A 54,824-nucleotide genomic window follows, 5' to 3' on the forward strand; every position below is an offset into this window, starting at 1 on the left:
GATTCGGTCTACGGCCAATACGGGTTCAACGGTGACACCGATGGCTTCGTCACCTCGACCTCGTGGGGCTATCGCGCCCGGGCGATCCTCGACTATTCCAACGTCGTCGCCGGCATCAACTTCAAACCCAACTTGTCCTGGTCCCATGACGTGGCCGGCTACGGCCCCAACGGCCTGTTCAACGAAGGTGCCAAGGCCGTCAGCCTCGGCGTCGATGCCGACTACCGCAACACCTATACCGCCAGCCTGAGCTACACCGACTTTTTCGGCGGCGACTACAACGTCCTCAAGGATCGCGACTTCCTCGCGTTGAGCTTCGGCGTGAACTTCTGATCTGGCTGACAAGGAAAACCCTATGCGCAAGATGATCCTGCAATGCGGTGCCCTGGCCTTGAGCCTGCTGGCCGCAAACGTGATGGCGGCGGTTTCGCCGGACGAGGCGAACAAACTGGGCACCAGCCTGACGCCGCTGGGTGCGGAGAAAGCCGGTAACGCCGATGGCTCGATCCCGGCCTGGACCGGTGGCATCCCGAAAAATGCCGGTGCCGTGGACAGTAAAGGCTTCCTGGCGGATCCGTTCGCCAATGAAAAGCCGCTGTTCACCATTACTGCCGCGACTGTGGACAAGTACAAGGACAAGCTTTCCGAAGGCCAGGTGGCGATGTTCAAACGCTACCCGGAAACCTACAAGATCCCGGTCTATCCGACCCATCGCAGCGTGGGGCTGCCGCCGGAAATCTACGAATCGGCCAAGCGCAGCGCGCTCAATGTCACCGCGATCAACGACGGTAACGGCTTGGCCAATTTCACCGGCAACCGCTACTACGCGTTTCCGATTCCAAAGAACGGGGTGGAGGTCATCTGGAACCACATCACCCGTTATCACGGTGGCAACCTGCGGCGCATCATCACCCAGGCCACACCGCAGACCAACGGCAGCTTCACGCCGATCCGTTTCGAAGAGGAAGCTGCCGTGCCGGCCCTGATCAAGGACGCCGATCCGGAAAAAGCCAGCAACGTGCTGACCTATTTCAAGCAGGAAGTCACCGCCCCGGCACGCCTGGCCGGCAACGTGCTGCTGGTGCATGAAACCCTCGACCAGGTGAAGGAGCCACGCCTGGCCTGGATCTACAACGCCGGCCAGCGCCGGGTGCGCCGCGCCCCACAAGTGGCCTATGACGGTCCGGGTACCGCCGCCGACGGGTTGCGCACGTCCGACAACTTCGACCTGTTCTCCGGCGCACCGGATCGCTACGACTGGAAGCTGGTCGGCAAGAAGGAAATGTACATTCCGTACAACAGCTACAAACTCGACTCACCCAACCTCAAGTACGACGACGTGATCAAGGCCGGCCACATCAACCAGGACCTGACCCGCTACGAGTTGCATCGGGTCTGGGAAGTGATTGGTACGGTCAAGCCCAACGAGCGGCACATCTATGCCAAGCGCCACATGTACTTCGACGAAGACAGCTGGCAGGCGGCGCTGGTGGATCACTACGACGGCCGTGGCCAATTGTGGCGCGTGGCCGAAGGGCATGCGCAGTTCTACTACGACCACCAGAACCCCGCCTATACCCTCGAAACGCTCTACGACATCATCGCCGGACGCTACATTGCGCTGGGCATGAAGAACGAAGAGAAGCACAGCTATGAGTATGGTTTCGAGGCCAGGGCAGCCGACTATACGCCAGCGGCGCTGCGTTCGAGTGGGGTTCGTTAATACTTCGTCTGCCAAGGTAACTTGTGGCGAGGGAGGTCTTGTGGCGAGGGAGCTTGCTCCCGCTGGAGTGCGAAGCGCTCCCAAGTTCTGGGGCTACTTCGTAGCCCAGCGGGAGCAAGCTCCCTCGCCACAGAAGCGTGGCTCATGCGAGGTAATTGAACGACCGGCAGGGTATCCCTCCGGTCGTTTCCTTATGGGCCGCGATCAGCGCGCTGAATACTTCTCCAAAGGTCGGCGACACAGGACTAGGGTGATGAGACAACAATAAAAAGGACCCTCGCACATGACCGCCATGACCCCGTGTCCGGACCGTCCTGGATTGCTGCCGCGCCTGTCTTCGACACATGTGCCACGCCGGTCCCTGAGCGAGCCCTTGCTCACGTCCGAAGCACGGATAAAGCTGCTCTGCGCGCCGGCGGGGAGTGGCAAGAGTGCGTTGTTCGCCGAGTGTTTCCTGCAGGCTCCCGCTGGATGTCGGTTGCACTGGTTGCCGCTGGCGGGCGTGGCGCTGGACGTGAAGCAGATGTGCGAACAGTTGGCGCAGGCCCTCGGGTTGCCGGTGCTGGAGGAGGCGGCGTTGTTGTCCCATCTGGCGCGCTTGCAAACGCCGACCTGGCTGTTCCTGGACGATTATTGCCGGGTGCCCAATCCCGAGCTGGACCAGTTTCTCGACCGTCTGCTGAACGCCAGCAGCCCGGCGCTGCACCTGTGGCTCAATGGCCGGCGCCGTCCACACTGCAACTGGTTGCGCTTGTTGCTCGATGACGAGTTGCACGAATTCGACGCCAAGGCGCTGGTGTTCAGCCCTGACGATGTTCAGCCGTTGCTCGGTCATCTTCCCGAACCTCTGGCGACCCGTACGGCCCGCGAGGTAATACAGCGCAGCGGTGGCTGGTGCGCGGGCGTGCGCATCGCCTTGCTTGAGCGTTGCGAGTGGGCACGCCGCCACGCGTCGCCGGGCCGTCCCGGCACCTTGCTTGATTACCTGGAGCACGAGTTGTTCAGCGCGTTGACCCCGGACCTGGCACAGGCCTGGCGTGTGCTGGCCCATCTGCCGCGCTTCAATGCGCGGCTGTGCGAGCATTTGTTCGGTGACACGGTGGGGGCGGAATGTCTTCCCTTGTTGTTGGACCTGGGGTGCTTTATCGAACCGTGGGAACAGTCTTCGGACTGGTTGCAGATATTCCCGGCCCTGGCCCGGCTGGTGCGTGAGGAGCCGTGGCCGCAAGGGCGTTCCTGGCATCGACGGGCCTGCCAGTGGTTCGCCGCCGAGCAGGATTGGCCCATGGCGTTCGAGCAGGCGATGTTGGCTGAAGAGTTCGAGACCGCCGTCAGCTTCTTGCAACACCTGAGCTTCGAGCACGTCTTGCAGCGTCGCACCGTGGTGCTGTTACTGGACTTGCACGATCGACAGGGCGAAGCGCTGACGCTGGGTACGCCACAATCGGTGGGTTTGGTCACGGCCGCGCTGTTGTTCGCCGGACGCTTCGACCAGGCATCGGCGTGTATCGAGCAACTGTCCAGGTTCGCACCCCAGCCCAAGGCCTGCCAGCAGCGCCAATTGGTCGCGCGGTGGCAGGTCCTCAGTGGCTGGTTGTGGCACCTGGCAGGTGAAGGTGATCAGGCGAACGAACATTTTCTGCAAGCCCAGAGCAGCCTGGACCCGGAGGCCTGGGCTTCACGGCTGCTGTGCCAGTCGGGACTGACCCAACAGGCGTTGCTCAAGGGCGAGCTGGCGTCGGCACAGTGGATCAATCGCCAGGCGCTATGCCTGGCGCGTGCACAGGGCTCGCTGGTGTTCGAGGGGTTATTGGAGCTGGATCACGCCCAATTGCTGGAGCAACGCGGCGCGCCCCATCGGGCCGACGATCTGCTGAGCGAGATCCAGGCGTTGCTCGATAAGCCAGGTCAGGACTTTTCCCCGTTGCTGGGACGCATTGCCCTGCGACGTGGGCGCCTGGCATTGCGCATGGGGTTTGAAGAGCAGGCAGCGGAGCAGTTTCAAGCGGGCCTGGAAACGAGTTTGCACAGCCAGGACAAACAAGTGCTCTATGGCTTTCTCGGCAAGGCCAGCCTGGCCGCCAACCAGGGCGACTACGGCGAGGCTTTCGTGCAACTGCGTGAAGCCGAGCGGGTCATGCAGCAGCGGCATATTCCCGATACCGTGTATCGCGGTGTATTGCTGCAGACCAGTTGCCAGTTCTGGTTGCAACAAGGCCGCCCGGAGCTGGCCCATGAAGCGTTGACCCGGGTCTTGCGGCATTTTCGCGGCCCACAAGCCAAACACGCGCCGCCAGCGACCCTGGAATTGATTCCGCGACTTGAATACTTACAGGTACTGGCCGAGGTCTACCTGCAGCGGGGGCAGGATCCGCAGGGCCGATTGCAGGTCATGATTGCCCAGGCGCAGTCCTGTGGCATGCACGGGCTGGAAACCGAGCTGCATCTGGCGTTGGCCGAAGTCGTCTGGCTATCCGGGGATCATTCCCAGGCCCGTGCCCTGATGCAGGAAGGCCTGGAGCGAGTCGCCTGTTGGCGCGCCCACCAAGCTTTGTGCGAGCTGCGTCTGCGCCAGCCGGAACTGTTGCGTTGGACACAAACCGTAGAGCCCGTCGGACAGCCGGTGACTGGCAGCGAAGAAACGTTGCTCAGCCAGCGAGAGTTGGAAGTCCTGGGACTGATTGCCCAAGGTTATTCCAACCAGCAGATTGCCGAACAACTGTTCATATCGTTGCACACGGTAAAAACCCACGCGCGGCGGATACATAGCAAACTGGGCGTGCAGCGACGTACCCAGGCGGTGGCGAAGGCCAAGGTCATGGGCGTCATGAGTTAGTATCACGAGTCCGATTTTTCGATCAGGACACGGTTTTGAGATAACTGTTTGCAAGTCTTCACGCACGCTTACATTTGCCTTTTCGCGATAAGCACGGGCCCTGGTGTATAACGAACTTGTTGAAGTTACGCGGGTTGTTCTACCCGCTCGCTTTATCAGTTGAGCCCTGCTTGGGCGAACATCAATAACGAATCGAACAGGACGTTCGAACGAAATGACAAGACAAGGATGCTTATGAATCTGCAGCTGTTTTCCTCTCACTCCGAAAGGCTTCTCGCGCTCAAGAAAACCCGTGTGGACTTTGCCGTACGGGTACTGTTGGGCCAGGCTCTGGAGGCCCGCGGAATCAATCCCCACGCCAACTACCTGACGACCTTGGTCGATGTTTCGAGCGCAAAGGTCCACTCTTCCGAGACTTTGTTCGATGTCGCGCTGGGTTGCGTCGAAGAACAAGTGTTGCCTCATTACACCCAAGGACTCAGCAATGTGTTCAGCAAGCGTTATTCCTTCGCCGATGAGGACCGGACAAAGACTCTGGACCTGATCGAGTTTGAACGCATTGTCATGGAGATCGTGACCGGCCTTGCCGAAAGCCCCTCAATGGATCTGTCTTGGCGCACCATCAAGCCGCTGACGATTGAAGATCTTCAGCAGGCGTTGAACAGGCATCTGCCCGACGTGGATCCCGATGAAGTCTACGTCACCAGTTTTGTCAGCCACGGCTTCGGCGAACGGGTGGTGTCGTCCTCTCAAAATCTGGCTGGATATCTGCTGGGCCATTTCGAACAGGATGAAATTCCTTACCACTCGAACGGCAGTCACCAGGCGATTCATGCCGTCGCCTTCAGTGGGCCCGACGAACATCTGCATCCCTGGCTGACCACCGCGCATATCAATGACTTACTGATCCGGATGGTTCCGGACTTGCTGGGCTGATCCCGGGCCGGACTCATACCCCATCCGCCAACTCACGGCCCGGGTCGCCGCCAACAGTCGTTGGGCCGCAGGGCCATTCTCATCGGCATGGAACAATGAGGTCGGGCCGACGATGGTCATGACGGCCGTTATCTGGCCGACGGCATTGAAGACCGGTGCGGAAAGGGCGTCCACGCCCGGCATCAGCAAGCCATGCACATGGTGCAGTCCTCGACCGCGGATCTGCTCGCACAAGGACGCATAGGTGCGGTCGTCGGCCAGCGCATGATTGCCGGTGCCCGCCACTTCCTGCTCTCGCAAGCCGATGGTCTCGCGTTCCGGCAGATAGGCGCTGAACACCAGTCCGGTGGAGGAACTGAGCAGCGGCAATACCGAACCCAGTTGCGTCACTACGGTCACGGCGCGCACGGCGGGTTCGATCCGCACCACGGTCGCACCGTGATTGCCCCACACGGCCAGGAAACAGGTTTCGTTCAAGTCATCCCGCAGCTCCGCCAGAGGCAGGGCGGCCACTTGCAGCACATCCATGCCGTTCAGCGCCGCCAGGCCCACCCGCAGGGCTTCGCGCCCCAAACCGTAATGGTTGGTGGCAGTGTTCTGTTCGGCGAAACCGCTGGCGATCAAGGCCTGCAGGTAACGGTGGACCTTGCTCGCCGGCATCTGCACGTGTTCGGCCAGGCGCGACAGCGACGTGGAGGGAGAGAGTTCGGCCAGGGCTTTGAGAATGTCGGTGCCGACTTCGGCCGAGCGGACTTTCTGTTTGCCGTTATTGAGCGGGGTTTCCATGGGGGGCGCCGGATCCGGGAGCGAATGGGCGTCTTTATAGCTTGACGGTCGTCGTCGAGCAAATTACGTTATGCGTAATCGAATTACGATAAAAGCAACAGGTGTTCAGGAGGCTTCATGAACCTCGATTCCACAGCGTCCGAGCTGGCCTACCAATCAGGCTTCGGCAATGAATTTGCCAGCGAAGCGCTGCCCGGCGCGCTGCCTGCCGGCCAGAACTCTCCGCAGAAGGCCCCGTATGGTCTCTACGCCGAGTTGTTTTCCGGTACGGCGTTCACCATGGCGCGCAGCGAGGCGCGGCGTACCTGGATGTATCGCATCCGGCCATCGGCCAACCATCCGGCTTTCGTCAAGCTGGAACGTCAGCTGGCCGGTGGAGCGCTGGGCGAGGTCACCCCCAATCGCCTGCGCTGGAACCCGCTGGACATCCCTGCCGAACCCACTGACTTCATCGACGGGCTGGTGCGCATGGCGGCCAATGCCGGCCAGGACAAGCCCGCCGGCATCAGCATCTTTCACTACCGGGCCAACCGTTCCATGGAGCGGGTGTTCTTCAATGCCGACGGCGAATGGCTGATCGTGCCGCAATCGGGGCGACTGCGGATCGTCACCGAGCTGGGGATGCTGGAGCTGGCGCCGCTGGAAATCGCCGTGTTGCCTCGCGGTCTGAAATTTCGCGTCGAGCTGCTCGATCCGCGGGCTCGCGGCTACCTCGCCGAGAACCATGGCGCGCCGTTGCGCCTGCCTGATCTCGGCCCCATCGGCAGTAACGGCCTGGCCAACCCACGGGACTTCCTGGCGCCGATCGCGCATTACGAGAACCTCTCGCAGCCGACTACGCTGGTACAGAAGTTCCTCGGTGAGTTGTGGGCTTGCGAACTGGATCATTCGCCGTTCGACGTTGTGGCCTGGCACGGCAACAACGTGCCGTACAAGTACGACCTGCGCCGGTTCAACACTATCGGCACGGTCAGCTTCGATCATCCGGACCCTTCGATCTTCACGGTATTGACCTCGCCTACCAGCGTCCATGGCCTGGCCAACCTCGATTTCGTGATCTTCCCGCCGCGCTGGATGGTGGCGGAAAAAACCTTCCGTCCACCGTGGTTCCACCGCAACCTGATGAACGAGTTCATGGGGCTGATCCAGGGCGCCTACGATGCCAAGGCCGAGGGTTTCTTGCCGGGTGGCGCGTCCTTGCACAGTTGCATGAGTGCCCATGGTCCGGACGGCGAAACCTGCACCAAGGCGATCAATGCCGAGCTGACCCCGGTGAAAATCGATAACACCATGGCCTTCATGTTCGAAACCAGCCAGGTGCTGCGTCCGAGCCGTTTCGCCCTGGACTGCCCGCAACTGCAAACCGACTACGATGCCTGTTGGGCTTCGCTGCCCGTCACGTTCGACCCGACCCGGAGATAATCATGACCCAAGTTTCCCCTGCCCGTAGCTGGGTTGCTTCCGCCAATGGCCATGCCGATTTCCCGCTGCAGAACCTGCCGCTGGGGATCTTCAGCGTCGGCGGTGGTGCTCCCCGTAGCGGTGTTGCCATTGGCGATCATGTATTCGATTTGCAGGCTGCGTTGCAGGCCGGCCTGTTCGATGGCGCGGCGCGTGAAGCCGTCGAAGCCATGAGCGGCGGCCAGTTGAACGCATTCTTCGAGCTGGGCCGCAATGCCCGGGTGGCCTTGCGCGAACGGCTGCTGGCCTTGCTGGGCGAAGACAGTGCGCAACGCGAGCAGATCCTGGCCCAAGGGGCAAGGATGCTTCCCCTGGCGACGGATTGCCAGATGCACCTGCCGGCGAAAATCAACGACTACACCGACTTCTACGTCGGCATCGAACATGCGCAGAATGTCGGCAAGCTGTTCCGTCCCGACAACCCGCTGTTGCCCAACTACAAATACGTGCCCATCGGTTACCACGGTCGCGCCTCGACCATCCGCCCGTCCGGCACCGACGTGCGCCGCCCCAAGGGCCAGACCCTGCCCGCCGGCCAGGCTGAACCGACCTTCGGCCCCTGCGCGCGGCTGGACTACGAGCTGGAGCTGGGGATCTGGATCGGCAAGGGCAATGCACTGGGCGAGCCTATCGCCATCGGTGACGCCGCCGAGCACATCGGCGGGTTCTGCCTGCTCAACGATTGGTCGGCGCGGGACATCCAGGCCTGGGAATACCAACCCCTTGGGCCTTTTCTGTCGAAGAGCTTCCTGACCAGTATTTCGCCGTGGGTCGTGACGGCCGAAGCCCTCGAACCATTCCGTCGTCCTCAACCGGCGCGGCCGGCAGGCGATCCGCAACCGCTGCCGTACCTGCTGGACAAGCGTGACCAGGACGGCGGTGCCTTTGATATCGAACTGGAAGTCCTGCTGCTGACCGAAACCATGCGCGAGCAGAACCTGCCGGCCCATCGCCTGACCTTGAGCAACACCCGCTACATGTATTGGACCGTGGCGCAGATGGTCGCGCACCACAGCGTCAATGGCTGCCAGTTGCAGGCCGGCGACTTGTTCGGCTCGGGCACTTTGTCGGGGCCGGAAAACGGCCAGTTCGGCAGCTTGCTGGAGATCACCGAAGGCGGCAAGAAACCCGTTGAACTGGCGTCCGGTGAAGTGCGCAAATTCCTCGAGGATGGCGACGAAATCATCCTGCGGGCCCGTTGCAGCCGTGAGGGTGTCGCTTCCATCGGTTTCGGCGAATGCCGGGGCAAGATCCTGCCGGCGCGGTGAGGAGCAAGCATGGAACTCTATACCTATTACCGCTCCACCTCGTCTTATCGGGTGCGCATCGCCCTGGCACTCAAGGGCCTGGATTATCGCGTCGTGCCGGTCAACCTGATCGCCCCGCCGGGGGGCGAACATCGCCAGCCGGCCTACCTCGCGATCAACCCGCAAGGACGGGTACCGGCGCTGCGCACCGAGGAGGGGGCGCTGCTGGTGCAATCGCCTGCCATCCTCGAGTACCTGGAGGAGCGTTATCCACAGGTGCCGCTGTTCAACCCGGACCTGGCGGTTCGAGCTCATGAACGTGGCGTCGCCGCCCTGATCGGTTGCGACATCCATCCGTTGCACAACGTCAGCGTGCTCAACAAGCTGCGGCAGTGGGGGCATGATGAAGCGCAGGTGACGGAGTGGATCGGCCACTGGATCGGCCAGGGGTTGGCGGCAGTGGAACAGTTGATCGGCGACGAGGGTTACTGTTTCGGCTCCGCGCCAGGGTTGGCGGATGTCTACCTGATCCCGCAGTTGTATGCGGCTGAGCGTTTCAACGTGTCCTTGCAAGGGTATCCGCGGATTCGTCGTGTTGCGGCGCTGGCGGCTGCACATGCTGCGTTCCAGAAAGCGCATCCGGCTAATCAGGTGGATACACCTGCCAGCTGACATTGGGGCTGGCTGATCTGGCGCCATCGCGAGCAGGCTCGCTCCCACACTGGACTGCGTGCAACGCGGGACAAAATGTGGGAGCGAACCTGCTCGCGAAGGCGGCCTGACGGTCAACCAGGATGCCGGCCAGCCCTACAGATCAATGCACAATCGAATTCGGCGGCAGATGTCCCAGTCTTTCCGTCAGCCGGATCCGCTGGATCGGGTCGTCGCTGAGCATCAGCGCATGTTCCAGGTCGAAGCGTTCGGCATTGGGACAGTCGAGCCGCTGGTACAGGCTGGCGCGGGCCAGGTAATCGGCGGCGCTGGCGTTGCCCAGTTCCAGGACCCGTTCGGCATCGATCAGTGCGTCGATGTACTCGTCGTTGGTCAGATGCAACTGCCGGAGATTGCGTGACAGGCGCTGGAGCATCTGCAGCGGCTCGGCGCTGGCCAGGTGTTCCGCCTTGAGCGGCATGTTCGAGCCATATTGGCGTTGCAGCAGTTCCCGGCAGTCGTTGGGATACAGCCGGCGACCGCCGCACGGGTCGAGCAGGTGATCGGCCCCCGGCACCCGGAGCAGGAAGTGGCCGGGAAAGTTGACCCCGACCATCGGTATTTCCAGGCCTCGGGCCAGTTCCAGGGCAATCAGGGCGAGAGCCAGCGGTTGGCCGCGCTTCCTGGTCAATACCTTGTCGAGCAGCGCTACCCGTGGACGCAGGGGCGTGAAATCGTCCTGGGCAAACCCCAGGTCATTCAGGCAGCGCAACAAGGGCTGGCCCAGCTCCGCAACGGGCAGCAGGGGCAGGTCATGGCTGACCCGCTGTTGCAGATCCCTGAAATCCCTCAGCAAGGCTGGTACGTCGACGTCGCGGTCATGCTCGGCAGCGATCCACAGCGCCGCTTCGAACAGCGCCGCAGGCGACCGGTGCAGACATTCAAAAAAGGCTTGGCGCGGTTTCATCACACTCTCCGGACATTGCCTCGTTTTAGCTCTGCCATGGGCTTTCGTCCAGTCTCGGAGAGATGTAGTAACGGTTATGTCCGAAAAGATGACAGTCGAGGCAGCTTATTCCGGCGTGCTCCAGCAAATTTCAGCTACGCGCCTATACTGGCGAAACAAACAGAAGTGATTCGGGAGCCTGTCGATGTTTGCGCTCATGCAAAGCTCCCGCCTTGAATCGCTGCACTTGAGCGTAGACCCGACAACCGGGTTGAAGGCGGTCATTGCCATTCATAGCAGCCGCCCAGGGCCAGCCTTGGGGGGATGTCGTTACCTGTCCTACCCCGACGATGAAAGTGCCGTGGTCGATGCCGTGCGCCTGGCCCAAGGCATGAGCTACAAAGCCGCCTTGGCCGGCCTGCCCGTGGGCGGCGGAGTGGCGGTGATCATGCGGCCGGCCCATGTCGAAAGCCGGGCCGCATTGTTCGAAGCCTTTGGCCGCTGCATCGAACAACTGGACGGCCGGTACATCACCGCCATCGACAGCGGTACCTCGGTGGCCGACATGGATTGCATCGCCCAACAGACCCGTCATGTCACCAGCACCACCGCCTCGGGCGACCCGGCGCCCCACGCGGCGATGGGCGTGTTTGCCGGTATTCGTGCCACGGCCATGGCCCGGCTGGGCAGCGATAATCTTGAAAGCCTGCGTGTGGCGATCCAGGGCCTGGGCAACGTCGGGTACGCCCTGGCCGAACAGTTGCACGCGGCCGGTGCCGAACTGCTGGTCAGCGACATCGACCCCGGCAAGGTGCAACTGGCAATGGAGCAACTGGGCGCCCACCCGATTGCCAACGATGCGTTGCTCAGCACCCCTTGCGACATCCTGGCTCCCTGCGGCCTGGGCGGGGTGCTCAACAGCCACAGCGTGGCGCAACTGCGTTGCTCGGCCGTGGCCGGCTCGGCCCATAACCAGTTGAGCAGCCTGCAAGTGGCCGACCAATTGGAAAGGCGCGGGATCCTCTATGCGCCGGACTATGTGATCAACTCCGGCGGCCTGATCTACGTCGCCCTCAAGCATCGCGGCGAAGAGCTGCCGACCATCACGGCCCACCTGTCGAAAATCGCTGCCCGGCTCACGGAAGTCTTCGCCCATGCCCAGGCGGAGAAGCGTTCGCCGGCCCGGGTGGCGGATGAATTGGCGGAGCGCCTGTTGTATCGATAAAAACGGCTCGCAGCGTAACCGCGAGTCGCAGGATCAATTGCCCTCGGCGATAACCACGGTTTTGCTTTCCCGGGTGTAGCTCAGCACGAAATGCGCCACGAGGCCGAAGATCAGCCCCCAGAATGCCGCGGCCAGCCCCAGGAAACTCATGCCCGATGCGGTCACCAGGAACGTGATCAACGCCGCTTCGCGCTGCTTCTCGTCGGCCATGGCGCCGGTCAGCCCGGCGCTGATTGCGCCGAACAGGGCAAGACCGGCGAGGGAGGCGATCAATTCTTTCGGCAGGGCGGAAAACACCGAGGCCAGCGTCGCGCCGAAGATGCCCATCAAGATGTAGAACAGCCCGCAGGCGATACCGGCGATGTAGCGTTTGTCACGGTCCTCGTGGGCTTCGCGTCCGGTGCAGATCGCAGCGGTAATGGCCGCCAGGTTCAGACCGTGGGAGCCGAAGGGGGCCATCAGCGCCGCGCCAATCGCGGTGACCGAAATGATGGAGCGCGCCGGCGTGTCGTAGCCTGCGGTCCGTAACACCGCCATACCCGGTACGTACTGGCCGGTCAACGTCACCAGTGCCAATGGCAGACCGATGTTGATGATTGCATGCCAGCTCCATTCAGGAGCGATAAAGACCGGATGCGCCACTGCAATGGTGATCGAGCCACTGTTGAGCTCCCCGAAGGCGCCGGCCATCGCGCAACCGACCACCAGCACCGACAGGATCGCGTAGCGTGGCGAAAAGCGCTTGCAGATCAGGTACGCCGCGATCATCGAGAACACCAACGACGGCTGCAGCTTGATCGACGTGAACAGCTCTGCGCCGAAGCGGAACAGGATACCGGCGAGCATGGCGGCGGCGATGGCTTTGGGCAGGCGGCTCATCAGTTTGTCGAATGCGCCGGACAGACCCACCACGGCAATGATCAACGACGCCACCACGTAGGCGCCGATGGCCTGGGGCAGGGTGACGGTCGGCAGCATCGACACCAGCAACGCCGCGCCGGGTGTCGACCAGGCGGTGATCACCGGAATACGCAGGCGCCAACTCAGGAACAGGCCGGTGATCCCGCTGCCGATGGAAATGGCCCAGATCCATGAGGAGACCACGTCGTCGGCCAGGTGTGCCTCCTTGGCTGCCTGGAACACGATGATGAGGGGACCGGCATAGGAAATGATCACGGCGATAAAGCCGGCGATGATCGCTGACAGGGATAGATCCTTTCTGATTGTGGTCATGGTGTCTCGACTTGGCGCAGCAGTGCGCAGTGATCAGGGAGGAATTGAGTCGATTGATTCGATTCGAGGTGAGTGTATTTCAATGGATTGAGTTGATTCAATGGCTCGCTGGAAGGTTTTGCTGTGCTTTTCATTTTTTCAAATTAACTAATTGAAATTACTTGATATTTATTTTAATTGGATCGCTATTTGAGCGCCGACAAGCCATTGACGATCGAATCAATCGACTCAATTTTTCGATTGTGTCCGTTTTAAATGGCTTAGCTTCGATGTGATATGCTCGAAAATTCGTCACTTCTACGATGGCAGCGATCATTCATGTGGGTTCCCCAGCTAAGCGCGTCCAACCAGCCGATGTACCTGTCGATTGCCGATGCCCTGGCGCGGGACATCAGTAACGGGGTGCTGAGCGAGGGCGATCGCTTGCCGACCCTGCGGGAGCTGGCCAATGCCCTGGATGTCACGCCGGGCACCATCAGTCGGGCCTATGGCGAAGCCCATCGACGTCGGCTGGTGCGGGGGGAGGTGGGGCGCGGCACCTATGTGCTCAGCCAGCAGCCGTTGGACCTGCCGGCAACCCATGGCGGCGCATCGTTGAATCTTGGGCAACCCGAGCTGCTCGATCTCTCGATCATCAAGCCCTCCAGCGAAACCCTGGAGTACTGGCTGCGTGGCGCGCTGGTGGGCATGGCGAAAAGCGTCGATTTTGCCGGTGCCCTGGATTACGCTCCTGACGGCGGTCACCCGGCCCATCGTGAGGCCGGCGCGCAGTGGTTGCGTCATTCATTGCCCGACGCGCAATGGCAGCAAGTGGTGATCACCGCCGGGGCCCAGCATGGCCTGATGGTCGCGATGAGCGCCCTGACCAACGCCGGCGACCTGGTGCTCTGCGAAGCGCTTTGCTATCCAGGCATCATTTCCCTGGCTCACGGCCTCGAACGTCGTTTGCGCGGTGTGCCGATGGACGATGAAGGCATCATCCCCGAGGCGTTGCGCGAACTGTGTCTGCGCGAGAAACCGGCGATGCTGGTATGTGTGGCGACCTGCCAGAATCCAACGACGGCGATCATGTCGCAAAAACGTCGGGCCCAGATTGCCGCGCTGGCCGAGGAGTTCGACTTCATCATCCTGGACGATGATATCTATGGCTTTCTCGCCACCGATCCATCGACCAAGCCGCTGTCGGCCTTCGCGCCGGAGCGGTCGGTGTACCTGACCAGCCTGTCGAAGTCGGTCATGCCGGCGCTTCGGGTCGGTTATCTCTACAGCCCGCCGAAACTGCTGTCACGGCTGACCTCGATGGTGCGCAGCAGCGTCTGGATGCCGTCACCGTTGACCGCACAACTGGCGAGCAACGTGATCACTGAAGGCCTGGACAAGAAACTGGTTCGCATCCAGCGCAACGAAGCCGCCGGACGACAAGCGATTGCCCGGGAAATCTTTGCCAGCTTCGAACTCAAGGCCGAGCCCTATGCGTACCATGTCTGGTTGACGCTGCCCGAACCCTGGACCGGCGACGAGTTCGCCATGCTTGCCCGGGCCAACGGCGTGCTGGTGCTCAGTGGCTCGCAGTTCCAGGCTGAGCGCTCCGGGACCAGCCGAAGCGTAAGGGTGGTGCTGATGTCCCCTACCAGCCAGGACGAGCTGCGTTTCGCCCTGACCAAGCTGGCCAGCCTGATCGATTCCGACCCGCGCCGTTACTATTGAGTCGCCACGCCGTCGAGCCGATGTAGCAGGCTCACTCGCTTCCTTCGGAACCCAGGAGTTCCCCGAGGGCGGCCGCGTTGCTTTTGAAGGCTGCTGCAAACGCCGCTCTGTTCTTTGCCATGAAGATGCTCGCATCCTCGGCCTGTTTCTCGTCCAGGCCTTGCACATTCTTCATCAGAACAGTGGTCAGCACCTCCGCCAGTTCAAGCATCTGGTCATGGGCATCAGCGAGCTTACGGTCCAAAAACGTAGTCTCCAAATCACGTGTACTGCGGTACAGAATCTCAACAGCCATGGCTGGCCTCTCGTTTGTTTGCATGTCTGCCGCAAGCGTGGGAAGCCAGGCTGCGGAATCAATAAAAATCCAAGCATCACGGCTTCGGGTGCGACGGTTGGTCCGTCTCGCGCCCCTTCAAACCGGTTTTTTGCGAATACTGTATTTATATACAGGGCGGAGAATAAGCGAATCCTTTCCCTTTGGGTAGTGGCTTTTTAATGTAGACCGGTTTCGGCGTTTGTCGTGGCATGGACGTGTCGGTTGCCAGTCTTTCGCCATCTCATACATCGCCGCTGGCCTTTTTTCTGCATGCAGAACAACCGTCACGTCCAACCCGCATCATCGGTCGAGTCGACCTAAGGAAACCGCATCGTGAAAATCAACTGGGCCGAAAACCTGCGCCAGAACGTCCACCAGTTGGCCGAGTCCCTGGGCAACCTGTTCGTCGAGACGTTCCACTACCTGGCGCTGTTCGCCATCGGGGCGGTGACCGCATGGGCGGCGGTCATGGAGTTTTTGCAGATGATCGAGGCAGGGCATATCAAGATCGACGATATCCTGCTGCTGTTCATCTATCTGGAATTGGGTGCGATGGTCGGGATCTACTTCAAGACCAACCACATGCCGGTACGGTTTCTGATCTACGTGGCCATCACCGCGTTGACCCGCCTGCTGATCTCTAACGTTTCCCACCACAGCCCGCCAGACCTGGGGATCATCTACCTGTGCGGCGGGATCCTGCTGCTGGCGTTCTCGATCCTGGTGGTGCGCTACGCGTCGTCGCAGTTCCCTTCGGTGAAGATCGAGCACCCGCACCGTAAGGTCGGCGCGGGTTCAAGCGAGCATGCGGAAGTCGAGAAAGGGGAAATCTAGAGACTGACGGAGGCCGTTCCCTGGGAGCGCGGTGGTGGCAGCTTCACGTTGTCGCCGCCGGTCATGGCTTCCAGGATCGCCACGGCGCTGTGGCCCTGCTCGATGGCGATGCCGAACTGAATGCTTTGCACCAGGCGCTTGAGCCGTTCCGGGTCGTTGCGCTGTTGGGCACTGATCATGCGCTTGGCGACGATCCGCCCGGCCCTGGACAGGGTCAGCATGATGCTGCCGTCGAGGCCCTGGATGCTCAGGTTGATTTGATACTGCGGCGCAAAAGCGTCGGTAATGATCTGAAAAGGGTTGTCCATGATGCGTCACCGCCTGATTGAACGTGCAGTTGTTGACCGGCCGTGATCGGGATTAGTTCGCAATACCGGACCACCGGCCATTCCATGATCGTGTTCCATCGCTGGGTACAAGCAACCATCAGCTGATGGCCGCCTGCGACCGCTGCGACAAGACGATAGCAAGGGGCATGCCGGAAAAACTGCCGGTCAGTGTTCTCGGCTGGATAGCCCGCGACGCTCTGGAACGGGGCTCCAGTGGCTGCCCGTTTCGGGGCGGGATGTTCGTTGACGGTGCGGGGCGGTGCGCAAATTGCGAAAGATGACGGGGCGAGGAAACTCCCGACATTAACAGCGCTTTTGCCCGTTGTCCGGCTTTATTTGCAAATCAATATTTATCTTTTTCAGGGGCTTGAATTGTTCCTCGGGCAGCCCGACTCTGTACTCAAGGGGCCGTTACGCCAACGTCGACAGGCCCCTGGCGAGCTAGCCGAAATAAGGGATGAACTATGCAAATCCAAGTCAACAGCGATAACCATATTCAAAGCAGCATCCGACTGGAGGAGTGGGTACGTACTACCATCGAAAGCACGCTCGAACGTTATGAGGAGGACCTGACACGGGTCGAGGTTCATCTGGGGGATGAGAACGGCGCGAAGCCTGGTCCCCACGATCTGCGTTGCCAGATCGAAGCCCGGCCGAAGGGCCATCAGCCGATTTCCGTGACGCACAAGGCCGGTTCGCTGGAGGCAGCGATCGAGGGCGCGTCGACGAAGTTGGAAAATGCGCTGGAACACCTGTTCGGCAAGCTGCGTGGTAAACGCGCTGCTGCGGTCCAGACCGAATCCGTGGCGCTGGCCGATGCGATGCTGGAAGAAGAATTCCTGGAGAACGAGCGGGCCGCGCGTCACGGCTGAAGCCTCGTTTATCTTTAATCCCAACTGAAAACGGGCCTGCAATTGCAGGCCCGTTTTTCGTTGGCAAGCCCATCAGCGCAAGAAGGCCTGCCGATACTCCCCTGGCGTCGCCCCCAATGCCTGGCGAAAGCGATGGGTGAAGTGGCTGGCGCTGGCGAACCCGCAAGCCAGTGCCACGTCGCCCAGCGGTTGCGAGGTATTGCGCAGCAGGTGCCGCGCCTGTGCCAGGCGTCTTGCCAACAAATACTGGTGGGGTGGCAGCCCGAAGCTTTCGCGGAACATCCGGGCAAAGTGGTATTCGGACAGCGCACACAGTGCCGCCAGTTGCCCGAGGCTGATGGCCTCGGCCAGATGACTGTCGATGTAGTCCACCAGCAACCGGCGCTGATGCGCGGCCAGCCCGCCCTTGAGGCGCAGTCCCTGGCGTTGGCCGACCTGGCTGAGCAGCAGATGATTGAGCAGCTCAAAGGCCAGGCTGGTAGTCAGCAGGCGTTCGCCAGGTTCATCCCAGTTCAAAGCGATCAACTGGCGAAAGCGTTGCGCCTGTTGCTCGTCGTCGAGGAAGGTCGCCTCGCGCAGCTGCACTTGCCGGGGTTCCCGATCCAGCAGCGTGACGCAACCGAGGGCGAACTGTTCGGCACTGAAGTACAGATGGGCGAGGCGAATGTCGCCGTTGATGACCCAGGCCGATTCATGGTCCGCCGGCAGGACGCAGAGTTTGTCAGGCGCCCCGAGCGTGTCGGGTCGTTCGCGACGGAAGGTGCCGGTGCCGCCGGCGATGTAGCAGGACAATGTGTGGTGGGTCGGCGCCTCGTAATCCCGGGCGTCGTGATGATTGGTCCACAAGGCGGCCGCCATGCCGTCACCGAGCTCGGCACTGTGCTCCAGGCGGGCATTGGGCGAGCTGTTGAGGGCTTGGAAGACTTGCAGGGTTTGCAGTGTGGGCATGATCGGTTATCTCCAACGCCTTGCATCCTACTCCGTTGGAAGACCCGTGCCAGCCTGCACGCCAACAAAACCGCAAGTTTACGCAAGCGCCCGGTGGGCGACGGCGTGACACTGAACGCCATTGTCAGGAGCCGTCACCATGAACCTCTCGCTTTACCTGCTTACCGTACTCATCTGGGGCACCACCTGGATTGCGCTGAAGTTGCAACTGGGCGTCGTCGCCATCCCGGTATCGATTGTCTATCGCTTCGGTCTCGCGGCCCTGATCCTGTTCGCAATGCTTCTGCTCAGCCGGCGCCTGCAGGTGATGAACCGCCGTGGTCATTTGATCTGCCTGGCCCAGGGGCTGTGCCTGTTCTGCATCAATTTCATGTGTTTCCTCACGGCCAGCCAGTGGATTCCCAGTGGCCTGGTGGCGGTGGTGTTTTCCACGGCGACGCTGTGGAATGCCCTCAACGCCCGGGTGTTCTTCGGCCAGCGGATCGCCCGTAACGTACTGTTGGGCGGTGCGTTGGGGTTGCTGGGGCTGGGGCTGTTGTTCTGGCCGGAATTGGCTGGTCATCACGCGAGTCCGCAGACGCTGCTCGGGTTGGCGTTGGCATTGCTGGGCACCTTGTGTTTTTCGGCGGGCAACATGCTCTCGAGCCTGCAACAAAAAGCCGGGCTCAAGCCGTTGACCACCAATGCCTGGGGTATGGCCTACGGGGCGACGATGTTGGCGGGATGGTGCTTGTTCAACGGGATTGCTTTCGACATGGAATGGAACCTGCGCTACATCGGTTCGTTGCTGTATCTGGTGATTCCGGGTTCGGTGATCGGCTTCACCGCTTACCTGACGCTGGTAGGGCGCATGGGGCCGGAAAGGGCGGCGTATTGCACGGTGCTGTTCCCGGTGGTGGCGTTGAATGTCTCGGCGTTTGTCGAAGGTTACCAATGGACGGCACCGGCGCTGGCCGGGCTGGTATTGGTGATGTTGGGGAACGTGCTGGTATTTCGCAAGCCTCGTCCAGCGGCGCCAAGTGTCGCGCTTTGTGGGAGCAAGGCTTGCCCGCGATGAAAGCGACGCGCTTTGTCAGAAACCGAGGCGTTCGTTTCGCGGGCAAGCCGTGCTCTCACAAAGCAGGGCGATGGGGTGTGGCGCCGGCTTCTACTTCCAGACCTGCGGATTGACCAGGTTCTGCGGTCGTTCACCCAGCAGCGCACTGCGCAAGTTATCCACCGCGAGATTGGCCATGGCTTCACGGGTTTCGTGGGTCGCGGAGCCAATGTGTGGCAGGGTGACGGCGTTCTTCAGCTGGAACAGCGGCGATTCGGCCAACGGTTCCTTCTCGTAGACGTCCAGGCCTGCGCCGCGGATGCGGTTGTTCTGCAAGGCCTCGATCAGCGCCGGCTCATCCACTACCGGGCCGCGGGAAATGTTGATCAGGATGGCGCTCGGCTTCATCAGCGACAATTCCCGCTGGCCAATCAAATGGCGGGTTTTTTCACTCAGGGGCACGACGAGGCAGACGAAGTCCGCTTCGGCCAGCAACTGGTCCAACTCGCGAAACTGCGCACCCAGCTGGTTTTCCAGTTCGGTCTTGCGGCTGTTGCCGCTGTACAGGATCGGCATGTTGAACCCCAACCGGCCACGCCGGGCGATGGCTGCGCCGATGTTGCCCATGCCGACGATGCCCAGGGTCTTGCCGTGGACGTCGCTGCCGAACAGTTGCGGTCCCACCGTCGCCTGCCATTGTCCGGCCTTGGTCCAGGCGTCCAGTTCGGCGACGCGACGAGCGCTGCTCATCAGCAGGGCGAAGGCCAGGTCGGCGGTGCTTTCGGTCAGCACGTCGGGGGTGTTGGTGAGCATGATCCCGCGTTCATTGAAGTAGGCCAGGTCGTAGTTGTCGTAACCCACCGACACACTGGCGACCACCTGCAGGTTCGCGGCGTCTTGCAGTTGCTCGCGACCGAGTTTGCGACCGACACCGATCAGGCCGTGGGCATGGGGCAGGGCTTCGTTGAACTGCGCATTGATGTCGCCCTTCGATGGGCTCGGCACGATCACGTCGAAGTCCTGTTGCAGGCGCTCGACCATCTGGGGCGTGATACGGCTGAAGGCAAGTACGGTTTTTTTCATCGTGCAAGGCTCGTCTTGGAGGCAATACCAAGCACGCTAACATTCTCGGCGAGGGTTAGGCGAGGGGGGAGTGCAGGTTAAGACCTGGGATGACCTGTGGGAGCGAGCCTGCTCGCGATGGCGGCGGCACCAGCCAGCATTGATGTTGACTGGCATGGCGCTATCGCGAGCAGGCTCGCTCCCACAAGGGGCCTTTATGTCGTCTCTAGGCCGCCCGCAGCGAAATAAACGCGTAATCAGGAGTTATCTCAGTGACGACCTGAGCTCCGCAGGCCATGACTTCGCGGGCGACGTCATCCCCGGACAGATGGAACTGCCATTCACCGGTTTCCGACTCAGTTGGCCGCAAGCGCGCCTGATCGATGGCGGCCGCGAACGCTGCCATGTCCGGCAGGTAGGCGGTAAACCCGTCGCCTTTCAGCGCGGTGGTGCGGATTCCCAGGGCTGCACAGATGCGATCCTTGATCGCGATTTCTTCACGATCGGCCTGGCGAGAACGTTCGATCAGCCCGGCCAGTTCTTCATCGACCAATTTCCCGCCGACGATCAGTTGCGGTCCGGTTTCCCAGGATTCCGGCGGGCAGTCCTTGGCGGCAGGGGTGAGCGGGATGTGTGGGTTGATTTCCATCGGATAGATGCGGCACACCAACGGGCGACGTTCGTAGATGCGGCAGAGGTTTTCTTCGTCGAGATTATGGCAACGGCCGGCGTTATAAGCGGCGAAGGTGATCGCCACGAAGGCATCGCTGCCGCCGCTCCGAACCCTGACGGAACGGCGTTCGGCATGCTCGCGTTGCGCCACCGGCAGGCCGAGGCCATTGGGCAGGAAGGCTTCCACCAGGACAATGACCTGGCCGCCATCGCTTGCCCACATCCGAGCTTCGTCGAGGGTCAGGGGAACGTGGTGATCGGAGCAGCATTTGCCGCAGCCTACGCAGGAAAACCTTGTATTCATTGAGCGACCGGTCGAGAACTGGGAGGCGGCGACAGAAAAACGCCGTAATGCGCCTCGCAAAGCAAGTTATGCGCCACTCACTGCTCGGTCGCGGTGGGGCGGATCGAGTCCCATTCGGTCACATGGGCAGTCTTGGTTTTCTTGCGGTAGAGGCACAGCTCGGTGCCGGTCGCCCCTTTCATGTGTTTCTGCGGGTATTGGCCTTGCAGCAACAGCGCGGTGTAGCCGACCCGGTCGTCGAATTGCGCGGCGGTGCCCACCGGTTCGGCGTTCTTCAAGCCACTGGCCTTGATGCAACTGGCCAAAACGGCTTTGTCGTAGGCGGCCCAGGCCTCCGGGCTGGAAGCATGGGCCTGGGAGGCCAGGGCAGCAAAGCCAAGGAAAATCAATGCGCGGGTTTTCATCGGGATGCCTCGTTCCGGAAAGTCAGGGCAAGAGTATGCCTGAGGTTGCCGGACCCTGATCGCTCCCGCGCCGGAGCGCAGGAGCGAGCCATCGGTATAACTCAGTGACCTTGCTCGGCCACCGCTTTGGCCGCAGTGATCAGGCACTTGGTCAGTTCTGGCGAGGAAAACTTGGTCAGTACCCCATTGGCGCCGGCCAGGCGGGCCTTCTCGCTGTTCATGGCGCTGTCCAGCGAGGTGTGCAGCAACACATAAAGGTGGGCGAAGTCCGGCGTTTCCCGCAAGGTGCGGGTGAGGGCGTAACCGTCCATTTCCGACATTTCGATGTCAGAGACGATGAGGTTGATCTGCCCGGCCGTGCCTTGCAGGTCCAACAGGCATTCGATGGCCTCCTTGGCGCTGCGAGCGGTATGGCATTGCAGGCCCAGGTTGCGCAGGGTGTGCACCGATTGCTGCAGCGCCACCTGGCTGTCGTCGACCACCAGGATCCGTGCGTTGCCCAGCACTTCGGCGTCTTCCATGCTCAGTTCGGTGGGCGCGGTTTCGATCTGCGCCGGCGCGATGCCATGGATGACTTTCTCGATGTCCAGCACCTGCACCAGCGTGCCGTCCACCGACGTTACGCCGGTGATGAATGCGCGGTTACCGCCGGAGCCGTAAGGCGGTGGCTTGATGTCGGTGGTCAGGCAATGGACGATCTTGCTCACCGCCTGCACATGCAGGCCCTGCTTGGAGCGGCTGACGTCGGTAACGATCAGGCAGCCGCCATCCGGATCTTCCAGCGGCCGCTCGCCGATGGCGCGGCTCAGGTCAATCACCGACAGCGATGTGCCACGCAGGGTCGCGATGCCTTTCACGTGCGGATGCGATTCCGGCAGTTTGGTCAGTGGCGGGCACGGGATGATCTCACTGACTTTGAGCAGGTTGATTGCCATCAGCTTGCCGCTGCGCAAGGTAAACAGCAGAAGCGAAAGTGAATCTGCGCGGGCTTTGTTGGAAGACATAAAAACCTTCTGTGGAAAAAGGTGGGGCGAACGTGAAGATCGCCAAAACAGCTTTCGATATTGGGTTATCGACTTGTTGGGGGCAGGCTTTAGGGTGAAAGCCCGGATCGTTGTAACAAGGCACTTGTGGCGAGGGAGCTTGCTCCCGCTTGGGTGCGCAGCGCCCATTAAAGATAGGGTTGCTGCGCAACCCAGCGTGAGCAAGCTCCCTCGCCACAAAAGCGCTCGTCCCACAAACGCGTCTGGAAGATTATTTGAGCCCCAACCGTCGCGCCATCCGTCCCAGGTTCGCCCGATCCAGCCCCAGTTCCCGGGCGGCGCTGGCCCAGTTGTGCTGATGGCGTTCCAGGCTGGCGCTGATCAGCCGACGCTGGAAATCATCCATGGCTTCGCGCAGGTCTCCCGTCACGGGGGCCGTCGCCAGGGCGGGGTGGATAGCGGAGGGTTCAGACGCTGGCTCGGTGGCCTGGGGCAGGTCCAGGTCCTGGGCGCCGAGGCTGAGGATTTTCGGGCGCACCGGGCATCTGCCCAGTGCTTTCAGAGCGCTACGGCCGATCAGGTGCTCCAGTTCACGCACGTTACCCGGCCAGTCGTAGGCCAGCAGCGCGGCCTGGGCGTCGCTGCTCAGGCGCAGGCTGTTAAGGCCCATGCGCGAGCGGTTCTGCTCCAGGAAGAAACCGCTGAGCAGGAGTACATCCCGGCCGCGGTCCCGCAGCGCCGGTACCTGCAAGGGGTATACGCTCAGGCGGTGATAGAAGTCGGCTCGATAACGACCGTTGCGCACTTCTTCGGCCAGGTCGCGATTGGTCGCGGCGATCAGGCGCACATCGACCCGGTGTTCCTTGTCCGAGCCCAAGCGCTGCAACTGGCCGCTCTGCAACACTCGCAGCAGTTTGGCCTGGACGGTCAGGGACAGCTCACCCACTTCATCGAGGAACAACGTGCCGCCATCGGCCAACTCGAACTTGCCGCGCCGGTCGCTCGTGGCCCCGGTGAAAGCGCCGCGCACATGGCCGAAGAGTTCGCTTTCCACCAGGGTGTCCGGCAAGGCGGCGCAGTTGAGGCTGATCAGCGGCTGTTCGGCGCGCTTGGAGGCCGCATGGATGGCCTGGGCCACCAGCTCCTTGCCGACGCCGGTCTCGCCGGTGATCAACACGGTCAGGTCGCTGCCGCCTACCAGGTTGATCTCTTCCACCAGGCGTTTATGGGCTTTGCTCTGGCCGACCATATCGCGGGGTTGCTGGCCGCTGGCCTGGCGATAGACCTCGGCGCGACGGTGTTCGTCTTCGGCTTTCAAGGCCAGGCGTTCGATGCGTTCGGCGGCGCTGACCGTGGCGGCGGCGAGGCTGGCGAAGGCTTGCAAGGCGCTGAGGTCGATGGGCTCGAAGCGTTCCGGATCCAGTGAATCAAGGGTCAGCAGACCCCAGGGACGTTCGTCGACGAACAGCGGGCAGCCCATGCAATCGTGAACCTCCAGATGGTCGTCGAGGCCTTCGACCAGCCCGTCGTAGGGATCGGGCAGGTCGCTGTCGGTAGCGAAACGGGTGGGATGCGGGTTGGCCAGCAACGCTTCGAAGCGCGGGTGCTCGCTGACCCGGAAACGCCGGCCCAGGGTGTCGGTGCTCAAGCCGTCCACTGCCAGCGGCACCAGGCAGTCCCCGTCCAGCCGCAACAACGCCGCCGCGTCGCAGGGCAGCAAGGCGCGCAGGGCACCGAGCAGGCGGCGATAGCGCTCGCCTTCAGGCAGCTCGCGGGACAGGTCCGCCACCAGTGGCAGCAGGGAAGTCAGCAGTGAGGTTGCGGTCATAATGACTCCGTGTAGTCGAAAGGACTATATCCTTGCTCGTGTCTTAATGACTAATTTATTTTTAACTTATTGAAAATAAAGGAAAATATTCTTGGCATGGAAACTGATAAGCATGGATATCCGTTTCCGTAATACGCGAGGAGTCACCTTATGCTCACCCGGGAAGAACGCGCCATCATTCGCTCCACCGTTCCATTGCTTGAAAGTGGTGGTGAAGCGCTCATCACTCACTTCTACCGCATGATGCTTTCCGAGTATCCCCAGGTCCGACCACTGTTCAACCAGGCTCACCAGGCCAGCGGCGATCAACCCCGGGCCCTGGCCAACGGCGTGTTGATGTATGCGCGGCACATCGACCAGCTCGACCAGTTGGGTGACCTGGTGGCGAAAATCGTCAACAAGCACGTCGCCTTGCAGATCGAGCCCCAGCATTACCCGATTGTCGGTTCCTGCTTGTTGCGGGCGATTGCCGAAGTGCTGGGCAACGAAATTGCGACGCCCGAAGTGATCTCGGCCTGGGGCGCCGCCTATAATCAATTGGCCGATATCCTCATCGATGCCGAAGTCGGCATGTACGACAAGAAGGCCGCTGCCCCGGGTGGCTGGCGGGGCGATCGGGAATTCATCCTGGTGGCCAAGGTCCAGGAAAGCTCGGAGATCACCTCGTTCTACTTCGAACCGGCGGACAAGGGGCCGATTCTGCTGGCCGAGCCGGGTCAATACATCGGCATGAAACTGTTCCTGGACGGTGAGGAAGTGCGCCGCAACTATTCGCTGTCGGCCCTGGCGGACAACGGCCAGTATCGGATCAGCGTCAAGCGCGAGCCGGGTGGGCGGGTATCGAACTACCTGCATCATGATTTCCAGATTGGCAGCAGCATCCAGTTGTTCCCGCCGTCCGGGGATTTCTACCTGACCGCCAGCGACAAGCCACTGGTGCTGATCAGCGGTGGCGTCGGCATCACCCCGACCCTGGCAATGCTGCAGGCGGCGTTGCAAACCGAGCGGCCAGTGCATTTCATTCACTGCGCACGCAATGGTCGCGCCCACGCCTTCCGTGAGTGGATCGACGACCTGGCCGAGCGGCACCCACAGCTCAAGCGTTTCTATTGCTATGACGAAGACGACGGCCTGAGTCCGGCGGCCGACCGGATTGGCTTGCTGAGCCAGGAGCAACTGGCCAAATGGCTGCCGGAACAGCGTGACCTGGATGCCTATTTCCTTGGGCCGAAAGGCTTCATGGCGGCTGTGAAGCGTCACCTCAAAGCCCTGGGCGTCCCGGATGGACAGAGCCGCTACGAGTTCTTCGGGCCGGCTGCGGCGCTGGAATAAAGGCGGGCGGCAAGCCTGGCAGAACCGGGTTGCCTTCATCGCGAGCAGGCTCGCTCCCACAGGGAATTGCGGCGGATGCACTGTTGTGACCGCCGCAAAAACTGTGGGAGCGAGCCTGCTCGCGAAGGGGCCGGCATGCGTTGCACATTCTCAACTGACCCTTCGCCCGCTCAAGGTTAATCCGCACTTAACCTTTTTCCTGTCTATTCCCCCTCAAAGTTGGCGCAAGCCGCTCGTTCACTGTCATGGCCAACGTGTAGACTTCGGCCATCCGACAGCGCGCCGAGTGTCGCAAGGCTGTGCGTCGATCCATGCATCCAAAGGAAAACGCAATGAGTGAGGAAATGATGCGGTTGGGCCGCGAGCGTCGCTACCTGGTGCTGCTGGGGCTGATCTGCCTGGCGCTGATCGGTGGTGCGCTGTACATGCAGGTGGCCCTCGGTGAAGCACCATGCCCGCTGTGCATCCTGCAGCGATATGCGCTGTTGCTGATCGCGATCTTCGCGTTCATCGGCGCGGCCATGCGCACCCGTCGCAGCCTGACGATTCTTGAGGGGATTGTGGTGCTCTGTGCCCTGGCCGGCGCGGGAGTGGCGGGGCATCACGTGTATACCCAGTTCTTCCCGGCAGTCAGTTGCGGCATCGATGTGTTGCAACCGATTGTTGATGATCTGCCGCTGGCGAAGATCTTCCCCCTGGGTTTCCAGGTCGATGGGTTCTGCTCCACCCCGTACCCGCCGATCCTGGGCTTGTCCCTGGCGCAGTGGGCATTGCTGGCCTTCGTACTGATCGTGGTGCTGGTGCCTTTGCTGGTGTCGCGTAACCGCAAGACCCTTCGCTGAAGCACCCTGATGAAACGCCCCGGTTTTCCTGTTGGAGAACCGGGGCGTTTTGCATTTCAGCGATGTGAAGGATCGGCCTTGATCCGGGACAAGAATGACCTGCGACACTGTGCGACACGTTGTCACACATTTCCCGGTTCCAGGGTCGTCCACAGCCTGAATAGGTACTTCGTCCTGTAACAAAAAAACCTCCCGGCTTGCCATGGCTGTGATCTTTGCGGAGCTGGCAGCAGGCATTTTTAACAGCGCAACGCCAGTAGGCGAGCACCCCGAAAAACGGGCCCTTGACGGGCAAAAAACCTCAACGCGTTCCGTTCAGGCTGTCTGAATCGCCGGTAGTAGACCTACCTTTTTTGGGGTTCTTGTTGAGAATCAATTTCGATAACATGCCGCACCGTTGCGGTATCGGGAAGAGATTGTTGTCGGTTTGGATAAAAATTATTTCGGGATGAGACATGGTCTCCGGCGCCTCAGCTCACTACAATCGCCCGCACCGAGTATCCGACCCGGCTCAGGCTTGAGCACGAGAGGCGGTCGAAGGGCGCCAGCGTCCCATGCGATCCCAGGTGTCGGTGCCTTCCTACTACCTGCACCAAATGGAATTGGGCTGTAACAAGGCCTTTTACCGACGAATTCGAATAAGAACTCACTGCTGGCCCAGGATAAGTCGAACAGCGTCTAACGCTCGACGGGCAGCCCTTATTCAAATCCAAGAAAATGCCAACCCTTGGCAGGGTGAAGTGTTGGCGATCAAAACCCAACTGCATTGCGCAAGCTGCTTTAGAGGTCGTGAGATGAGTAAAAACAGGTACCCCCGATTACTAGGCTTGTTGCCGCTGCTCGGCACGTTGCTGCTGGGAGGCTGCAACATGACCTTGCTCGATCCCAAGGGCCAGGTCGGCCTGGACGAACGAAACCTGATCATCACCGCCACGCTGCTGATGTTGCTGGTCGTCGTGCCGGTTATCGTCATGACGTTCCTGTTCGCCTGGAAATACCGCGCGTCCAACACCAAGGCCGTGTACACGCCGAAGTGGTCGCACTCCACCAAGATCGAAGCGGCCGTGTGGACGATTCCGGTCCTGATCATCATTGCCCTGGGTTATGTCACCTACAAGTCGACCCACGCCCTGGACCCGTACCGTCCGCTGGACTCCGACGTCAAGCCGATCACCATTGAAGTGGTCTCGATGGACTGGAAGTGGCTGTTCATCTATCCGGAACAAGGCATCGCCACCGTCAACAAGATCGTGTTCCCGGCCCACACGCCGATCAACTTCAAGGTCACCTCCGACACCGTGATGAACTCGTTCTTCATCCCGGGCCTGGGCGGCCAGATCTACGCGATGGCGGGCATGCAGACCAAGCTGCACCTGATCGCCAACCAGAACGCCGAACTCGAAGGGATCTCCGCCAACTACAGCGGCGCAGGTTTCACCGGCATGAAGTTCAAAGCAATCGCCACCACTCAGGAAGACTTCGATGCCTGGGTCAACGATGTGAAGAAGGCACCTAAACAGCTTGAAAAAGCTGAATACGAAGCCCTTTCCAAACCGAGCCAGAACAACCCAGTCGAACTCTACTCTGCGGTCACGCCGAACCTGTTCCAGACCATCATCGACAAGTATGAAGGGATGAACCCAGGCAAGCCGATGCACCACGAGAAGCATGAGAAGGAAGTGGCGCACAACATGGAAGGGATGGACATGAGCTCGCATTCAGCTGCCGGGGCAGAGGAGTAAACGATGTTTGGTAAATTAAGTTGGGAAGCGATCCCGTTCCACGAGCCGATTGTCATGGTGACCCTCGCCATCATCGCGCTCGGTGGTCTGGCGCTGTTCGCCGGGATCACTTACTTCAAGAAGTGGACCTACCTGTGGACCGAGTGGCTGACGTCGGTCGACCACAAGAAAATCGGCGTGATGTACATCGTCGTCGCCATGGTCATGCTGCTGCGCGGTTTTGCCGACGCCATCATGATGCGTACCCAGTTGGCCATGGCCACCGAGGGTTCGCCTGGCTACCTGCCGCCTGAACACTATGACCAGATCTTCACCGCCCACGGTGTGATCATGATCATCTTCATGGCGATGCCATTCTTCACCGGCCTGATGAACCTTGCAGTGCCGCTGCAGATCGGTGCCCGTGACGTTGCCTTCCCGTTCCTGAACTCCCTGAGCTTCTGGCTGCTGGTGTCCGGCGTCGTGCTGATCAACGTTTCCCTGGGTGTTGGTGAATTCGCCAAGACCGGTTGGGTTGCCTATCCGCCGTTGTCGGGGCTGCAGTACAGTCCGGGCGTGGGTGTGGATTACTACATCTGGGCGCTACAGCTATCCGGCCTGGGGACGACGCTGACGGGGGTCAACTTCCTGGCCACCGTACTGAAAATGCGTACCCCGGGCATGAAGCTGATGGACATGCCGATCTTCACCTGGACCTGCACCTGGGCCAACGTCCTGATCGTCGCTTCGTTCCCGATCCTGACCGCTACCCTGGCACTGCTGACGCTTGACCGTTACATGGATTTCCACATTTTCACCAATGAACTGGGTGGAAATCCGATGATGTACGTCAACCTGTTCTGGGCCTGGGGTCACCCCGAGGTGTACATCCTGATCCTGCCGGCGTTCGGTATCTTCTCCGAAGTCATCTCGACCTTCTCCGGCAAGAAGCTGTTCGGCCATCACTCGATGATCTACGCGTCCGGCGCGATCTCGGTGCTGGGCTTCATGGTCTGGCTGCACCACTTCTTCACCATGGGTTCGGGGGCCAGCGTCAACGCCTTCTTCGGCCTGGCGACGATGCTGATTTCGATCCCGACCGGGGTGAAGCTGTTCAACTGGCTGTTCACCATCTACCAGGGCCGCCTGCGTTTCACCAGCCACGTGCTGTGGACCCTGGGCTTCATGGTGACCTTCGCCATCGGCGGCATGACCGGCGTACTGCTGGCCATCCCGGGTGCCGACTTCGTCCTGCACAACAGCCTGTTCGTGATCGCGCACTTCCATAACGTGATCATCGGCGGCGCGGTGTTCGGCTACATCGCCGGCTTCGCCTTCTACTTCCCGAAAGCGTTCGGCTTCAAGCTGCACGAAGGCTGGGGCAAGGGCGCGTTCTGGTTCTGGATCACCGGCTTCTTCGTCGCGTTCATGCCGCTCTATGTACTGGGCTTCATGGGCATGACCCGTCGCCTGAACACCACCACCAACCCTGAGTGGGTGCCGTACCTGTACGTCGCCATGTTCGGTGCGGTGCTGATCGCCGTCGGTATCGCCTGCCAGCTGATCCAGCTGTACGTCAGCGTGCGCGACCGCAACAAGCCAGAGAACATGTGCGAACACGGCGACCCGTGGGATGCCCATACCCTGGAATGGTCGACCTCTTCGCCACCGCCGTTCTACAACTTCGCCGTGCTGCCGAAAGCGGACACCATCGACCCGTTCACCGAAGCCAAGGAAAACGGTACTGCGTACCAGACTCCGGCCAAGTACGCGCCGATCCACATGCCGAACAACACCGCTACCGGTGTGGTCATGGGCGGCCTGTTGACGGTGTTCGGTTTCGCGATGATCTGGCACATCTGGTGGCTGGCCGCCGCCAGCCTGGTCGGCACCGTGGTGTATTTCGCCATCCATGCCGCCCGCGACGATCAGGGCTACATGGTGCCGGTGGATGTCATCGAGCGCATCGAAGCCGAGCAGCACAAACGTCTGGTCGCGGCCGGGAAAGTCCGGGCTACCTCCACCCGTGTTGAAACCTCGTTGGAACAGGCTTAAACCATGTCGAACTTAGTGACCAATGTTGGACACGCCCATGGTCATGACCATGGGCACGATGACCATCACCACGACTCGGGCGAGATGACCGTATTCGGTTTCTGGCTCTACCTGATGACCGACTGCATTCTGTTCGCGTCGATCTTCGCGGCATACGCGGTGCTGGTAAACAACGTCGCCGGTGGCCCGTCGGGCCACGACATCTTCGAACTGCCTTACGTACTGGGCGAAACCGCTCTGCTGCTGTTCAGCTCGATCACCTACGGCTTCGCCATGCTGGCGTTGTACAAGGGCAAGAAAACCCAGGTCCTGGGCTGGCTGGCCATGACCTTCCTGTTCGGTGCCGGCTTCATCGGCATGGAGATCAACGAGTTCCACGTGTTGATCTCCGAGGGCTTCGGTCCTAACCGCAGCGGTTTCCTGTCCGGGTTCTTCACCCTGGTCGGCACCCACGGTCTGCACGTGACCAGCGGCCTGATCTGGATGGCGATCATGATGTACCAGGTCCAGAAAAATGGCCTGACCGCCACCAACAAGACCCGCCTGAGCTGCCTGAGTCTGTTCTGGCACTTCCTGGACGTGGTGTGGATCTGTGTATTCACCGTTGTTTATCTGATGGGGACCCTGTAAATGGCTAACGCACATTCCCATGATGGTCATGACGCCGGCCACGGCAGCGTCAAGTCCTATGCCATCGGCTTCATCCTGTCGGTGATCCTGACCATCATCCCGTTCGGCCTGGTGATGTACCCCTCGCTGCCCAAGAGCCTGACCCTGTGGATCGTCCTGATCTTCGCCGTGGTCCAGGTCCTGGTGCACCTGGTGTACTTCCTGCACCTGGACCGCTCCGCCGCCCAGCGTAACAACGTGATTGCGTTTGTCTTCGCGGCGTTGGTGATCGTCCTGCTGGTCGGCCTGTCGTTGTGGATCATGTTCAGCATTCACACCAACATGATGGCGCACTGAGGAAAGTCCGGATGTCCTTAAAGCACTTTATCCAAATCACCAAGCCGGGGATCATTTTCGGTAACGTGCTTTCTGTGGCGGGCGGATTTTTCCTGGCCTCGAAAGGGCATGTCGATCTGGCCATCTTCCTGGCGGCGATGATCGGCACCTCCCTGGTGGTGGCGTCCGGTTGCGTGTTCAACAACTGCATCGACCGCGACATCGACATCAAGATGGAGCGCACCAAAAACCGTGCGCTGGTCCAGGGGCTGATCCCGGTACAACTGGCCCTGGCGTTCGCCACGGTGCTGGGCGTGGCCGGCGTGGCATTGTTGTACCGCGTGGCCAACCCGTTGGCGGCGCTGTTCGCGGTGATCGGTTTCGTCATCTACGTCGGCCTCTACAGCCTGTACCTCAAGCGCAAGTCGGTTCACGGCACGCTGGTGGGCAGTCTGTCGGGGGCGATGCCGCCGGTGATCGGCTACGTGGCGGTCAGCAATAGCTTCGACATGGCTGCGCTGACGCTGCTGGTGATGTTCAGCCTGTGGCAGATGCCGCATTCCTATGCCATCGCGATCTTCCGCTTCAACGACTACCTGGCAGCCTCGATTCCGGTGTTGCCGGTCAAGCGCGGTATCCGCGTGGCCAAGAAGCACATCCTGCTCTACATCCTGGCCTTCCTGGTGGCGACCTTGATGCTGACCTTCAGCGGCTACGCCGGCATGAGCTACCTCGCCGTCGCCGCTGCCATGGGCATGTACTGGCTGTACATGGCCTGGACCGGCTACAAGGCCGTGGATGACACGGTCTGGGCACGCAAGCTGTTCGTGTTCTCGATCTTCACCATCACCGCCCTGAGCGTCATGATGTCCCTGGACTTCAAAGTGCCAAGTGAGCTGCTGCTGACCTACGCACCTTAAACGCCAGACGCTGCACAGAAAGCCCCGCCTTCGAGAGAAGCGCGGGGCTTTTTCATGGGGGGCTTCCCGCACTGTTGTTTCTATTGTGGGAGCGAGCCTGCTCGCAATGGCGTCGGCACATCCAGCATCCATGCAAGCTGAACCACCGCTATCGCGAGCTGGCTCGCTCCCACAGGAGGTCTGCGTGGCACGGGGAAGCGTGCCTGCTCAGATCCCGTGTGTGGTTATTGCTGGGCGATGCTGTAGCCGTCAAAGGCCTTTTGCTGTTGCAGGGCGGTGATGATGCTTTTGCGGGTGGCCTGTTGTTCGGTGCCATCGTTGTCGAGGAACAGGTCGTTTTCCAGTTCGGCCTCGTCCCCTTCGCCGACGAAATTGAAGCCCAGGAATTCGAAGGCCTCACGGTCGACGTTCGGCTTGGAGCTCGGGGTGCGCAGGGGCAGGGTGACGCTGATGCCGTCCTTGCTGATGACAAATACTTGCGCTTCCTTCTTGGCCCGCGAGGCCTTGCCCTTGCTGCCGCTCGGGTTGCTGATGGCCTGGTGGGTCTGGTTCAGCACCTTCAGGGCCAGGCCATAGACCAATTCCTGGAACGCCGGATCGTCCTTGTAGCTGGAAAGAATCCGGCTGATGGGGAAGCGGCTGCTCAGGTCTTCCAGCGCGGCGAAATCGGCCGCTTCGGCGTCCTTGAGTTGCTTGAGCTGGCCCATCAGTTCGTAGGCCTTGTCATCGTCGAACGCATCATGGGCCTGGCGGATGGCGCTGCGCAGTTCGCGGATCTGGTCGCTCTCGCGGTTCGACTGGAAGGCATCCAACACCATCTCACTGATGGTCTTGGCTTGAGGCAGATGCTGTGAAAGATTGATGGAGTTTTCGTATTCCGCTTTGGACGACAGGGTGACTACGGATTCAGCGGTGTTGGAATCGGACATTGAAATTTCACTACTTCTGTTAGCTGGATAAGACGAGAAAGGCATTGAGCTTTTTTTCGGTCGCCTAATCTATTGGACGCGGGCGGTGTTGTCACGGCTGATCCGGTGGCTGGTCGGCATTTGTTGCCGGCATCGGCGTTCAGGTGCGCATCAGCGCCTCCAAGCGCAACGCGTCGGGGATGGCGGCGCCACCGGCGGTGTTGTCGAAGATGCACCAGGTAGGCGTATCGGGCTCGCGTTTCAATTGCTGGGCGAGTTGCTCCAGCCAAGTGTCTTCGTAGCGGGAGTAATAGATCCGCGGTGAGCCGTGCAACCGGTAATAACGCACCCCAGGCCAGCCTCCAGGCTGATCGCAGCCGGGCAAGGGCGATGGATCGGCGGCAACACGGCCGATGTGTTCATCGTGCAGCAATGCCGTGACGTGCTCGGCCAGCCAGCTTGGGTGGCGTGGCTCAAGCACCGCGTGGCCCTGATAGCGGTCCCGCAAGGCCCTGAAAAACGATTCGGCCACCGCCGCATCGAAGGCCAGCGAGGGTGGCAGCTGGATCAACAGGCAGCCCAGCTTTTCCCCCAATTGCGAACATTGTCCGAGAAACTCATCCACCAGCCCGTCGCAATCGCGCAACCGCCGTTCATGGGTGATTTGCTTGGGCACCTTGACCGAGAAGCGGAAGTTCGGCGCGACGCTGTCTGCCCATTTGGCATAGGTGGCGGGACGGTGCGGGCGGTAGAACGAACTGTTGATTTCCACGGCCGGGAAGCGGGCACTGTAGCGTTGCAGGTGGGTGCCTTCCTCGGGAAAGGCCGGCCATTGCTCCCGGGGCAACGACCAGCCGGCGCAGCCCAAATGAAAGTCAGGTGAAGAGCGAGATTGAATCGACAAGGGCAATGACCTGTACCGTCTCTGGTTTCGCTGGGGTGTCCTGTAGCCCTGGGAGGCTACATTCGCAAAAGTAGCCTCTCAGGGCTACTCCTACGTTTAGTCAGCGGATCTCGCCCATTTCTCCAACGCAAATTCCACAAAACTGCGCAGCTTCGGTAACCGGTAGCGATCCTGGGCGTAAATCAGGTTCATCGGCCGATGGGGCAGTTGATAATCCTGCAGCAACGCCACCAGGTGTCCATCCTTCAGGTCCTGTTCCACCAGTGCATCGGGCAGCATCACCACGCCCATGCCGGCCAGGGCCGCGCGGTGCAGGCCTGCGGAGCTGTTGATCAGCATCGGGCCGTTCACCGGCACTTTGATTTCTCCCTCCGGGCCGTTGATGGGCCAGTGGTCCTGAGCGAAGCGCCACTCGTCGCCGGCGGAATAGGCGAACGACAGGCAGTCGTGCCGTTGCAGGTCGGCGGGCTGTTCCGGGGTGCCCCGGCGGGCCAGGTAAGCCTTGGACGCGCAGATCGTCAGGCTGTAGTCGATCAAGGGCCGGGCAATCAACTTCGGATCGGACAGGCCGAGGCGGATGGCGGCATCGAAGCCGTGGTCGAGCAGGTCCAGGCGCTGGTTGGTCAGTACCACGTCGAGTTTGACCTGCGGGTAACGCTGGCTGAATTCGGCCAGGGCCGGCGCAAGGCGTTCGGTGCCGAAGGTCAGCGGCGCGGTGATGCGCAGGGTACCGGCGGGTTCGCCTTGGGTCTGCTCGGCCAGGCGCTCGGAGTCGGCCACCAGCCCCAGGACTTCCAGGCAGCGCTGATAATAGGTCGAGCCGAATTCCGTCAGGCGCTGACGCCGGGTCGTGCGATTGATCAGTCGCACCCCCAGGCGTTGCTCCAGTGCGCGAAGATGATTGCCCACCATGGTGGTGGACATTTCGCACGCCTGGGCCGCCGCGGTAAGGCTCCCGGTTTCTACCACTTTGACGTAAACCGTCATTGCCTGGAACAAATCCATTATCAAGCCTGGCTTCTAAATGATTGAAGTAAAGCAGCATTTATCCAGCAAAGGTGGCTAACCATACTGGAAAAAACCACCTGATGGAGTTCGATGTCATGACCGCCGCCTGCCTGATGACCACCTACCAACCCTTGGCCCTGAGTTTCACCCACGGGCTGGGGACGCGCCTGTGGGACCAGGACGGTCGCGAGTACCTCGATGCGGTGGCCGGTGTGGCGGTGACCAATGTCGGTCATTCCCATCCCCGGCTGGTGGCCGCCATCAGCGAGCAGGCCGGTCTGTTGCTTCACACCTCGAATCTGTACAGCATCGACTGGCAGCAACGGCTGGCGCAAAGACTCACCCAGTTGTCGGGATTGGAGCGGGTGTTTTTCAATAACTCGGGTGCCGAGGCCAACGAGACCGCGTTGAAGTTGGCGCGTCTCTACGGCTGGCACAAAGGCATTGAGCAGCCCTTGGTGGTGGTCATGGAGAACGCCTTCCATGGACGCACCCTGGGCACCCTGTCCGCCAGCGATGGCCCGGCGGTACGGCTGGGTTTCAACCGCTTGCCGGGGGATTTCATCAAGGTGCCGTTCGGCGATCTCGCCGCGCTGGAAGACATCCAGCAGGCCCACGGTGAACGCATCGCCGCGATACTGGTGGAGCCGATCCAGGGTGAGAGCGGTGTGCAGATGGCACCGCCGGGCTACCTCAAGGCTTTGCGGCAGTTGTGCTCCCGGCGTGCCTGGTTGTTGATGCTCGATGAAATCCAGACCGGCATCGGCCGCACCGGCCAATGGTTCGCGTTCCAGCACGAGGGCATCGTGCCGGATGTCATGACCCTGGCCAAAGGGTTGGGCAATGGCGTGCCTATCGGCGCGTGCCTGGCGCGGGGCAAGGCGGCCGAGCTGTTCACGCCCGGCAGTCATGGCAGCACCTTCGGTGGTAATCCACTGGCCTGCCGGGTCGGTTGCACGGTGTTGGATATCATCGAAGAGCAGGACCTGGTGGGCAATGCCAGGCGTCAAGGCGAGCAGCTGCTCGGCCGGCTGCGGGCGGAACTGGCGGACAACCCGAACGTGCTGGCGATTCGTGGCCAGGGATTGATGATCGGCATCGAGCTCAAGCAACCGGTCCGCGACCTGGCGCTTTGCGCCGCCCGGGACCACGGTCTGTTGATCAATGTCACCCGCGGCAAGACCATCCGCTTGTTGCCACCGTTGATGATCGATGGGCGGGAGATCGAGATGATTGTCCGGGGGGTAAGCCGCAGCCTCGTCCAATGATAAAATCGGCCTGAGCGAAGCGCAGCGTGACGGAATTTTTGACGTTTGCTGCGTTCCAACGCCAGCCAGAGTCGATTGCCCATGCCCTGGCACATCAGACTGAAAACCCAGGAGCTTGTCCCCATGTTCACCTCGCGTCGCTTGATCGTTGTCGCTACCGCCGTGGCCCTGTTGTCCGGCTGCGCGTCGCCTAACCCATATGACAACCAGGGCCAGGCTTCCACGGACTCTTCAGGGATGAGCAAGACCGCCAAGTACGGCGGCCTCGGAGCGCTGGCCGGCGCACTGGCCGGTGCGGCCATCGATCACAACAATCGTGGCAAGGGCGCATTGATCGGCGCCGCAGTCGTGGGTGCTTCCGCCGCAGGTTACGGCTACTACGCCGATCAGCAGGAAAAGAAATTGCGGGCCAGCATGGCCAACACCGGTGTTGAAGTGCAGCGCCAGGGCGACCAGATCAAACTGATCATGCCGGGCAACATCACCTTCGCCACCGACTCGGCGAACATCGCATCGAGCTTCTACCAGCCGCTGAACAACCTGGCCAACTCCCTCAAGGAGTTCAACCAGAACCAGATCGAAATCGTCGGCTACACCGACAGCACCGGCAGCCGCCAGCACAACATGGACCTGTCCCAGCGTCGCGCCCAGAGCGTGGCGACCTACCTGACGTCCCAGGGCGTCAGCGGCGCCAACCTGAGTGCCCGCGGGGCTGGCCCGGATAATCCGGTGGCCAGCAATGCCGACGTCAACGGTCGGGCGCAGAACCGTCGCGTCGAAGTCAACCTCAAGGCCATTCCAGGCCAGAACTACCAGGCACCGGCGCAGCAAGGACAGACTTACCAACAGTACCCATGATTGCCTGACGGCAAATAAGAACGGGGGGCCATGGAAACATGGCCCCCCGTTTTCTTTTCCATCCTGCGCCGATCCTGTGGCGAGAGAGCATGTTTCCATCGAATCTGGCACACCACACATCCACTGTGGGAGCGAGCCTGCTCGCGATAGCGGTCTACTTGAGTCGACGAAGTCCCGCCTTCAACGCGGCCCCAGCATCCGCGTCGGCGGCTTGCCGTTGGCGTTGTGCTGGTAGATCTGCTCCGGCTGGCCTTGCTCATTGAAAAACACCTGGCCGATCCCGGCCGAGTTCCACAAGCGCTCACCCGCCTCGGCATGTTCCGGCGTGTGGGGAACGATGCGCATGCGTCGGCGCTGGGTGAACCAGTTCAGGGGCGAGCTTGGGGCGTAGAGCCAGCGGTTCAGGCGGTCGAACCATTCCAGCAGCACCGGCGGGAATTCATTCTTGATGCCGCTGCTGGTGACCTGCCATATCCGCGGGCCGCCCTTGCGGTGGGGAATCAACACTTCGTAGACGAAGGAATAATGCACGTCCCCTGAGAGCACCACGTAGCTCCCCGGTGTCCGCGAGTGTCGGAAAATGTTCAGGATCACCTGGGCCGCGCCGCGGTGGGCCATCCAGTTTTCCGCGTCCACCAGCAGTGGATAACCACACCAACTGAACACCCGCTGCACGGTTTCGATCAGCTTCACCCCGAAGATCGGGGCCGGCGAAACGATGATCGCCGAAGGGTGGTCCAGCAGTTCCTGTTGCAGTTCGCTCAGGGCTTCCCAGTCCAGCAGACCGGAGGGATGCCTGAGGTTGCGTTCGCTGCGCCAGCGGCGGGTGCGGGTGTCGAGCACCACCAGGGCCGGGGTGCTGGGCAACACGTAGTGCCACTGCTGGAAACCGAGCAAGGTATCGATCAATTTGTCCTGGGGGCCGCTGTCGAGGTAGCGGTCCCGTGCCGTGTCGCTCAGGGCCACGGTCTGGCGGACCAGATCCTTGAACGCATCCGGGTTGTTGCCCCAGCCCTGGCAGAGCATGTAGGCGATCAATGCGTTGCCGATGATGCGCTTGGAGAACGGGTGGCCGTAGGCCGTTTCTTCCCACTGTGCGGACAGATTCCAGTCATCGGTGATGTCGTGATCGTCGAAGATCATCAGGCTCGACAGGTGCGCCAACACCCGCGCCACGCCACCCAGGCCGGCCTTGAAACCATCGATGCGTTGCTGCTCCAACCCATAGCGCTGGCGTCGCTCGGCGGTCAGCTCGGGTGGCTGTGGGGCGATCAGCGTCCAGGGCACGGGCGACCAGACCAGCAGGTACATCGCCATGACCTCGGCGAAGGTCACCAGGTGATTGTCGGCGCTGCTGCTGGTGAAGATCGGCTTGCGCGCGCCGCCGAAAAATCGCTCGCGCAGGGTTTCGTTGCTTTCCAGGGCAGGCAAAAGATCGGCGCGATGGTAGTAGCTGGCCGGGTGTCGATAGAGCCGGGCGCTGTCTTCAACCACTGCGCCATCCAGACATTCCTCGAACAACCCCAGCCGCTCGATCAGTGCATGAATCGCTCGCAGCATCGGCCCGGCGACGTCATCGGCATAGACTTGATCGCCGCTCATCATCAACAGTGCCGGCCGTTGCGCTGGGGTTTGCGCGAGCAGCCGGTCGACACAGAGCAAACCGTCGTTGGCCGGGTGATGAGGCTTGCGACACGAGCCGTGGACAACTTGCCCGATACGCGAATGCAGCACGAAGTTCGGCCGTTTCGCCTCGCCATACAACAGGTGCGGCGCCCACTCGGCGATGGGCGCGCCGTCCACCAACAGGTCGTATTCAAGCGCGACATCCTGGGGCAATGGCTGGTCGAGCCGGACATCGATCAGGTGCACGAACGCTTGCTGCCCCACCGGCACCACCGTGCAGTGGTCGCCGTCCAGCACCAGATCGCCGACACCGTCCACCCACAGCGTCAACGCCAGCGACCGCGTCCCCACCAGCCACATCACCAGCCGCATGGGCTCCAGTCGCCGCAGCAGCGGACCGACCAGGACGGGGGGCAGGGTGGTGGAGATATCGGCGGTGGACGGCATGCGCGGGTAAAGCTCTGGTTCAGAACGAGAAGGGGATCATAACGCAATGCGCTTTGGTGCTGAGGCAGAGGGGGTACATTGCTTTTGTGGCGAGGGGATTTATCCCCGCTGGGCCGCGAAGCGGCCCCACACAGACTGCCTGACACACCGCGAGTTCAGGATTTGGGGTGCTATGCACCCCAGCGGGGATAAATCCCCTCGCCACAGGAGAGCGATATTCAGTCGATCAGCAGTCCGGTCACTGAACCTGATTGGCCGCCTGCGCCGCCTTGAGCAGGTCCGTTCCGATCTCCTTCTCGAACTTCGCCCACACCGGCTTCATCTTGTCCCGCCAGGCGTTGCGCTGTTCCGGCGTGAGGGTAATGATCTCGGTGGTCTTGGCGTCCAGGACATGCTGCTTATCCTGCTGGTTCAACCGCTCTGCCTCACCGTTGGTATAGGTGGTCACTTCCGCCACGATCTTGTCCAATTCGGCGCGGATATCCGGTGGCAGGCCATTCCAGAAATCGGAAGTGGTGATCCACATGTAGTCGAGTGCGCCGTGGTTGGTTTCGGTGACGTACTTCTGCACTTCATGCAGCTTCTGATTGTAGAAGTTCGAATAGGGGTTTTCCGCGCCATTGACGACGCCTGCGCGCAACGCCTGGTACGCCACGGAGAAAATCATCGGCTGCGCCTTGGCGCCGATTGCCTTGAACTGTTCCTCCAATACCGCGGAAGTCTGTATCCGGAACACCAGGCCACGGGCATCCTCGGGCATGCGCAGGGGTTTGTTGGCCGACAACTGCTTCATGCCGTTGTGCCAATAAGCCAGGCCGGTGATGTTCTTGCTTTCCATGGACTTGAGCAGCTTCTGGCCCTCGGGGCTCTGCTGAAAGCGCTCTACAGCGGCCATGTCGTCAAACAGGAACGGCAGGTCGAACAACTGCACCGTCTTGGTGTACTGCTCGAACTTGGCCAATGACCGCGCGATCATCTGCACATCCCCCAGCAACAGGGCCTCCATTTCCTTGTCGTCGTTGTACAGGGTGGAGTTGGGGTACACCTCGACCTTCACCTTGCCTGCCAGTCGCTCCTCCACCAGCTTCTTGAACATCAACGCGCCCTGGCCCTTCGGAGTCTGTTCGGCCACGACGTGAGAAAACTTGATCACGATCGGTTCTGCCGCCATCGCGGTGGCCCATGCGCTGAGGGTGAGGATGCAGAAGAGCGTTTTCCATATCGGCTTGAGCATTGCGGACTTCCCTTTTTATTTGTCTTTATCGTACGTTCTCGTTCAGAACCCGGCGTACAGCGGACAACGACAAGTCTAGGGGAAAAAACCGGCTGCAGGATGCCTCTCCAAGAGAGGTGCTCGGTATCTGCTAGGCTACGCTGTCAGAATCGAGGAACCTAAGGAAGGGGCAGCATGTTTACATTCGATAAATTATGGAATAGCCATCCGCAGATATTCGGAGATGCCGCGCCCTGCAGAACCAAGGGCGCCAAGAACTTCAGCGACCAATGTGCGATCAGCCTCGGCGTAGCCCTGCGCCGCGCCGGTGCCGACATGAGCCAGCTCAAAAGCGTGCGTCATTGTTGGCAACACCCCAAAAGCGAAGGGCACATATTGGCCGCCGAAGAGCTCGCCAACGCCTTGACCCGCGCCAGGATTCCCGGCTTGCAGCCCATGAAGACGGTCAAAAGTGAAGACTTCGAAGATGCCCTGAAAGGCCAGCAGGGCGTTATTTTCTTCAAGGACTTCTGGCGTCGGGCAAATGAAACCACTGCCGGTCGCAGTGGTGACCACATCGACTTATGGAATGGTCGACGCTTGACGGATTGGATGAGCTACGTGCGTATACAGATGGGTTTTTCGATCGAAGGTACGTTTTCGGATTTCCATGACTCCAAGGACATATGGTTCTGGAGGGTCATATGAACGTCATCAAGGGAACGTTGTTTGTCCTCCTGATCATTGTCTTGGCCGTCGGGGCGTTCAATCTGGTTTTCATCGCGGTCGGCAACTACTTTGGGCCGTTCTACGAAAGTGAGGCGGATCAGAGCCGTAACTTTGCAATCTGGTTGTTCGGTAATGTCGGGGTGGTGATCATCGCGGCGGTGGTCGCGGTCTTCTGGAATCGCCGGCGCAACCGTCGAATCTGACCACGCCACAGCATCGCAGGAATGCTTCGGCACCCACAGGTCACAGCGACGCCCTGAAGGGCGCCGCTGCAAGGCTGAGACTCAAACCTTTGCAGGGTTCTGTTTTTGCGGATCAATGCCGCGAGGGCGATGAAGTGCCGATCCCCGGCGATGAAGTCAACGCGATGGTTCTGGAACCGAGGCGTCTTTATCGCGGGCAAGCCTTGCTCCCACAGTCGATCGGCAGTTCGGTCACTGAGCCTGGTTGAATCAACTCATCCCCAACCAGTTCGGCAACACCAGCGAGATCCATGGCACATAGGTAATCAGCACCAGGAACGCCAGCAGGATCATCAACCATGGCATGGCCGCGCGGATGGTGGCAGGCAAGGACATGCCGGTCACCGCCGAGGTCACGAACAGGTTCAGACCCACCGGCGGTGTAATCAACCCAATCTCCAGGTTCACCACCATGATGATGCCCAGGTGGATCGGATCGATGCCCAATTGCATGGCGATGGGGAACAGGATCGGTGCCAGAATCAGGATGATTGCCGATGGCTCCATGAACGCGCCGGCAACCAGCAGCACGATGTTCACCACCAGCAGGAACGTCACGGGCGTGAGCCCGGCATCGATCACCCATGCCGTGATTTGCTGGGGAAGCTGCTCAGTGGTCAGCACATGGGCGAAGAGCATGGCGTTGGCGATGATGAACATCAGCATGATGCTCAGCTTGGCCGACTCCAGCAGCACCTTCGGCGTTTCACGGAACGTGAGGTCCTTGTAGACGAACAAGGCGATGAACGCTGAATACACCGCAGCCACCGCAGCCGCTTCGGTCGGAGTGAACATCCCCGAATAGATCCCGCCGAGGATGATGATCATCAACAGCAGGCCCCACAGCGCTTTGCGTGCCGCAGACAGCCACTCGCGAAACGTTGCCCGGGGCAGGGCCGGCAGGTTCTTTTTCACGGCGACGATGTAGATCGCGATCATCAGCACGACGCCCAGCAGCACCCCGGGAATCACACCGGCCATGAACAGTTTGCCCACGGAGGTTTCGGTCGCGGCGGCATACACCACCATCACGATCGAGGGCGGAATCAGGATTCCCAGTGTCCCGGCGTTACACACGATGCCAGCACCGAATGCCTGTGGATAACCCGAGCGCACCATGCCGGCAATGGCGATGGAGCCGACCGCCGCCACCGTTGCCGGGCTTGAGCCGGACAGTGCCGCAAACAGCATGCATGCCAGTACCGCGGCAATCGCCAGGCCGCCGCGGATGTGGCCGACACAGGCGTTGGCGAAGTCGATCAGCCGTCGCGCCACGCCGCCGGTGGTCATGAACGCGCCGGCCAGCAGGAAGAATGGAATGGCCAGCAATGTGTAGTGCTCGGACGTTTCGAACAGCTTGATCGCCAGGGAGCGTACCGAGTCCGGGCTGAAGAAAATAATGGTCAGCGAGCCGGCCAACCCCAACGAGATGGCAATAGGCACGCCAATGAACATCAGCACGAACAGTGCCACGAACAGGAAGGCAATGGTCATGGCTTGTCTTCCTCGTGCTCGGTCAGTTTGATGGCCTCCGCCGCTTCATCGGCCAGGCCCAGTCCCGTCTGGCGATTTCTCAGGATGCGCACGAGGATTTCCGCGAAGCGGATGAACACCAGGGTAAAACCCACCGGTACGATCAACCCGATGTGCCATTGCATGATGCCGAATTGACCCAGATCCTCGGCGCCGATCTGCGCGATCATCAACGTATTGATCCATTCATAGCTTGCCACCGCCAGCAGTCCGGCGTAGGTCAGGCAGAACAGGCAGGCGATCACCCCGATAAAGCGTTGTACCGGCTTGCTGGCCAGTTTCACCAGCGCATCGACGCCGATATGCCCGGCGGTGCGCACGCCATACGACAAGCCGAAAAAGATCAGCCAGCCGAACAGCGCCTTGGTCAGCGAGCTGCTCCAGGTCATGGCCTGGGCCATATTCATGATGCCGTCGCCAATGGCGGATGCCGGTTCACTGACGGCAGACCAGTTGTCGCCGATGCTGTAGAAGACGCTGTAGAGGTTGTTGAGCACCACATAGACGAAAGTGATCAACGTCATGGCGGCTAGAAGGAAGGCAATGAAACCTTCCTCGAAGTGTTCCCAGATGCGCCGAAAAGCGTTCATGGAGGACATCTCCTGCAGGGGGATGACAAGCCGGCGCTGCCAGGGCGGCAGCACCGGCCAACCCATTACTGAGCTTTATTGGAGGCTTCGGCCGCTTTGATCAGATCAGCACCGATGTCGCCTTCGAACTTCTTCCACACCGGTTTCATCTTGTCGCGCCATTCGCCACGCTGTTCAGGTGTGAGCGTGATGATTTCGGTGGTTTTGGCGTCGACGATTTTCTGCTTGGCATCCTGGTTCAGTTGTTCGGCTTCCTTGTTTACCTGGGTGGTGACTTCCTTGATGATCTTGTCCAGTTCGGCACGGACATCGGGTTGCAGGCCGTTCCAGAACGTGGTGTTGGTGATCAGCATATAGTCGAGTACACCGTGGTTGGATTCGGTGATGTACTTCTGAACTTCATGCATTTTCTGGCTGTAGATGTTCGAGTACGGGTTTTCCGCACCATTGACCACGCCGGTCTGCAGGCCTTGGTACACCTCGGCAAAACTCATCTTGCGCGGGTTGGCGTTCACCGCCTTGAACTGTTCCTCCAGTACGGCCGAGGCCTGTACCCGGAACTTCAGGCCACGGGCATCCTTGGGTTCACGCAGCGGCTTATTGGCCGACAGCTGCTTCATGCCGTTGTGCCAATAAGCCAGCCCGGTGATGTTCTTGCTTTCCATGGACTTGAGCAGCTTCTGCCCATCAGGGCTCAACTGGAAGCGGTCCACGGCAGAAATGTCGTCGAACAGGAACGGCAAGTCGAACAACTGCACGCTCTTGGTGTATTGCTCGAACTTGGCCAGCGATGGCGCAATCATCTGTACATCGCCCAGCAGCAAGGCTTCCATCTCCTTACCGTCACCGAACAGCGAGGAGTTGGGGTAGACCTCCACCTTCACTTTGCCCGGGAGTCGTTCTTCCACCAGCTTCTTGAACAGCAACGCTCCCTGGCCCTTGGGCGTTTGTTCGGCCACCACGTGAGAGAACTTGATGATGACCGGATCAGCCGCCATGGCCGTGCTCAATGCACTGAGGGCGAGGGTACAGACGAGTGCTTTCCAGATTGGTTTGAACATTGTGGGGATACCTCGTTATTTTTGTATTTATCGTGCGGGCTCATTCAACCCTAACGCACGTTGGGACAGTTGCAAGTCTAGGCAGAAAACCGCCTGCCGGTGGAAGCCCTCTTTCAGTCCTTGTGAGATTCGCTTCAACAGCCTCAGAATCCCATCCGCCAGCCTCCACTGGCCGGGTGACCTGGAATACTTTTCAACTCGAAGGATTTACGGATGATCGACTTCAACAACAAAGGCTTCTTCAAACTCAAGCAGAACGACGAATACGCCGAGCGTGTCACGGCCCTGCTGCTGGACGGTGAACAGGTCATCGACGCCTACAAGTCCATGCGTGACGGCGTGGTCTTCACCAACAAGCGCATCATCGCGGTGAACGTGCAAGGCATCACCGGCAGCAAGAAGGATTTCACCTCGCTGCCCTACAAGAACATCGTGGCCTACTCGGTCGAAACGTCCGGCACTTTCGATCTGGATTCCGAGTTGGAGATCTATTTTTCATCCCTGGGCAAGGTGAAGTTCGAGTTCACCGGCAAGACGGGAATCGTCGAGATCTCGAAGGTGATTTCCCGGCATCTCCTGGCTTGACCTCAGCCGCCGGAGGGAAGGGCGCCAGGAGACGGCGCCGTCCTCAATCGAAGTCCTTCCCATCGGACTTCAAAACCAGTAACTGATAAACGCCGTTTTCCACTTCGATCCCATGGGTGTCATGGGTGAAGCCCGGGAAGGATCTGTCGAAGGTCTCCAGCGCTTTCAGATAAATCAACAAAGGTCCGTCCGCGGGGCCGGCGTTTTCCCCCGGCATCAACAAGGGGATACCCGGTGGGTACGGCACGATGCCGGTGGCGGCGATGCGTCCCGCGGCGTCCTTCAGGGTCACCCGCTCGACATCGTTGCGCACCAGTTTTTCGTAGGCCTGCACCGGGCTGAACACGGCTGTGGGCAACGTGCCGAAAGCCTGGGCCATGGTCGAGGTGGTCTTGTTCTTTTTCATTGCGGCGAAGATTTCATCGGCCAGGTCCTTGAGCCCCATGCCGGCGTAGCGATGCTGGTTGGCGGTCAGCAGGTCCGGCAGGCACAGCTCCAGCTCGGCGTTTGCGTCATAGTCGCGCTTGAAGTCGAGCAGGGCGTTGACCAGGGTGCCCCATTTCCCTTTGGTGATGCCGATGGAGAACAGGAACAGGATGGTGAAGTCGGTGGTCTTCTCGACCACGATGCCCTGATGTTCCAGGTAAGCCGTCAGGACGCAGGCCGGGATGCCGAAGTCGAGCAGGTTACCATCGTCGCCCATGCCGGGGCTCAACACCGAGACCTTGATGGGGTCGAGCATGCAATAGCCGTCTTCGATGTCGCCGAAACCGTGCCAGACCTCGTTCGGGTGCAGCACCCAGCAGCTCGGATCCGTCTTGAGCAATACCGGATCCACCGCATGGAACGGCATCTGGCTGGCCCCAACGCGCACCGACGGCGGCTGCCAGCAGGTGAAGAACCATTCCTGCTTGCTCGACATCTCGTTGTGCATGCGCGACAGGACCTGGCGAAATGCGACGGCTTCCTCGATGGATTCGCTGGTCAGGATCTGTCCGCTCGGTGCCTCCATCATGGCCGAGCTGACGTCACAGGAGGCCATGATTGCGTAGTTGGGCGACGTCGAGGCGTGCATCATGAACGACTCGTTGAACCGCCCGTGTTCGATCGGGTTGCGGCCATTGCGCACATGAATCATCGAGGCCTGGGACAAGGCTGCAATCAGCTTGTGTGTCGACTGGGTGGCGAACACGGTCGGCTTCGAATCGTCGTGATCGTCGGGCTCGCCGTGCATGGCGAAGCGGTCGCGGTAGAGCGGGTTGAAACGCGCGTAGCCGTACCAGGCTTCGTCGAAATGCAGGCGGTCGACGCTTTGCCCGAGCAATTCTTCCACACGGGTGACGTTGTAGGTCAAGCCGTCGTAGGTGGAGTTGGTGATGATCGCGTGAACCGGTGTCGGGTCGATGCCTTTCTTGACCAGGGGGTTATTCGCGATGGCCGCTTTTACTCCCTCGGCGCTGAGGGTTTGCGGCAGGATCGGACCGATGATGCCGTAGCGGTTGCGGGTGGGGACCAGATAAGTGGGCAGCGCGCCCGACAGGGTCATCGCATGTTCGGCCGACTTGTGGCAATTGCGGTCACAGAGGGCGATCTGGTTGCGGGTGACGCTGGCCATGAGGATCACGCGGTTGGACATCGAGGATCCGTTGGTGACGTAGTACGTGCGATGGGCGCCGAACACCTTGGCCGCATAGCGTTCACCCTGGCCGATGGGGCCGCTGTGATCCAGCAGCGAACCCAGCTCCCCGACCGAGATGGACAGGTCGGAACGCAGCAGGTTTTCCCCGAAGAACTCGTAAAACGCCCGGCCTGCGGTGCTCTTGAGAAACGCCGTGCCGCCTGCATGGCCGGGAGTGTGCCAGGAGTATTCGTAGGAACTCGCAAACCTGACCAGAGCACCGAACATCGGGGGCAGGGAGGCTTTGCGATACCGCTCGATGGCCGCCAAGACACGCCCGCTGAGGAAGCGGCTGGTGTCCTCCGGCAGCCAGATGAAGTCGTCGGCGTATTGCATGACCACCAAGGGAATACTGGAGGCGCTGCTGCGATCGCTGATCAGGAAAACCGGGACCCGGGTATTGCGTTCACGCAGATTGGTCAGCAGCTTGATGCATTCATCATGGTCCTCGCTGTCGTCCATTTCCCAACTGAGCAGGACACATTGAATGGCCGGGTCCGAATTCAGGATCGACGTGGCGTCGCTCAGGGATTCCGACACCAGCAGGCTGATGGCCCGCTGCTCCACGTCGCTGATCAGTTGAAGCAATGCTCGACCGAAGACCGTGCGTTTATCCGGCGGGCTACTGACCAGCAGGGTGAGCATCCCGAGCGTGTGCTTGTTATCCGTCATGGCAGAGCCCCGAAATGGCTTTATACAAGTGGTTCACCGGTACTGGCTCGTCTTTGAGATGCTGGGCGCTGATCAATGCGCCGGGCATCAACGCTGTTCGCCGGGTGGGCGACATCTCTGCCTCATTCAATGCGTGGTAAAGACATAGCTATAGCTGAAGATAGAGATGTCGCAAGGCTTGCCGTAGCGCGTTCCGATGGCCTGTCGAGCCGAAAAGCCTTATAGATCACGCCAGTTTCAGTGGTCCGGAAACTCAGGCAGATAACAAGCCGGCGAACTCATCTCTCCCCGTTTCTCCACCTCATCCTCCAGCCATTCGGCCAACACCACGGCATTGTTTTCAGTGATCGAGCGGGCGGCGTAAACCAGGGTGAGATTGCCGTTGCGGGCAATGTCCACCAGCTTCCACCAATGCTGCGGTTGCGCACCCAGTTCCTCGCGATAGGCCGTTTTGAACTGATCGAAGGACATCTCTCCGCCCTTGAATGCCTTGCGCAGTTTCGGAGACGGCGCGACGTCCTGGAGCCATGCGTCGATGATCAATTCCTCCTTGCGACAATTGCGCGGCCACAGGCGGTCGACCAGCACGCGCCGGCCATCGTCGGGAGCGGGCGCTTCGTAGGCGCGTTTGCATTGGATCATGACGGCCGGCCTGTCGAGGGGACTGGGTCAGCATAGGCCTTGGCGGCTGGGTTATCACGGGAGAAAAGTCGATACCAGATGAGATGCCGACGGAGCGGACGCAAAGATGCCCTAGCAAACACGGCACCTGTGGGAGCCGAGCTTGCTCGCGATGGTCCGACATTGATGCAAGCTGACCCAACGCCATCGCGAGCAGGCTCGCTCCCACAATGGTTCTGTGCAGGCGAGAGATTTGTGTTCACCACGAATCCCTGTGGGAGCGAGCCTGCTCGCGATAGCGTGGGTCCAGCCAATGAGGTTCCGCGGCGTCACTGAATATCCAGCTGCTGCCACAACCGTGGCATCGTCGCCACGAATCCGATCTGCTGCGCCTCGCGTTGAATCCCTTTCAACGACTCCTCCTTCGTTGGATCACCCCGCAACCATCGGCCCGCCACATCGATCAGCCGCACATGATGACTGACCCACGCGCACGACGCGGACTCGGGCAACGCCGCCATCTGCTGCCCATGCCGGATTGCCTGTTCGGTGTTCCCCGCCAGCAGGCAGGTTTCGGCGGCGGCCACGCGAAAGCGCAGGGTGTTGTGGGCGAGGCAGGCTTGGGTGAGTTGGGTTTCGCCCTTCGATAGCGCCTGTTCGCTGAGTTGCGGGTCGTCGACCATCATCGCCAGGCTGCCGTAGATCCAGGGTCCGATATAGCGCTGCAAGTCGAAGCGTTCAACCAGGCTTGCCGCGTCCATGATCAACGTCTGCGCCAGCTCGCGTTCGCCCTGATGCAAGGCCACCCGTGCCAGTCCTTCGAGCAGGATCGCTTCGAAACGGCTGGCGCCCAGGTTGCGTGCCAGCTCCAGGGCGCAGGTCAGTTGCTGTTCTGCCGACGCCGGCTGAGCACTCGCCACCAGCACCCAGGAGGCAGTCAGCCGCGAGAACACTTCTGCCCGATGGTTGCCGATCCTGCGTCCGCATTCGATGGCATCCGTGGCGTCGCGCAACGCCAGGTCCGGCTGGCCCAGGTAGAACTGCGCCGAGCCGCGGGCGCTGCGATTGCCTGCTTCCACATCCACCAACCCGTGCCGTTCGCACAGGCGCACGCATTGGTCGAAGACTTCGTAGGCGGTCTGCATGTGTCCCTGGGCGTAGTAGGAGTCACCGATCCCGCTCAGGGCCTTGGCCTCGGTTTCCAGATGCCGGCCGATCCTGGCAAAGGAAAGCGCCTCTTCGTGCAAGCGACGACACTCGACATAGTCCCCGCGTGGGAAATAGATATTGCCGTGCAACTGATACAACCGGGCCAATGCCGTGTGGGCGCGCAGGGCCTGGGCGACGGGCAGCGTGTCTTCGATCAGGCGTTCTTCTTCGTCCAGGCAATCGAGGGTATTGAGGATTGCCGCCAGCCCGAGCGCCGCCTCGATCCGCTCCTGCGGTTGCTCCGCCAGTTCCAGCGCCCGCTGGAAATGTTCCCGCGCCTGCGCCGTCTGGCCCAAGCCTGAACAGGCCTGGCCCGATATCAACGCAAGGGGGAAGCTGTTGCGGGTGCGTTCGACGAACAGCGCACATTGGCGCGCCAGCGCGAGCACGCTGTCGTACTGACAGGCGAGGCGTTTTTCGCCCATGGCCGCGAGCAGCGCATCGAACGCCGCCGGGTCGTTGGCCCGCAGCAGATGCTGGGCATGGAGCACCCGGTCGCGCTCTCGGTAGAGTTGCGCCACCGTCCGGTGCAGTTGTTCACGCAGCACGTCGGGGATCGCGTCGTAGAGGCAATGCATGACCAGGTCATGGACGAACAGGTAGCTGCCCGGCTCGACTTCGCGCAGCAACCCTTGGCGCATGTCCGCCGTCGGCAGGTAGTCAGGCTGTCCAAGCGCCTCGCGCCAGAGTGTCAGTTCGAAGCGATTGCCCAGCACCGCGGCGTAGTGCAGGGCGCGGCGCTGGTGCGAAGCCAGCTTGTCAAAACGGCTCTGGATCAGATGCCGCAGGCTGTCGGGAACCACGCCTTCCTGGCTCGCCAGCAACTGCGTCAGGTACAGCGGGTTGCCCTGGGCGCGGATCACGCAATCGGCCCGGTAGCGAGGGTCGACATCAATGAACTGATCCGCCAGGGCAGTGGCCTCCCGTGCCCGGATCGGCGCGATATCGAGCAGGCTCATGGGGATGTTCGCGTGCTTGCGGATGGCGCTTTCCAACGGGTCGCCTTCGGGACGGGAGGTCAGCAGCCAGACGATAGGCGCTTCGTCCGTGGCATCGAGCAGTTTGCCCAGCAGCGCAAACAATGCGGCGTCGCCCCAATGCAGGTCTTCGAGGCAGATCAGCAAGGGCTGTTGCACCGCCGTTCGCCGCAACACCTCAAGCAGGGCCAGCAGCAGTCCCTGGCTGCGGGCCGGATTGCTCATCGCCGCATACAGGGCCGGCGGCTCGGCGGATGCAACGGCCGTCAGGACGTGAAGGAACATCCAATGTTCGGGCGCCACTTTAAGGCGGGACAACCCGGCCTCCAACTGCGCGGCGTTGATCGGCGTAGCGCCGGTTGCACCCAGCACGCTGCCCACCAGCTTTCCCAACGGCCAGAGGCTGTTGTCCATGCCGAAGTCCAGTACATCGGCGCGGTGACAAGCGAAACCGCTTTGCCGGGCGATGTCGGCAAACTCGCTGACCAGCCGCGTCTTGCCGATGCCCGCCATGCCGCGCACATAGACCACATGGCCGTCCTGGCATTCCTGGGTGGCCTCGATCACGCCTTTGAACTGCAACAACTCAATGGCCCGCCCCACCAACGGTCGGGACGCGTTTTCGTCGAGGCTGCGCTGGCGCCGGCACTTTCGATAGGCGGGAAACGCCTCGTCGGCGGGGGAGAATTCGAATCGCGAAGCGAGTTGTTCAAGCAAGTTCTGCGCGACATACACCGGCGCGTGACCATGACGCTCCGACAACGGTTGTTGCGCCAGCAGCGTTGCATCGTCCTCTCGTGTCGCCGTTTCGCCGCCCTGGCGCACCAATCGCAGCAACAAGGCGTGCCCCGGCTTCACGAATTGCTCCCGGCTCAGCGCCAGTGCACATAACAGGCCGCGCTCGCTGTCGCTGCGGTAGGCCTGGGGCGAGCCGAACCGGGCGATGACGATAGCCTGCGCGATAACGGGGGCTGCGCCGCCGAACTGCCGGATCAGGCGTTCGATGTCATCCGCCAACACCTCGGGCTCCCCCTCGATGGCAAAGGACAGTTCCAGCACATAGCGGATAACCGCGTCGTCGGCCTGCTTCAGCGTCTGTTGCACCAGGGCCTTTTCATGCAGTTCGGTGACCGACTGCTCGATTTCCACCAGTATCGTCGACACGGACGCAGCCAATAACGCACTCACGTCGACATCGAAGGCTGTCGCCAGGTGACGGGCTGTGCGGTAGAGCACCGGTTTGCCGGTTTCGGCGCGTTTGATGGAAGCGATGGACACGCACAGGTGCCGGTTCAGGCAGGCTTCGGCCAGGGTTTCCTGGCTCAAGCCATGTTGTTTGCGCAGCCTTTTCAACAACGCGGCGTCCAGCTGTACACGGCCGTCGGACACCGAAGCATCGCGCTTGGGTGGGGCTGGGAGCACGTGGTGTCTGGAGTCCATGTTGATCGCCAGGGGAAGGTCAACGGCAGACGCTCGAGTCTACTCCACTCCATCTGCCGCGTTAATGAAAAGATGGCATTTTGCCTGATACCAAACTGATACCGGACTGACACCGCTCTGGACTGTCGGCTCAGCAGCGCTCTCCTGATACTGAATCCCGTCAATTGGCATCAGTTGATACAACCTGAGCGATGGGAGAAAGGCGATGAACGAAGGACTCCAAGGCAGCGCAACTGATCTGCGGGATATCGGCGGCTCGCAGTTATTGGGACGCGGCCTGAACCGGCTCGACTGGGCCGGCGAGAGGCAGGAGTGTCAAAAGGTCGGTGATACCGAGTCGGGTAAACGGGCCGTACCCTACAAAGACACGTCCTATAACGTGGGCAAGCACGTCACCATGAGCACCGTGGTCGCTCAGGACAACTACACGGTCGAGACGTTTTCTTCCCGCGACGATTATGAAAGCCATACCCAATCGAGCGTCGAGGCGGCTGGTAAATACGGTGCCTTTTCCGCGGGTTTCAAAGTCACGTTCGGCAGCGACATCAAAACCTTCGAGGAGCGTGAGGCCGCTCTCTACAGCCACACGGTACGGCTGTGGAAACTGACGCTGGCGGTCGACCCCAACAATGCCACCGAGGTCTTCAAGACACGTGTCGAGGCCCTGCCCAAGGCGTTCGACGAGGACAATCCGCAGCCGTTCTTCGACTTCTTCCTCGCCTTCGGTGTCGATATCGTCAGTGAAGTCACCGTCGGCGGCTCGCTGAACTACGCGATGACCGCGCTCAAGAGCTACCTCAGCCAGACCAACACCCTCGATGCGATGGTCAAGGCCGAGTACGGCGCTTTCGTCAGCGGCAGTGCCTCGACCTCGATTTCGGAAACGGTCAAGAAAAACCTGGCCCATCGCAAGGCCAACCTGACCACCCGGGGCGGCACCCATTCGATCAACTTCAATTCGATGGATCCCAGCAACTGCAACGCGGACTTCAGCAAATGGCGCGAGTCGTTGGCCGACGATCCCACGATCGTGGAATTGAACCTCTCGCCGGTCTATTACTTCATCCACAGTGGTGCAACCCGCTCGGCAGTGGAACAGGCCTACCGGTGGTACACCAGCTACAAGGCGGAAATCAAAGCGGATTGGCAGGAGTCGACGATCGTTCTCGGTCGTTCCAATCGGCTCAAGGCATCTGTCGCGGCGACAACCGGCCCCGCCCTGCGGCTGGTGTTCGTCGACAAAAAGACCAAGGAAACCCACGAAACCTTTCACACCCCGCCGGCAGCGGATGCCTCCAGCGAGGACTTTGAACGGTTCTGGGCTGCGCTGGCCTCGCTGGTGAAACAAAAAAGCGGGCACAGGCTGTTGATGGCCACTGAGCGCTGGCCTCGTGACAAGCGTTACTACCCGGGACGTCACATGCGTGAGGCGCTGCAGCAGAATGGCGCCAGCGAGAAGACGCTCCAGCGCTGGGACGCCCTGACCAAGTACATGGCGCCAAACCCGTTGGCCGGCCTCACTTATGTGCTGGCGGGCAACGACCTGGAAACGCCGGGCGTCGACGGGCTCGTCGCCGGCTTCGGCCAGGCGGGCAAAGACCTCAACCCAACGGTGAAAGTCTCGGCGCGCCTGTGTCATGACTCGTTCGGCAACGTCAAAGTGGTGCAGACGGAAAAGACCCAGGAAGACCCGTGTACGTTGCTGTACATCGTGCGCAACAACACCGACTCCAAACCGGCCCTGGCCACCGACCCGCAGAACAAGACCCGTATCGCCATGCAAACCCCGGACAGGCACAACCTGGGGCAATACTGGTACATGCCCGAGCTGGAAAAACCCTATCCGGAAATCAACCACCCGGTGCTGCTGATCAACTACGAGACGGGCACCTGTCTGCAAGGCATGCATGACCAGAACGACTGCCGGCTCAAACCCATCGAAGCGGGGCGCCAGCAAGACGACGTGATCTGGGATCGGCGTGGCGACGACGTGTTCCATCTGTTGCTGGTGCACTACTGGATGAACGCCATGTGCCTGACCCAGGTCGAGAAGCGCGCCGCCGTCAGGCCATGGCGCCTGCCCCACGGCATGGACTGGTTCCGCGAGGCGCATCGTCCGTATAGTTGATAACCAACAGACAGACCCGGCTGTCCGGCCGGGTCTCCCGTGCTTTCCTGCGTGAGTGGTCCCCGACGATGCAAGTCTTCAACAGTGTTCCCTTTATCGGCGAGGGCGCGGAAGCAGCGCTCGATCCGCGAACCTTTCCTTATCTGTACAACGACCATGGCCTGGCCCAGCCCAGCGCCTACGTGCGCGGCAAGCTGATTTCCCTGACACCTGAGAACCCCGACCTGCTGCTGGGCGCCCGCTATTCCGGCATCACCTGGTGGGACCGTGAAGTGCCGACGAGCACCGGCTCCTATCGGATCAAGCAATTCGACTTCCGCGCCAAGGAAGTGCGCTACGAGCCCATCTGGGCCACGAAGGAAACGGCACAAGCCTTCGGCATGACCCTGCTCGCCAACGGCGAATGCCTGCGTTTCGAGTACGACCAGTTGATCCTGGGCCAATACACCTACGGCAAATGGGCCGGCCATCAATCCCCGTATCTGGGGCCGGAGCGCATGCGTGAACTGCTGACCTACAGCCCCACCGACCTCGAATACCACAACTTTCCCCACGCCTTTTTCTCTCGCTACGGACGTCTGCCCCTGGTCATCAGCGTCGCTCGCTGGCGGCCGGCGGCACGGGAGATCTACCTGGCCGACCTGTGGCTGCGCCCTGGCGACGCGCTGGTCCTGCCACCCAAACACTATCCCGACATCCCACCCAGCGACGCCGGTGGGCTGGAGAACTGGCCGGTGGCGGTGGACATGCATGGCAACAGGAACTCGGCGTTGGCTTGCTGGTTTGGAGAGGGGGAGGATAGCTTGCTGACGGAGACGATATTGGCGAATTCGGCGCTGATGAAGTCGCCGGTGGGGAGGCCGCATTATCACGAGGAGAAGACCGCGACACGGCATGAGATGCCGGTGGGTTATCGGCTGTAAAACGGCCTGGACACGGATGTTGAATGTGCCGACGCCATCGCGAGCAGGCT

General features: G+C 60.9%; 48 protein-coding genes (1 of these 48 running past the window's edge). 26 read left to right on the top strand and 22 right to left on the bottom strand.

Annotated elements, in window-relative coordinates; translation table 11 throughout:
- The 4 genes from N005_RS04005 to N005_RS04020 form a co-directional block, all read left to right on the top strand.
- On the top strand, positions 1-333 hold the 3' portion of the coding sequence (locus tag N005_RS04005) for a DUF1302 domain-containing protein (protein WP_047699606.1). The gene continues 1,461 nt to the left of window position 1, outside the view; the window shows 333 of its 1,794 coding nt (coding positions 1,462-1,794); its start codon lies beyond the left edge, outside the window; it ends in the stop codon at positions 331-333.
- Positions 334-355: 22 nt separating this feature from the next.
- Positions 356-1,723, top strand: a complete 1,368-nt coding sequence (locus N005_RS04010; RefSeq protein WP_047699608.1) for a DUF1329 domain-containing protein — start codon at positions 356-358, stop codon at positions 1,721-1,723.
- Positions 1,724-2,006: 283 nt separating this feature from the next.
- On the top strand, positions 2,007-4,559 hold the full coding sequence (locus N005_RS04015; RefSeq protein WP_047699610.1) for a LuxR C-terminal-related transcriptional regulator: 2,553 nt from the start codon (positions 2,007-2,009) through the stop codon (positions 4,557-4,559).
- Between the two features lie 234 nt (positions 4,560-4,793).
- On the top strand, positions 4,794-5,495 hold the full coding sequence (locus N005_RS04020; RefSeq protein WP_047699612.1) for a hypothetical protein: 702 nt from the start codon (positions 4,794-4,796) through the stop codon (positions 5,493-5,495).
- On the opposite strand, the gene N005_RS04025 is transcribed toward N005_RS04020, so the two are convergent.
- Positions 5,460-6,281 (bottom strand): IclR family transcriptional regulator, encoded by an 822-nt coding sequence (locus tag N005_RS04025; RefSeq protein WP_047699614.1) that lies wholly within the window; start codon positions 6,279-6,281, stop codon positions 5,460-5,462. The two genes, N005_RS04020 and N005_RS04025, sit on opposite strands and share 36 nt — an antisense overlap.
- Before the next feature lie 117 nt (positions 6,282-6,398).
- Here N005_RS04025 and hmgA point away from each other — a divergent pair, with 117 nt between their 5' ends.
- Genes hmgA through maiA form a run of 3 tightly spaced genes read left to right on the top strand, consistent with a single transcriptional unit; the run spans position 6,399 to position 9,661 of the window.
- Positions 6,399-7,703: a homogentisate 1,2-dioxygenase gene (hmgA, locus tag N005_RS04030; RefSeq protein WP_047699616.1), complete on the top strand. Its 1,305-nt coding sequence runs from the start codon at positions 6,399-6,401 to the stop codon at positions 7,701-7,703.
- Between the two features lie 2 nt (positions 7,704-7,705).
- The gene (fahA, locus tag N005_RS04035; protein ID WP_047699618.1) at positions 7,706-9,010 is read left to right on the top strand and encodes a fumarylacetoacetase; all 1,305 of its coding nucleotides are present in this window, start codon (positions 7,706-7,708) and stop codon (positions 9,008-9,010) included.
- Positions 9,011-9,019: 9 nt separating this feature from the next.
- A complete protein-coding gene (gene maiA / locus N005_RS04040; protein ID WP_047699620.1) occupies positions 9,020-9,661 on the top strand; it encodes a maleylacetoacetate isomerase in 642 nt (213 codons plus the stop codon).
- Between the two features lie 142 nt (positions 9,662-9,803).
- Here the strand turns inward: maiA and N005_RS04045 are convergent, their stop codons facing one another.
- Complete coding sequence (locus N005_RS04045; protein ID WP_047699623.1) at positions 9,804-10,607, bottom strand: SirB1 family protein; 804 nt, start codon at positions 10,605-10,607, stop codon at positions 9,804-9,806.
- Between the two features lie 184 nt (positions 10,608-10,791).
- Here N005_RS04045 and N005_RS04050 point away from each other — a divergent pair, with 184 nt between their 5' ends.
- A complete protein-coding gene (locus N005_RS04050; protein ID WP_047699625.1) occupies positions 10,792-11,811 on the top strand; it encodes a Glu/Leu/Phe/Val dehydrogenase family protein in 1,020 nt (339 codons plus the stop codon).
- Between the two features lie 33 nt (positions 11,812-11,844).
- On the opposite strand, the gene N005_RS04055 is transcribed toward N005_RS04050, so the two are convergent.
- Positions 11,845-13,044, bottom strand: a complete 1,200-nt coding sequence (locus N005_RS04055) for a benzoate/H(+) symporter BenE family transporter (RefSeq protein ID WP_047699627.1) — start codon at positions 13,042-13,044, stop codon at positions 11,845-11,847.
- A gap of 318 nt (positions 13,045-13,362) precedes the next feature.
- Between N005_RS04055 and N005_RS04060 the strand changes: the two genes are divergently transcribed.
- On the top strand, positions 13,363-14,751 hold the full coding sequence (locus tag N005_RS04060; RefSeq protein WP_047699629.1) for an aminotransferase-like domain-containing protein: 1,389 nt from the start codon (positions 13,363-13,365) through the stop codon (positions 14,749-14,751).
- A 31-nt stretch (positions 14,752-14,782) separates the two neighbouring features.
- On the opposite strand, the gene N005_RS04065 is transcribed toward N005_RS04060, so the two are convergent.
- A complete protein-coding gene (locus N005_RS04065) occupies positions 14,783-15,046 on the bottom strand; it encodes a YebG family protein (protein ID WP_041022372.1) in 264 nt (87 codons plus the stop codon).
- A 354-nt stretch (positions 15,047-15,400) separates the two neighbouring features.
- Between N005_RS04065 and N005_RS04070 the strand changes: the two genes are divergently transcribed.
- Positions 15,401-15,901: a phosphate-starvation-inducible protein PsiE gene (locus tag N005_RS04070; protein WP_047699631.1), complete on the top strand. Its 501-nt coding sequence runs from the start codon at positions 15,401-15,403 to the stop codon at positions 15,899-15,901.
- On the opposite strand, the gene N005_RS04075 is transcribed toward N005_RS04070, so the two are convergent.
- Complete coding sequence (locus tag N005_RS04075) at positions 15,898-16,209, bottom strand: DUF3509 domain-containing protein (RefSeq protein ID WP_047699633.1); 312 nt, start codon at positions 16,207-16,209, stop codon at positions 15,898-15,900. The two genes, N005_RS04070 and N005_RS04075, sit on opposite strands and share 4 nt — an antisense overlap.
- A gap of 485 nt (positions 16,210-16,694) precedes the next feature.
- Between N005_RS04075 and N005_RS04080 the strand changes: the two genes are divergently transcribed.
- Entirely contained in the window at positions 16,695-17,102 is a 408-nt protein-coding gene (locus N005_RS04080) for an HPF/RaiA family ribosome-associated protein (protein ID WP_047699635.1), read from the top strand.
- Positions 17,103-17,174: 72 nt separating this feature from the next.
- Here the strand turns inward: N005_RS04080 and N005_RS04085 are convergent, their stop codons facing one another.
- A complete protein-coding gene (locus N005_RS04085) occupies positions 17,175-18,050 on the bottom strand; it encodes a helix-turn-helix domain-containing protein (RefSeq protein WP_047699637.1) in 876 nt (291 codons plus the stop codon).
- A gap of 139 nt (positions 18,051-18,189) precedes the next feature.
- On the opposite strand from N005_RS04085, the gene N005_RS04090 reads away from it, so the two are divergent.
- Complete coding sequence (locus N005_RS04090) at positions 18,190-19,107, top strand: DMT family transporter (protein WP_047699639.1); 918 nt, start codon at positions 18,190-18,192, stop codon at positions 19,105-19,107.
- 90 nt (positions 19,108-19,197) lie between these two features.
- Here the strand turns inward: N005_RS04090 and N005_RS04095 are convergent, their stop codons facing one another.
- The 5 genes from N005_RS04095 to norR all read right to left on the bottom strand — a co-directional run bounded on the left by N005_RS04095 (position 19,198) and on the right by norR (position 24,339).
- Positions 19,198-20,169: a 2-hydroxyacid dehydrogenase gene (locus N005_RS04095; RefSeq protein ID WP_047699641.1), complete on the bottom strand. Its 972-nt coding sequence runs from the start codon at positions 20,167-20,169 to the stop codon at positions 19,198-19,200.
- A 205-nt stretch (positions 20,170-20,374) separates the two neighbouring features.
- Positions 20,375-21,124 carry a YkgJ family cysteine cluster protein gene (locus N005_RS04100; RefSeq protein ID WP_047699643.1) on the bottom strand — a complete coding sequence of 250 codons (750 nt, stop codon included), beginning with the start codon at positions 21,122-21,124 and terminating at the stop codon, positions 20,375-20,377.
- Positions 21,125-21,201: 77 nt separating this feature from the next.
- Entirely contained in the window at positions 21,202-21,528 is a 327-nt protein-coding gene (locus N005_RS04105) for a hypothetical protein (protein WP_047699645.1), read from the bottom strand.
- A 101-nt stretch (positions 21,529-21,629) separates the two neighbouring features.
- Positions 21,630-22,532, bottom strand: a complete 903-nt coding sequence (locus tag N005_RS04110; protein WP_047699646.1) for a chemotaxis protein CheV — start codon at positions 22,530-22,532, stop codon at positions 21,630-21,632.
- Positions 22,533-22,782: 250 nt separating this feature from the next.
- Positions 22,783-24,339, bottom strand: coding sequence for a nitric oxide reductase transcriptional regulator NorR (gene norR / locus N005_RS04115; RefSeq protein ID WP_047699648.1), 1,557 nt, complete (start codon positions 24,337-24,339; stop codon positions 22,783-22,785).
- Positions 24,340-24,489: 150 nt separating this feature from the next.
- Between norR and hmpA the strand changes: the two genes are divergently transcribed.
- The 7 genes from hmpA (at position 24,490) to cyoE (ending at position 32,154) form a co-directional block, all read left to right on the top strand.
- A complete protein-coding gene (gene hmpA / locus N005_RS04120) occupies positions 24,490-25,671 on the top strand; it encodes an NO-inducible flavohemoprotein (RefSeq protein WP_047699651.1) in 1,182 nt (393 codons plus the stop codon).
- Between the two features lie 332 nt (positions 25,672-26,003).
- Entirely contained in the window at positions 26,004-26,513 is a 510-nt protein-coding gene (locus tag N005_RS04125; RefSeq protein ID WP_041022360.1) for a disulfide bond formation protein B, read from the top strand.
- Between the two features lie 794 nt (positions 26,514-27,307).
- The gene (cyoA, locus tag N005_RS04130; protein ID WP_047699654.1) at positions 27,308-28,255 is read left to right on the top strand and encodes a ubiquinol oxidase subunit II; all 948 of its coding nucleotides are present in this window, start codon (positions 27,308-27,310) and stop codon (positions 28,253-28,255) included.
- A 3-nt stretch (positions 28,256-28,258) separates the two neighbouring features.
- Complete coding sequence (gene cyoB / locus N005_RS04135; RefSeq protein WP_047699656.1) at positions 28,259-30,289, top strand: cytochrome o ubiquinol oxidase subunit I; 2,031 nt, start codon at positions 28,259-28,261, stop codon at positions 30,287-30,289.
- 3 nt (positions 30,290-30,292) lie between these two features.
- Positions 30,293-30,919 (top strand): cytochrome o ubiquinol oxidase subunit III, encoded by a 627-nt coding sequence (locus N005_RS04140; RefSeq protein WP_047699659.1) that lies wholly within the window; start codon positions 30,293-30,295, stop codon positions 30,917-30,919.
- The gene (gene cyoD / locus N005_RS04145) at positions 30,920-31,255 is read left to right on the top strand and encodes a cytochrome o ubiquinol oxidase subunit IV (RefSeq protein WP_047699661.1); all 336 of its coding nucleotides are present in this window, start codon (positions 30,920-30,922) and stop codon (positions 31,253-31,255) included.
- 11 nt (positions 31,256-31,266) lie between these two features.
- Complete coding sequence (cyoE, locus tag N005_RS04150; RefSeq protein ID WP_025211928.1) at positions 31,267-32,154, top strand: heme o synthase; 888 nt, start codon at positions 31,267-31,269, stop codon at positions 32,152-32,154.
- A gap of 224 nt (positions 32,155-32,378) precedes the next feature.
- Here the strand turns inward: cyoE and N005_RS04155 are convergent, their stop codons facing one another.
- The 3 genes from N005_RS04155 to N005_RS04165 all read right to left on the bottom strand — a co-directional run bounded on the left by N005_RS04155 (position 32,379) and on the right by N005_RS04165 (position 34,971).
- Complete coding sequence (locus tag N005_RS04155; protein WP_047699663.1) at positions 32,379-33,083, bottom strand: hypothetical protein; 705 nt, start codon at positions 33,081-33,083, stop codon at positions 32,379-32,381.
- Positions 33,084-33,222: 139 nt separating this feature from the next.
- Positions 33,223-33,966, bottom strand: coding sequence for a DUF72 domain-containing protein (locus tag N005_RS04160; RefSeq protein WP_052126354.1), 744 nt, complete (start codon positions 33,964-33,966; stop codon positions 33,223-33,225).
- A gap of 96 nt (positions 33,967-34,062) precedes the next feature.
- Positions 34,063-34,971 carry a LysR family transcriptional regulator gene (locus N005_RS04165; RefSeq protein WP_047699665.1) on the bottom strand — a complete coding sequence of 303 codons (909 nt, stop codon included), beginning with the start codon at positions 34,969-34,971 and terminating at the stop codon, positions 34,063-34,065.
- Between the two features lie 98 nt (positions 34,972-35,069).
- On the opposite strand from N005_RS04165, the gene N005_RS04170 reads away from it, so the two are divergent.
- On the top strand, positions 35,070-36,242 hold the full coding sequence (locus tag N005_RS04170; RefSeq protein WP_047699708.1) for an aspartate aminotransferase family protein: 1,173 nt from the start codon (positions 35,070-35,072) through the stop codon (positions 36,240-36,242).
- A gap of 123 nt (positions 36,243-36,365) precedes the next feature.
- The gene (locus N005_RS04175) at positions 36,366-37,100 is read left to right on the top strand and encodes a YiaD family glycine zipper/OmpA-like lipoprotein (protein WP_047699666.1); all 735 of its coding nucleotides are present in this window, start codon (positions 36,366-36,368) and stop codon (positions 37,098-37,100) included.
- A gap of 180 nt (positions 37,101-37,280) precedes the next feature.
- Here the strand turns inward: N005_RS04175 and N005_RS04180 are convergent, their stop codons facing one another.
- Both N005_RS04180 and N005_RS04185 read right to left on the bottom strand, forming a co-directional pair.
- The gene (locus N005_RS04180) at positions 37,281-39,173 is read right to left on the bottom strand and encodes an alkaline phosphatase D family protein (protein WP_047699667.1); all 1,893 of its coding nucleotides are present in this window, start codon (positions 39,171-39,173) and stop codon (positions 37,281-37,283) included.
- A 238-nt stretch (positions 39,174-39,411) separates the two neighbouring features.
- Positions 39,412-40,407, bottom strand: a complete 996-nt coding sequence (locus N005_RS04185) for a TRAP transporter substrate-binding protein (protein ID WP_047699669.1) — start codon at positions 40,405-40,407, stop codon at positions 39,412-39,414.
- Between the two features lie 174 nt (positions 40,408-40,581).
- Between N005_RS04185 and N005_RS04190 the strand changes: the two genes are divergently transcribed.
- Positions 40,582-41,094 carry a type VI secretion system amidase effector protein Tae4 gene (locus tag N005_RS04190; RefSeq protein ID WP_047699671.1) on the top strand — a complete coding sequence of 171 codons (513 nt, stop codon included), beginning with the start codon at positions 40,582-40,584 and terminating at the stop codon, positions 41,092-41,094.
- Positions 41,091-41,318: a hypothetical protein gene (locus tag N005_RS04195; protein ID WP_047699674.1), complete on the top strand. Its 228-nt coding sequence runs from the start codon at positions 41,091-41,093 to the stop codon at positions 41,316-41,318. Before N005_RS04190 ends, N005_RS04195 begins: the two co-directional genes overlap by 4 nt.
- Before the next feature lie 249 nt (positions 41,319-41,567).
- Here N005_RS04195 and dctM read toward each other — a convergent pair whose 3' ends face one another.
- From dctM to dctP, 3 genes are all read right to left on the bottom strand, one after another.
- On the bottom strand, positions 41,568-42,851 hold the full coding sequence (gene dctM / locus N005_RS04200) for a C4-dicarboxylate TRAP transporter large permease protein DctM (protein ID WP_047699676.1): 1,284 nt from the start codon (positions 42,849-42,851) through the stop codon (positions 41,568-41,570).
- Positions 42,848-43,480 carry a TRAP transporter small permease gene (locus N005_RS04205; RefSeq protein WP_047699710.1) on the bottom strand — a complete coding sequence of 211 codons (633 nt, stop codon included), beginning with the start codon at positions 43,478-43,480 and terminating at the stop codon, positions 42,848-42,850. The genes dctM and N005_RS04205 overlap by 4 nt, the downstream gene beginning before the upstream one ends.
- A 65-nt stretch (positions 43,481-43,545) precedes the next feature.
- Positions 43,546-44,541, bottom strand: coding sequence for a C4-dicarboxylate TRAP substrate-binding protein DctP (gene dctP, locus N005_RS04210; RefSeq protein WP_047699677.1), 996 nt, complete (start codon positions 44,539-44,541; stop codon positions 43,546-43,548).
- Positions 44,542-44,754: 213 nt separating this feature from the next.
- Here dctP and N005_RS04215 point away from each other — a divergent pair, with 213 nt between their 5' ends.
- The gene (locus tag N005_RS04215; RefSeq protein WP_039592153.1) at positions 44,755-45,126 is read left to right on the top strand and encodes a PH domain-containing protein; all 372 of its coding nucleotides are present in this window, start codon (positions 44,755-44,757) and stop codon (positions 45,124-45,126) included.
- A gap of 43 nt (positions 45,127-45,169) precedes the next feature.
- Here the strand turns inward: N005_RS04215 and N005_RS04220 are convergent, their stop codons facing one another.
- The 3 genes from N005_RS04220 to N005_RS04230 all read right to left on the bottom strand — a co-directional run bounded on the left by N005_RS04220 (position 45,170) and on the right by N005_RS04230 (position 51,723).
- On the bottom strand, positions 45,170-47,476 hold the full coding sequence (locus N005_RS04220; protein WP_047699680.1) for an Orn/Lys/Arg family decarboxylase: 2,307 nt from the start codon (positions 47,474-47,476) through the stop codon (positions 45,170-45,172).
- Positions 47,477-47,713: 237 nt separating this feature from the next.
- The gene (locus N005_RS04225; protein WP_047699681.1) at positions 47,714-48,118 is read right to left on the bottom strand and encodes a DUF488 domain-containing protein; all 405 of its coding nucleotides are present in this window, start codon (positions 48,116-48,118) and stop codon (positions 47,714-47,716) included.
- Between the two features lie 308 nt (positions 48,119-48,426).
- Positions 48,427-51,723 carry an ATP-binding protein gene (locus N005_RS04230; RefSeq protein WP_047699683.1) on the bottom strand — a complete coding sequence of 1,099 codons (3,297 nt, stop codon included), beginning with the start codon at positions 51,721-51,723 and terminating at the stop codon, positions 48,427-48,429.
- 205 nt (positions 51,724-51,928) lie between these two features.
- Between N005_RS04230 and N005_RS04235 the strand changes: the two genes are divergently transcribed.
- Positions 51,929-53,851, top strand: a complete 1,923-nt coding sequence (locus tag N005_RS04235) for an MAC/perforin domain-containing protein (RefSeq protein WP_047699685.1) — start codon at positions 51,929-51,931, stop codon at positions 53,849-53,851.
- 68 nt (positions 53,852-53,919) lie between these two features.
- The gene (locus tag N005_RS04240; protein WP_047699687.1) at positions 53,920-54,774 is read left to right on the top strand and encodes a hypothetical protein; all 855 of its coding nucleotides are present in this window, start codon (positions 53,920-53,922) and stop codon (positions 54,772-54,774) included.
- Positions 54,775-54,824: the final 50 nt, after the last annotated feature.

It is taken from the genome of Pseudomonas mediterranea CFBP 5447 (assembly GCF_000774145.1).
Classification (GTDB): domain Bacteria; phylum Pseudomonadota; class Gammaproteobacteria; order Pseudomonadales; family Pseudomonadaceae; genus Aquipseudomonas; species Aquipseudomonas mediterranea.

Coding starts and splice junctions, on each gene's coding strand:
- N005_RS04010 (WP_047699608.1), top strand. CDS start 356: ATGCGCAAGATGATCCTGCAATGCGGTGCCCTGGCCTTGAGCCTGCTG.
- N005_RS04015 (WP_047699610.1), top strand. CDS start 2,007: ATGACCGCCATGACCCCGTGTCCGGACCGTCCTGGATTGCTGCCGCGC.
- N005_RS04020 (WP_047699612.1), top strand. CDS start 4,794: ATGAATCTGCAGCTGTTTTCCTCTCACTCCGAAAGGCTTCTCGCGCTC.
- N005_RS04025 (WP_047699614.1), bottom strand. CDS start 6,281: ATGGAAACCCCGCTCAATAACGGCAAACAGAAAGTCCGCTCGGCCGAA.
- hmgA (WP_047699616.1), top strand. CDS start 6,399: ATGAACCTCGATTCCACAGCGTCCGAGCTGGCCTACCAATCAGGCTTC.
- fahA (WP_047699618.1), top strand. CDS start 7,706: ATGACCCAAGTTTCCCCTGCCCGTAGCTGGGTTGCTTCCGCCAATGGC.
- maiA (WP_047699620.1), top strand. CDS start 9,020: ATGGAACTCTATACCTATTACCGCTCCACCTCGTCTTATCGGGTGCGC.
- N005_RS04045 (WP_047699623.1), bottom strand. CDS start 10,607: ATGAAACCGCGCCAAGCCTTTTTTGAATGTCTGCACCGGTCGCCTGCG.
- N005_RS04050 (WP_047699625.1), top strand. CDS start 10,792: ATGTTTGCGCTCATGCAAAGCTCCCGCCTTGAATCGCTGCACTTGAGC.
- N005_RS04055 (WP_047699627.1), bottom strand. CDS start 13,044: ATGACCACAATCAGAAAGGATCTATCCCTGTCAGCGATCATCGCCGGC.
- N005_RS04060 (WP_047699629.1), top strand. CDS start 13,363: ATGTGGGTTCCCCAGCTAAGCGCGTCCAACCAGCCGATGTACCTGTCG.
- N005_RS04065 (WP_041022372.1), bottom strand. CDS start 15,046: ATGGCTGTTGAGATTCTGTACCGCAGTACACGTGATTTGGAGACTACG.
- N005_RS04075 (WP_047699633.1), bottom strand. CDS start 16,209: ATGGACAACCCTTTTCAGATCATTACCGACGCTTTTGCGCCGCAGTAT.
- N005_RS04080 (WP_047699635.1), top strand. CDS start 16,695: ATGCAAATCCAAGTCAACAGCGATAACCATATTCAAAGCAGCATCCGA.
- N005_RS04085 (WP_047699637.1), bottom strand. CDS start 18,050: ATGCCCACACTGCAAACCCTGCAAGTCTTCCAAGCCCTCAACAGCTCG.
- N005_RS04090 (WP_047699639.1), top strand. CDS start 18,190: ATGAACCTCTCGCTTTACCTGCTTACCGTACTCATCTGGGGCACCACC.
- N005_RS04095 (WP_047699641.1), bottom strand. CDS start 20,169: ATGAAAAAAACCGTACTTGCCTTCAGCCGTATCACGCCCCAGATGGTC.
- N005_RS04100 (WP_047699643.1), bottom strand. CDS start 21,124: ATGAATACAAGGTTTTCCTGCGTAGGCTGCGGCAAATGCTGCTCCGAT.
- N005_RS04105 (WP_047699645.1), bottom strand. CDS start 21,528: ATGAAAACCCGCGCATTGATTTTCCTTGGCTTTGCTGCCCTGGCCTCC.
- N005_RS04110 (WP_047699646.1), bottom strand. CDS start 22,532: ATGTCTTCCAACAAAGCCCGCGCAGATTCACTTTCGCTTCTGCTGTTT.
- norR (WP_047699648.1), bottom strand. CDS start 24,339: ATGACCGCAACCTCACTGCTGACTTCCCTGCTGCCACTGGTGGCGGAC.
- hmpA (WP_047699651.1), top strand. CDS start 24,490: ATGCTCACCCGGGAAGAACGCGCCATCATTCGCTCCACCGTTCCATTG.
- N005_RS04125 (WP_041022360.1), top strand. CDS start 26,004: ATGAGTGAGGAAATGATGCGGTTGGGCCGCGAGCGTCGCTACCTGGTG.
- cyoA (WP_047699654.1), top strand. CDS start 27,308: ATGAGTAAAAACAGGTACCCCCGATTACTAGGCTTGTTGCCGCTGCTC.
- cyoB (WP_047699656.1), top strand. CDS start 28,259: ATGTTTGGTAAATTAAGTTGGGAAGCGATCCCGTTCCACGAGCCGATT.
- N005_RS04140 (WP_047699659.1), top strand. CDS start 30,293: ATGTCGAACTTAGTGACCAATGTTGGACACGCCCATGGTCATGACCAT.
- cyoD (WP_047699661.1), top strand. CDS start 30,920: ATGGCTAACGCACATTCCCATGATGGTCATGACGCCGGCCACGGCAGC.
- cyoE (WP_025211928.1), top strand. CDS start 31,267: ATGTCCTTAAAGCACTTTATCCAAATCACCAAGCCGGGGATCATTTTC.
- N005_RS04155 (WP_047699663.1), bottom strand. CDS start 33,083: ATGTCCGATTCCAACACCGCTGAATCCGTAGTCACCCTGTCGTCCAAA.
- N005_RS04165 (WP_047699665.1), bottom strand. CDS start 34,971: ATGGATTTGTTCCAGGCAATGACGGTTTACGTCAAAGTGGTAGAAACC.
- N005_RS04170 (WP_047699708.1), top strand. CDS start 35,070: ATGACCGCCGCCTGCCTGATGACCACCTACCAACCCTTGGCCCTGAGT.
- N005_RS04175 (WP_047699666.1), top strand. CDS start 36,366: ATGTTCACCTCGCGTCGCTTGATCGTTGTCGCTACCGCCGTGGCCCTG.
- N005_RS04180 (WP_047699667.1), bottom strand. CDS start 39,173: ATGCCGTCCACCGCCGATATCTCCACCACCCTGCCCCCCGTCCTGGTC.
- N005_RS04185 (WP_047699669.1), bottom strand. CDS start 40,407: ATGCTCAAGCCGATATGGAAAACGCTCTTCTGCATCCTCACCCTCAGC.
- N005_RS04190 (WP_047699671.1), top strand. CDS start 40,582: ATGTTTACATTCGATAAATTATGGAATAGCCATCCGCAGATATTCGGA.
- N005_RS04195 (WP_047699674.1), top strand. CDS start 41,091: ATGAACGTCATCAAGGGAACGTTGTTTGTCCTCCTGATCATTGTCTTG.
- dctM (WP_047699676.1), bottom strand. CDS start 42,851: ATGACCATTGCCTTCCTGTTCGTGGCACTGTTCGTGCTGATGTTCATT.
- N005_RS04205 (WP_047699710.1), bottom strand. CDS start 43,480: ATGAACGCTTTTCGGCGCATCTGGGAACACTTCGAGGAAGGTTTCATT.
- dctP (WP_047699677.1), bottom strand. CDS start 44,541: ATGTTCAAACCAATCTGGAAAGCACTCGTCTGTACCCTCGCCCTCAGT.
- N005_RS04215 (WP_039592153.1), top strand. CDS start 44,755: ATGATCGACTTCAACAACAAAGGCTTCTTCAAACTCAAGCAGAACGAC.
- N005_RS04220 (WP_047699680.1), bottom strand. CDS start 47,476: ATGACGGATAACAAGCACACGCTCGGGATGCTCACCCTGCTGGTCAGT.
- N005_RS04225 (WP_047699681.1), bottom strand. CDS start 48,118: ATGATCCAATGCAAACGCGCCTACGAAGCGCCCGCTCCCGACGATGGC.
- N005_RS04230 (WP_047699683.1), bottom strand. CDS start 51,723: ATGGACTCCAGACACCACGTGCTCCCAGCCCCACCCAAGCGCGATGCT.
- N005_RS04235 (WP_047699685.1), top strand. CDS start 51,929: ATGAACGAAGGACTCCAAGGCAGCGCAACTGATCTGCGGGATATCGGC.
- N005_RS04240 (WP_047699687.1), top strand. CDS start 53,920: ATGCAAGTCTTCAACAGTGTTCCCTTTATCGGCGAGGGCGCGGAAGCA.